Annotated in this window: 49 protein-coding genes and 1 pseudogene (1 of these 50 only partly in view); 10 read left to right on the plus strand and 40 right to left on the minus strand. The window is 70.4% G+C overall.

What is annotated here, in order from left to right:
- The 10 genes and pseudogenes from V4F39_RS22805 to V4F39_RS22850 all read right to left on the minus strand — a co-directional run.
- Positions 1-97 (minus strand): annotated as a pseudogene (locus V4F39_RS22805) (electron transfer flavoprotein subunit beta/FixA family protein); the annotation flags it as partial.
- Positions 98-125: 28 nt separating this feature from the next.
- Complete coding sequence (locus V4F39_RS22810) at positions 126-1,157, minus strand: Bug family tripartite tricarboxylate transporter substrate binding protein (RefSeq protein ID WP_378235124.1); 1,032 nt, start codon at positions 1,155-1,157, stop codon at positions 126-128.
- Positions 1,158-1,194: 37 nt separating this feature from the next.
- The gene (locus V4F39_RS22815) at positions 1,195-3,144 is read right to left on the minus strand and encodes an acyl-CoA synthetase (protein ID WP_332292345.1); all 1,950 of its coding nucleotides are present in this window, start codon (positions 3,142-3,144) and stop codon (positions 1,195-1,197) included.
- Positions 3,145-3,217: 73 nt separating this feature from the next.
- Positions 3,218-4,216, minus strand: a complete 999-nt coding sequence (locus V4F39_RS22820; RefSeq protein ID WP_332292347.1) for a Bug family tripartite tricarboxylate transporter substrate binding protein — start codon at positions 4,214-4,216, stop codon at positions 3,218-3,220.
- A gap of 114 nt (positions 4,217-4,330) precedes the next feature.
- Complete coding sequence (locus V4F39_RS22825) at positions 4,331-5,524, minus strand: CaiB/BaiF CoA transferase family protein (protein ID WP_332292349.1); 1,194 nt, start codon at positions 5,522-5,524, stop codon at positions 4,331-4,333.
- Positions 5,525-5,555: 31 nt separating this feature from the next.
- The gene (locus V4F39_RS22830) at positions 5,556-6,353 is read right to left on the minus strand and encodes an oxepin-CoA hydrolase, alternative type (RefSeq protein ID WP_332292351.1); all 798 of its coding nucleotides are present in this window, start codon (positions 6,351-6,353) and stop codon (positions 5,556-5,558) included.
- A complete protein-coding gene (locus V4F39_RS22835; protein WP_332292353.1) occupies positions 6,350-7,495 on the minus strand; it encodes an acyl-CoA dehydrogenase family protein in 1,146 nt (381 codons plus the stop codon). Before V4F39_RS22835 ends, V4F39_RS22830 begins: the two co-directional genes overlap by 4 nt.
- 24 nt (positions 7,496-7,519) lie before the next feature.
- Positions 7,520-8,716, minus strand: coding sequence for an acyl-CoA dehydrogenase family protein (locus tag V4F39_RS22840; protein ID WP_332292355.1), 1,197 nt, complete (start codon positions 8,714-8,716; stop codon positions 7,520-7,522).
- 15 nt (positions 8,717-8,731) lie between these two features.
- Positions 8,732-9,919 carry an acetyl-CoA C-acyltransferase gene (locus V4F39_RS22845; RefSeq protein WP_332292357.1) on the minus strand — a complete coding sequence of 396 codons (1,188 nt, stop codon included), beginning with the start codon at positions 9,917-9,919 and terminating at the stop codon, positions 8,732-8,734.
- A gap of 103 nt (positions 9,920-10,022) precedes the next feature.
- Positions 10,023-12,155, minus strand: coding sequence for a 3-hydroxyacyl-CoA dehydrogenase NAD-binding domain-containing protein (locus V4F39_RS22850; RefSeq protein WP_332292359.1), 2,133 nt, complete (start codon positions 12,153-12,155; stop codon positions 10,023-10,025).
- Positions 12,156-12,296: 141 nt separating this feature from the next.
- Here V4F39_RS22850 and V4F39_RS22855 point away from each other — a divergent pair, with 141 nt between their 5' ends.
- Positions 12,297-13,220: a LysR family transcriptional regulator gene (locus V4F39_RS22855; protein ID WP_332292361.1), complete on the plus strand. Its 924-nt coding sequence runs from the start codon at positions 12,297-12,299 to the stop codon at positions 13,218-13,220.
- Between the two features lie 74 nt (positions 13,221-13,294).
- Here the strand turns inward: V4F39_RS22855 and V4F39_RS22860 are convergent, their stop codons facing one another.
- Positions 13,295-13,876: a cob(I)yrinic acid a,c-diamide adenosyltransferase gene (locus tag V4F39_RS22860; RefSeq protein WP_332292363.1), complete on the minus strand. Its 582-nt coding sequence runs from the start codon at positions 13,874-13,876 to the stop codon at positions 13,295-13,297.
- Positions 13,877-13,952: 76 nt separating this feature from the next.
- On the opposite strand from V4F39_RS22860, the gene V4F39_RS22865 reads away from it, so the two are divergent.
- The 4 genes from V4F39_RS22865 to V4F39_RS22880 all read left to right on the plus strand — a co-directional run bounded on the left by V4F39_RS22865 (position 13,953) and on the right by V4F39_RS22880 (position 18,563).
- Positions 13,953-14,741: a S1C family serine protease gene (locus V4F39_RS22865; RefSeq protein ID WP_332292365.1), complete on the plus strand. Its 789-nt coding sequence runs from the start codon at positions 13,953-13,955 to the stop codon at positions 14,739-14,741.
- Between the two features lie 42 nt (positions 14,742-14,783).
- Complete coding sequence (locus V4F39_RS22870; RefSeq protein WP_332292366.1) at positions 14,784-16,205, plus strand: FAD-binding oxidoreductase; 1,422 nt, start codon at positions 14,784-14,786, stop codon at positions 16,203-16,205.
- Between the two features lie 11 nt (positions 16,206-16,216).
- A complete protein-coding gene (locus tag V4F39_RS22875) occupies positions 16,217-17,443 on the plus strand; it encodes a glycosyltransferase (RefSeq protein ID WP_332292367.1) in 1,227 nt (408 codons plus the stop codon).
- A 109-nt stretch (positions 17,444-17,552) separates the two neighbouring features.
- On the plus strand, positions 17,553-18,563 hold the full coding sequence (locus tag V4F39_RS22880; protein ID WP_332292368.1) for a hypothetical protein: 1,011 nt from the start codon (positions 17,553-17,555) through the stop codon (positions 18,561-18,563).
- Positions 18,564-18,586: 23 nt separating this feature from the next.
- Here V4F39_RS22880 and V4F39_RS22885 read toward each other — a convergent pair whose 3' ends face one another.
- The 3 genes from V4F39_RS22885 to V4F39_RS22895 are packed head-to-tail and all read right to left on the minus strand — an operon-like array spanning position 18,587 to position 23,453.
- Positions 18,587-20,152, minus strand: coding sequence for a SpoVR family protein (locus V4F39_RS22885; protein WP_378235109.1), 1,566 nt, complete (start codon positions 20,150-20,152; stop codon positions 18,587-18,589).
- A gap of 43 nt (positions 20,153-20,195) precedes the next feature.
- Positions 20,196-21,488, minus strand: a complete 1,293-nt coding sequence (locus V4F39_RS22890) for a YeaH/YhbH family protein (protein ID WP_332292370.1) — start codon at positions 21,486-21,488, stop codon at positions 20,196-20,198.
- Between the two features lie 42 nt (positions 21,489-21,530).
- Entirely contained in the window at positions 21,531-23,453 is a 1,923-nt protein-coding gene (locus V4F39_RS22895; protein ID WP_332292371.1) for a PrkA family serine protein kinase, read from the minus strand.
- 426 nt (positions 23,454-23,879) lie between these two features.
- Between V4F39_RS22895 and V4F39_RS22900 the strand changes: the two genes are divergently transcribed.
- Entirely contained in the window at positions 23,880-25,196 is a 1,317-nt protein-coding gene (locus V4F39_RS22900) for an HD-GYP domain-containing protein (RefSeq protein ID WP_332292372.1), read from the plus strand.
- On the opposite strand, the gene V4F39_RS22905 is transcribed toward V4F39_RS22900, so the two are convergent.
- Positions 25,193-26,116 carry a ParB/RepB/Spo0J family partition protein gene (locus tag V4F39_RS22905; RefSeq protein WP_332292373.1) on the minus strand — a complete coding sequence of 308 codons (924 nt, stop codon included), beginning with the start codon at positions 26,114-26,116 and terminating at the stop codon, positions 25,193-25,195. The two genes, V4F39_RS22900 and V4F39_RS22905, sit on opposite strands and share 4 nt — an antisense overlap.
- Positions 26,117-26,130: 14 nt before the next feature.
- A complete protein-coding gene (locus V4F39_RS22910) occupies positions 26,131-26,709 on the minus strand; it encodes an RBBP9/YdeN family alpha/beta hydrolase (protein ID WP_332292374.1) in 579 nt (192 codons plus the stop codon).
- 49 nt (positions 26,710-26,758) lie between these two features.
- Here V4F39_RS22910 and argC point away from each other — a divergent pair, with 49 nt between their 5' ends.
- Positions 26,759-27,700 carry an N-acetyl-gamma-glutamyl-phosphate reductase gene (gene argC, locus V4F39_RS22915; protein ID WP_332292375.1) on the plus strand — a complete coding sequence of 314 codons (942 nt, stop codon included), beginning with the start codon at positions 26,759-26,761 and terminating at the stop codon, positions 27,698-27,700.
- Positions 27,701-27,713: 13 nt separating this feature from the next.
- On the opposite strand, the gene V4F39_RS22920 is transcribed toward argC, so the two are convergent.
- The 9 genes from V4F39_RS22920 to V4F39_RS22960 all read right to left on the minus strand — a co-directional run bounded on the left by V4F39_RS22920 (position 27,714) and on the right by V4F39_RS22960 (position 38,453).
- On the minus strand, positions 27,714-28,484 hold the full coding sequence (locus V4F39_RS22920) for a GNAT family N-acetyltransferase (protein ID WP_332292376.1): 771 nt from the start codon (positions 28,482-28,484) through the stop codon (positions 27,714-27,716).
- The gene (locus V4F39_RS22925) at positions 28,481-29,257 is read right to left on the minus strand and encodes a ParA family protein (RefSeq protein WP_332292377.1); all 777 of its coding nucleotides are present in this window, start codon (positions 29,255-29,257) and stop codon (positions 28,481-28,483) included. The genes V4F39_RS22920 and V4F39_RS22925 overlap by 4 nt, the downstream gene beginning before the upstream one ends.
- Positions 29,258-29,464: 207 nt before the next feature.
- Positions 29,465-32,782: an error-prone DNA polymerase gene (locus V4F39_RS22930; RefSeq protein ID WP_332292378.1), complete on the minus strand. Its 3,318-nt coding sequence runs from the start codon at positions 32,780-32,782 to the stop codon at positions 29,465-29,467.
- A gap of 15 nt (positions 32,783-32,797) precedes the next feature.
- Positions 32,798-34,321: a Y-family DNA polymerase gene (locus V4F39_RS22935; protein WP_332292379.1), complete on the minus strand. Its 1,524-nt coding sequence runs from the start codon at positions 34,319-34,321 to the stop codon at positions 32,798-32,800.
- Positions 34,281-35,045, minus strand: a complete 765-nt coding sequence (imuA, locus tag V4F39_RS22940) for a translesion DNA synthesis-associated protein ImuA (protein ID WP_332292380.1) — start codon at positions 35,043-35,045, stop codon at positions 34,281-34,283. The genes V4F39_RS22935 and imuA overlap by 41 nt, the downstream gene beginning before the upstream one ends.
- 79 nt (positions 35,046-35,124) lie before the next feature.
- The gene (locus V4F39_RS22945) at positions 35,125-35,457 is read right to left on the minus strand and encodes an SMR family transporter (protein ID WP_332292381.1); all 333 of its coding nucleotides are present in this window, start codon (positions 35,455-35,457) and stop codon (positions 35,125-35,127) included.
- On the minus strand, positions 35,454-36,077 hold the full coding sequence (gene rsmG, locus V4F39_RS22950) for a 16S rRNA (guanine(527)-N(7))-methyltransferase RsmG (protein ID WP_332292524.1): 624 nt from the start codon (positions 36,075-36,077) through the stop codon (positions 35,454-35,456). The genes V4F39_RS22945 and rsmG overlap by 4 nt, the downstream gene beginning before the upstream one ends.
- A gap of 86 nt (positions 36,078-36,163) precedes the next feature.
- Positions 36,164-38,140, minus strand: coding sequence for a tRNA uridine-5-carboxymethylaminomethyl(34) synthesis enzyme MnmG (gene mnmG / locus V4F39_RS22955; RefSeq protein WP_332292382.1), 1,977 nt, complete (start codon positions 38,138-38,140; stop codon positions 36,164-36,166).
- Between the two features lie 55 nt (positions 38,141-38,195).
- Entirely contained in the window at positions 38,196-38,453 is a 258-nt protein-coding gene (locus V4F39_RS22960; protein WP_332292383.1) for a DUF2061 domain-containing protein, read from the minus strand.
- 119 nt (positions 38,454-38,572) lie between these two features.
- On the opposite strand from V4F39_RS22960, the gene V4F39_RS22965 reads away from it, so the two are divergent.
- The gene (locus tag V4F39_RS22965) at positions 38,573-38,830 is read left to right on the plus strand and encodes a YkgJ family cysteine cluster protein (RefSeq protein WP_332292384.1); all 258 of its coding nucleotides are present in this window, start codon (positions 38,573-38,575) and stop codon (positions 38,828-38,830) included.
- A gap of 31 nt (positions 38,831-38,861) precedes the next feature.
- Here V4F39_RS22965 and V4F39_RS22970 read toward each other — a convergent pair whose 3' ends face one another.
- The 4 genes from V4F39_RS22970 to V4F39_RS22985 all read right to left on the minus strand — a co-directional run bounded on the left by V4F39_RS22970 (position 38,862) and on the right by V4F39_RS22985 (position 43,308).
- Complete coding sequence (locus V4F39_RS22970) at positions 38,862-40,988, minus strand: peptidase domain-containing ABC transporter (RefSeq protein ID WP_332292385.1); 2,127 nt, start codon at positions 40,986-40,988, stop codon at positions 38,862-38,864.
- Positions 40,989-40,995: 7 nt separating this feature from the next.
- Entirely contained in the window at positions 40,996-42,240 is a 1,245-nt protein-coding gene (locus V4F39_RS22975; RefSeq protein WP_332292386.1) for an HlyD family secretion protein, read from the minus strand.
- A 68-nt stretch (positions 42,241-42,308) separates the two neighbouring features.
- Positions 42,309-42,485, minus strand: coding sequence for a hypothetical protein (locus V4F39_RS22980; RefSeq protein WP_332292387.1), 177 nt, complete (start codon positions 42,483-42,485; stop codon positions 42,309-42,311).
- Between the two features lie 109 nt (positions 42,486-42,594).
- The gene (locus V4F39_RS22985) at positions 42,595-43,308 is read right to left on the minus strand and encodes a helix-turn-helix transcriptional regulator (RefSeq protein ID WP_332292388.1); all 714 of its coding nucleotides are present in this window, start codon (positions 43,306-43,308) and stop codon (positions 42,595-42,597) included.
- 138 nt (positions 43,309-43,446) lie between these two features.
- Here V4F39_RS22985 and V4F39_RS22990 point away from each other — a divergent pair, with 138 nt between their 5' ends.
- A complete protein-coding gene (locus V4F39_RS22990) occupies positions 43,447-43,824 on the plus strand; it encodes a hypothetical protein (protein WP_332292389.1) in 378 nt (125 codons plus the stop codon).
- 16 nt (positions 43,825-43,840) lie between these two features.
- Here the strand turns inward: V4F39_RS22990 and V4F39_RS22995 are convergent, their stop codons facing one another.
- From V4F39_RS22995 to V4F39_RS23010, 4 genes are all read right to left on the minus strand, one after another.
- Positions 43,841-45,025: an ABC transporter permease gene (locus V4F39_RS22995; RefSeq protein WP_332292391.1), complete on the minus strand. Its 1,185-nt coding sequence runs from the start codon at positions 45,023-45,025 to the stop codon at positions 43,841-43,843.
- Positions 45,022-45,783 carry an ABC transporter ATP-binding protein gene (locus tag V4F39_RS23000; RefSeq protein ID WP_332292392.1) on the minus strand — a complete coding sequence of 254 codons (762 nt, stop codon included), beginning with the start codon at positions 45,781-45,783 and terminating at the stop codon, positions 45,022-45,024. The genes V4F39_RS22995 and V4F39_RS23000 overlap by 4 nt, the downstream gene beginning before the upstream one ends.
- On the minus strand, positions 45,780-47,243 hold the full coding sequence (locus tag V4F39_RS23005; RefSeq protein WP_332292393.1) for an alpha/beta fold hydrolase: 1,464 nt from the start codon (positions 47,241-47,243) through the stop codon (positions 45,780-45,782). The genes V4F39_RS23000 and V4F39_RS23005 overlap by 4 nt, the downstream gene beginning before the upstream one ends.
- Positions 47,244-47,331: 88 nt before the next feature.
- Entirely contained in the window at positions 47,332-47,697 is a 366-nt protein-coding gene (locus tag V4F39_RS23010) for a glutaredoxin (protein WP_332292395.1), read from the minus strand.
- 87 nt (positions 47,698-47,784) lie between these two features.
- Here V4F39_RS23010 and gstA point away from each other — a divergent pair, with 87 nt between their 5' ends.
- Positions 47,785-48,393 (plus strand): glutathione transferase GstA, encoded by a 609-nt coding sequence (gstA, locus tag V4F39_RS23015; RefSeq protein ID WP_332292396.1) that lies wholly within the window; start codon positions 47,785-47,787, stop codon positions 48,391-48,393.
- Positions 48,394-48,427: 34 nt separating this feature from the next.
- On the opposite strand, the gene V4F39_RS23020 is transcribed toward gstA, so the two are convergent.
- The 7 genes from V4F39_RS23020 to V4F39_RS23050 all read right to left on the minus strand — a co-directional run.
- Positions 48,428-50,035 carry a thioredoxin family protein gene (locus V4F39_RS23020; RefSeq protein WP_332292397.1) on the minus strand — a complete coding sequence of 536 codons (1,608 nt, stop codon included), beginning with the start codon at positions 50,033-50,035 and terminating at the stop codon, positions 48,428-48,430.
- Between the two features lie 35 nt (positions 50,036-50,070).
- Complete coding sequence (locus tag V4F39_RS23025; RefSeq protein ID WP_332292399.1) at positions 50,071-50,706, minus strand: YbhB/YbcL family Raf kinase inhibitor-like protein; 636 nt, start codon at positions 50,704-50,706, stop codon at positions 50,071-50,073.
- A 119-nt stretch (positions 50,707-50,825) separates the two neighbouring features.
- Positions 50,826-51,650 carry an HDOD domain-containing protein gene (locus V4F39_RS23030; protein ID WP_332292400.1) on the minus strand — a complete coding sequence of 275 codons (825 nt, stop codon included), beginning with the start codon at positions 51,648-51,650 and terminating at the stop codon, positions 50,826-50,828.
- Positions 51,651-51,790: 140 nt separating this feature from the next.
- Positions 51,791-52,549 carry a sulfite exporter TauE/SafE family protein gene (locus V4F39_RS23035; protein ID WP_332292525.1) on the minus strand — a complete coding sequence of 253 codons (759 nt, stop codon included), beginning with the start codon at positions 52,547-52,549 and terminating at the stop codon, positions 51,791-51,793.
- Between the two features lie 181 nt (positions 52,550-52,730).
- Positions 52,731-54,785 (minus strand): sensor histidine kinase, encoded by a 2,055-nt coding sequence (locus tag V4F39_RS23040; protein ID WP_332292401.1) that lies wholly within the window; start codon positions 54,783-54,785, stop codon positions 52,731-52,733.
- Positions 54,786-55,427: a MarC family protein gene (locus V4F39_RS23045; RefSeq protein ID WP_332292403.1), complete on the minus strand. Its 642-nt coding sequence runs from the start codon at positions 55,425-55,427 to the stop codon at positions 54,786-54,788.
- A 25-nt stretch (positions 55,428-55,452) separates the two neighbouring features.
- On the minus strand, positions 55,453-56,184 hold the 3' portion of the coding sequence (locus tag V4F39_RS23050; protein WP_332292404.1) for a hypothetical protein. It continues 201 nt past the right edge of the window; the window shows 732 of its 933 coding nt (coding positions 202-933); the start codon falls outside the window, past its right edge — the gene reads right to left on this strand; it ends in the stop codon at positions 55,453-55,455.

A 56,184-nucleotide genomic window follows, 5' to 3' on the forward strand; every position in this document is an offset into this window, starting at 1 on the left:
TCTTCACGTTGGCAATGTCCACCCCCGTGCCGTCGCCCTTCACCCTCACCTTCACGTTGTAGTCCACCACCCGCTTCACCGGGACCAGGATCTTCATCTTCGAGCTCCTTGTTGCAGTCGATCGATCAGTCCAGCTTGGCGCCGGACGCCTTCACCAATTGTTCCCAAACTGGCGCGTCTTTCTTGTAGGCCGCCAAAAAAGCGTCCGGCGTGTCGGCCACGACGCTGAATCCCAGGTTGGCCACCTTCTCGCGCATCTCGGCAGTGTGCAGGATGGTCGACACCTCACGGGCCATGCGCTGCACGATGTCGGCCGGCGTCTTGGCCGGCGCGGCCAGGCCCACCCAGCCGCAGATGCGGTACGCGTCGTCCTTCATGCCCTGCTCGGCCAGCGTCGGCACGTTGGGCAGCACGCTCATACGTTGGTCGCCGGTCACGCCGATCACCTTGAGCTTGCCGGCGTCGATGTGCGGCTTGGTGTTCTGCGCGCTGGAGAACGCCATCTGGATCTGCCCGCCCAGCAGGTCCTGCACCATCGGTGCCTCGCCCTTGTACGAGATGTGCGCCATGTCCGCATCGAGCGACTGGCTCATGTAAGCGCCGGCCAGGTGCGCGTAGGAGCCGATGCCGTACGAGCCGTACGACACCTTGCCCTTGTTCGCGGCGATGTACTTGCGCAGCTCGGCCGCATTGCTGGCCGGCACGCTGGGGTGCACCACCAGCGTCACCGGCGCGATGGCCAGTTGCGACACCATCGCCAGGTCGCGCTGCGGGTTGTAGGGCAGCTTGGTGAAGAGGAACTGGTTGATCAGCAGCGAGGTGCTGAGCGAGACGGTGAACGTGTGCCCATCGGGGGCGGCCTTGGCCACCGCGTCGGTGCCGATCACGCCGGCCGCGCCGCCCTTGTTCTCCACGATGATGGTCTGCCCGAGGCGCGGGCCGAGCTTGTCGGCCAGCATGCGCGCCATCGTGTCGGTGGCGCCGCCGGGGTTGAACGGCACGATGAAGCGGATGGGCTTGGCGGGCCAGGCCTGCTGCGCGCGCACCCACGGGGCGGCGCAGGCACCGGCGCCCAGCGCGGCGGCCTGCAGCAGGAGACGGCGGCGGGCGGTGTCCACGGGCAGGCCGATCACGGCGCGGGACAAGGGGCGAGGCATGTGCGTCATTGGAGGGTCTCCTTCGTGGGGATCGGGGTCAGGCGGCGCCCTCGGTGGAGTCGCCATGCAGGTCGGCCGTCACGCGGGCCTTCACGCCCAGCCGCGCCAGTGCGTCGGCCGCGGCGTCGGCCAGTGCCTGCGCACCCGCCGGCACGCGCACCAGCAGCCGGTCGGGGCCGTCGGCCAGCACCTGCGGCAACGCGGTGCCGGCGGGTGCCTTGTCGTGCCACAGCGCCTGCAGCAGCGAGCGGGCGGTGTCGATGGCCGCGAGCTGGCGCAGCTCGGGCTTGAAGATCTTGCCGACATTGGTGGTGGGCATGCGCTCGAGCACCGTCACCCGCTTGGGCTTGGCCGGCGCCTCGTCGACGCGGGCCGCGACGAAGGCGAGCAGCTCGTCCTCCGTCACGCTGGCGCCGGGCATCAGCGTTGCGTAGGCGACCGGCACTTCGCCGGCATAGGCGTCGGGGGCGCCCACCGCGGCGGCGAGCTGCACGGCCGGGTGCGCGTCGAGCGCGTCCTCGATCACCTTCGGGTCGATGTTGTGGCCGCTGCGGATGATGAGGTCCTTCGCACGGCCGGTGAGGTGGAGCCGGCCTTCGCCATCGAGCCAGCCCATGTCGCCGGTGGCGAGCCAGCCGTCGGCGGTGAAGGCCTTGGCGGTGTCGGCGGGGTCGATGAAGCCCGAGAAGAGGTTGGGCGACTTGAACAGCACCATGCCCGCCTCGCCCGCGGGCAGCTCGCGGTCGGACGCGTTGCCGCGCTCGTCGAGCGCCACGATGCGCAACTGCGTGAACGGCAGCGGGAAGCCCACGCAGCCGGCCGGCCCGATGACGCCGGGCGGCGTGATGGTGGAGATGCCGGCCATCTCGGTCATGCCCAGGCTTTCATGCACATGCAGGCCGTAGAGGCGTTCGAAGCGCGCGCCCAGCTCGGGCGACAGCGGCGCGGCGCCGGTGCGGCAGTAGCGGATCGACGAGATGTCGGCGCCGTCCAGCGGCACGTCGGCCAGCGCGGCCAGCACCGTGGGCACGGCCGACAGCGACGTGGGCCGGTAACGCTCCACCAGGCGCCAGTAGTTGCACATCACGTCGCGGTTGCGCAGCAGCGTGGTGGTGGGGATGACCACCTCGACCCCCGCCGACAGCGAGGCCAGCGAGGCCGGCAGCACGCCCGCCACGTGGAAGAGCGGGAAGCCGTTGATCGACACGTCGGCCGACGACAGGCCCTGCATCTGCACGCTGGCCCAGGCGCTGAACACCTGCGCGCCGTGGCTGTGGCGGGCGAGCTTCGGGTCGCCCGTGGTGCCGCCGGTATGGAAGTACGCGGCGATGTCGGTCGGTGCGATGTCGCGCCCGCTCACCAACCGGTCGCCCGGCTGCGCGGCACGGCCTTCGGCGAAGTCGATCACGCCTTCAGGCAGCGGACCGGCGGCACCCGGGGGCTCGTCGTGCGGCGCCACCCGCACCACGGCCACCAGCGACGGCACGCGCTCGCGCAGCCGCATCGCTTTGTGCCAGTAGCCCGCCTCGGCCTCGGCACCCCAGGCGATCAGCACGCGGGCGCCGGCGGCGTTCATCAGCGCGGCGAGCTTGTCTTCGTTGAGCAGCGGGTTGAGCGGCTGCACGATGCCCGCCGCCTCACCGCCCCACAGCGCGAGGTGGTACTCCAGGCAGGCCGGCAGCAGCACCGAGACCGCATCCGTCGGCCGCAGCCCGAGCGCATGCAGCAGGTTGGCGGTGCGGTGCATGCCCTCGAAGAGCTGCGCGTACGACCAGCGGAGGGGCTCGTCGCCCGGCTCGGCGGTGCGCAGGAAGGTGAGCGCCGTCTTGTCGCCGAACGCCGCGGCCGCGTTGCGGAACAGCTCGTACGTGCTGCGCACCGGCATCTGCTCGGCGAGCGGCACGGCCTCGATGCGTCGCACATCGGCCACGCTGCGGACGGGGAAGGCCGACCGGAACGGCCGGCCTGCTGCATTGGGGTTCGTCATGCGCTCGTCTCCGATGCGGGTCGCTCGCCCGCCTGGCGTGGTGGTGGCCCGGAAGGCCGGGCCGGCGCGGGGGTCAGTCGATCGTCACGCCCTTGTCGCGGACGACCTTGCCCCACTTCTCGTCGTCACGGCGGATGCGCTCGGCCGTGTCCTTCGGCGACTGCCAGGCGGCGAACACGCCGGCGGTCTTCAGCTTGTCCTGCGTGGCCGGGTCGGACAGCGCCTGCTTCAGCGCGTCGTTCAGCTTGTTGATCACCGGCGCGGGCGTGCCCGCCGGTGCCAGCAGGCCGCCCCACGACACCGCGTCGAAGCCCGGGAAGCCCTGCTCCGAGACCGTCTTCACATCGGGCAGGAAGGGCACGCGCTGCGGCGAGCCCACCGCGATCGCGCGCAGCTTGCCCGACTGGATGTGCGGCAGCGCCGCGACCATGTCGGCGTACATCACCGGCACCTGGCCGCCGATCACGTCGCTCACCGCCGGCGCGCCGCCGCGGTACGGCACGTGCGACATCTCGAACTTGCCCAGCACCTTCAACGACTCGGTCGTGAGGTGGCCGAAGCTGCCCTGGCCCGAGCTGGTGTAGTTGAGCGGCGGGTTGCTGGCCTTGGCCTTGGCGATGAGTTGCGGCAGCGTCGTCACGTCGGGCAGCAGGTTCGGGTTGACCACCATCACGATCGGCAGGTCGTAGGTGCTGCCCACGGGCGTGAAGTCCTTCTGGATGTCGAACTTGGCGGCCTTGTAGAGGTGCGGCGCCAGCAGCGTGGGCGTGGCCAGCATCATCAGCGTGTAGCCGTCGGCCGGGGCCTTGGCGACCGCTGCGGCGGCGATGGAGCCCGACGCGCCGGCCTTGTTCTCGATGATGAACTGCTGCTTGAGGATCTCCGCCATCTTCTGGCCGACGATGCGCGAGGCCGTGTCGGTGGGGCCGCCCGGCGGGTAGGGCACGACGATCGTGACCATCTTGGTGGGGAAGGCCTGCGCAAGGGCGCCGAAGGCGGGCGCGGCGAGCGCGAGCAGCACGAGGCTGCGGCGCAGCGGGTGGAAGGAGACGGGGGAAAGGCGCGGGCGCATCGGGTGTCCTAGGAACAACAGGGAGGGAGAGGGAACGGCCGCACCCACGGGCGGGTGCGGCCAGGGTCACAAAGAACGCGTGCGCAGGCGGCGTGCCGGCGAGGTACGGGCGTGTCAGGCACGGGATGCAGCAGCCGACGGGCCGCGGCCCAGCAGCTCCTGCAGCACCGCATCGGTATCCGCGCCGAGCTGCGGCGGCGCGAGGCGCACAGGCAGCCGCTCGCCGTCGATGCGGTAGGGCGGCGCCAGCACGTGGGTGCGGCCGGCCACCGGGTGCGGCTGCTGGGTCACCAGGCCCGCCTCGTTGGCGCGCGGCGAGGTCAGCGCCTCGTGCAGGCCCAGCACCTCGCCGCAGGGAATGCCGGCACGCTTCAGCGCCTCGAGCAGCTGCGCGCGCGTGCGCAGGCCCAGTGCCTGGTGCAGTTGCGGCAGCAGCGCCGCACGGTTGGCCGAGCGGCCGATGTTGGTCGTGAAGCGCTCGTCGGCCGCGAGGTCGGGCCGCTCGATCACCTCGGTGCAGAAGCGCTGAAACTGCGCGTTGTTGCCGACGGTGATCACCAACGGGCCGTCGGCCGCATCGAACACGCCGTAGGGCACGATGGACGGGTGCGCGTTGCCGTAGCGCGGCGGGTCCTCGCCCATCAGCAGCGCTTCGAGGCCGTAGTAGGCGGTGATCATCAGCCCGCAGTCGAACAGCGCCATCTCGACATGGCGGCCGTTGCCCGTCTGCTCGCGCTGGTAGAGCGCGGCGAGGATGGCCTGGGCCGAGTACATGCCGGTCATCAGGTCGACCGCGGCGACGCCGAACTTCAGCGGCGGCTGGTCCGCCTCGCCGTTCAGCGCCATCAGGCCCGCTTCACCCTGCACCACCAGGTCGTAGCCCGGGCGCGCCGCTTCGCTGCCGCCGCGGCTGTAGCCCGACACCGAGCAATAGATGAGCCGCGGGTTCAGCGCGCGCAGTTGCGCGTAGCCCAGGCCCAGCTTCTCCATGCCACCGAACTTGAAGTTCTGGATCACCACGTCGCACTTCGTGGCCAGCTCGCGCGCGGTGGCCTGGCCTTCGGGCGTCTGCAGGTCGAGCGCGATGGACCGCTTGTTGCGGTTCATGCTGTTGAAGTAGGCCGTCTCGGTCTTGCCGACACGCAGGCCCCAGTCGCGCGTGTCGTCGCCGCGGTCGGGGTGCTCGACCTTGATGACGTCGGCACCGAAGTCGCCCAGCACCATGCCGCACAGCGGGCCGGCCAGCACGCGGGAGAAATCGAGAACGCGCACGCCGGCCAGCGGCAGTGCGGAAGCGTTGAAGGCCATGGGGATCTCCGGTGCGAAGGGAATGCAGGGGTCAGCGTCGACGGAGGGCCGAGAAGTCGGCGCGGCGCTTCTGCAGGAAGGCGCCGATGCCTTCGGCCGCCTCGTCGTCGCCCTGGCTTTCGACCATGGAGCGCGCTTCGAGTTCAAGCTGCTCGTCCAACGTGCGCGCATGCGCGCCACGGCACAGCGCCTTGATGCGCGCGGTGGCGCGGTCGGGGCCTTCGGCCAGCTTGGCGCCCAGCGCAATGGCCTCGGCCTCGGCCGTGCCGGCATCCACGAGGCGGTTGACCGCGCCCATCGCGTGCAGGCGCTCGGCGGTCACGCGGTCGCCGGTGAGGCACAGCTCGGTCAGCACCTGGCGCGAGACGAACTCGGCCAGGAACGAGGTGATGCCGCCGTCGGGCGTGAGGCCCACCTTGATGTACGTGACGCTGTAGAACGCCTCGCGCGACGAGACGAGCAGGTCGCACGCCAAGGCCAGCGACATGCCGGCGCCGGCCGCGCCGCCTTCGACGGCGGCGATCACCGGCTTGGCCGTGTCGCGCAGGCGGCGCACGAAGGTGTGCAGCAGTTCGAGGCGCTCGCGCCGGTCTTCCGGCTTCATGTCGCGGCGGGTGGCGAGCTGGTTCAGGTTGCCGCCGGCGCAGAAGAAGCCGCCCGCGCCGGTGAGCACGATGGCGCCGATGGTCGGGTCGGCATCGGCCTCGACCAGCGCCTGCGTGGCCGCGTTGTAGAACTCGGCCGACAGTGCATTGCGTGCCGTCGGGTTGTTGTTGACCAGCACGAGGACGGCGCCCTCGCGCCTCGTCAGCAGAACGTCGGTGGTCATGCTGCGATCTCCTTGCCCAAGGCGATGTAGCGCTCGAGGTGGAAGTCCTCGTCGCCGAGTTGGTGGTCGATCATCACCAGCCGCTTGGCGTAATGCGACAGGGGCAACTCCCAGGTCATGCCGATGCCGCCGTGCAGTTGGATGCTCTCTTCCGCCACCAGCGTGCCGACACGGCCGATGGTGAACTTGGCGGCCGAGAGCGCCTTCTCGCGGGCGATGCGGTCGTCGCCGTCCACCGCCGCGGCGGCGTTGATGACGGCCGAGCGCGCTTGCTCGATCTCCAGCAGCACATCCGCCATGCGGTGCTGCAGCGCCTGGAAGCTGCCGATCGGCACGCCGAACTGCTTGCGCGTCTGCAGGTATTCGAGCGTGGCCTGGCGGGCCACGTCCATCGCGCCCAGCGCTTCGGCGCACAGCGCCAGCACGCCGCGGCCGACGGCATGCTCGATGGTGGCGAAGGCCTGGCCTTCGGCGCCCAGCAGCGCATCGGCCGGCACGGTCACGTTGGCCAGCGACAGCTCGGCGACGCGGCCGCCGTCGATGGCGGGCAGGCCCCGGACGGTCAGGCCCGGCGTGGCGGCCGGCACGAGAAAGAGCGACAGCCCCTGCTCGTCGGTCTGCGCGCCCGAGGTGCGCGCCGACACCACGAACAGCGACGCGGCCTCGCCTTGCAGCACCACGGCCTTGGCGCCGTTCAGCACCCAGCCGTTGTCGGCGCGGCGCGCGCTGGTGGCGACATGCGCCAGCGCATAGCCGCTCTCGGGCTCGCCATGCGCGAAAGCGGCGATGGTGCTGCCGTCGATCAGTGCCGGCAGCAGTTCGCGCTGCGCCTCGCTGCCTGCGCGGGCAATGGCGCCGCCCGCCAGCACGGCGCTGCCGAGCAGCGGCTCGACCACCAGGCCACGGCCCAGCGATTCGAAGACGACGGCCAGATCGAAGCCCGCGCCGCCGTAGCCGCCGTCGGCCTCGCTGAACAGCGCGCCGACCGCGCCCAGCTCGGCGAACTGCGCCCACTGCGCGGCGCTGTAGCCCTCGGCCGACTGCGCGATGCGGTTGCGGGCCTCGAAGCCGTATTGCTCGGCGACGTAGCGGTTCAGCGTGTCCGCCAGCATGCGGCGGTCTTCGGTGTGTTCGAAATTCATGTCTGCTCCTTCACCGTGGCGCCGTCACAAACCAAGAATCATCTTGGAGATGATGTTGCGCTGGATCTCGTTGGAGCCGCCGAAGATCGACAGCTTGCGGTTGTTGAAGTAGCTCGCCGCGGCGGTGGCCGCCTCGTCGGGGCCGGGCAGTTCGCCGTCGAAGCTGCCGTCCATCGCACCGGCCACGAAAGGCCGCGCATACGGCCCCATCGCACGCCGCAGCAGCGACGTCAGCTCCTGGCGGATCACCGTGCCGCGGATCTTCAGCATCGAGCTTTCAGCACCGGGCACGCCGCCGCCGGCCACCGCCGCGATCACGCGCAGGTTGGTGGTCTTCATGTTCTCCAGGTCGATCTCGACCTGGGCCAGCCGCGCGGCGAAGAGCGGGTCCTCGAGCAGCGGCTTGCCGTTCTTCACGACCTTGGCCGCGGCCTGCTTCACCTTGGCCAGCGCCGCCACCGAGAAACCCACGCCCGCGATGTTGGTGCGCTCGTAGGTCAGCAGGTACTTGGCGCAGTCCCAACCGCGGTTCTCTTCGTAGACCAGGTTCTCGGCCGGCACGCGCACGTCGGTGAAGAACACCTCGTTGACTTCATGCGCGCCGTCGAGCGTGATGATGGGCCGCACTTCCACGCCCGGCGTGTTCATGTCGACCAGCAGGAAGCTGATGCCCGACTGCTTCTTGGCCGCCGGGTCGGTGCGGACCAGGCAGAAGATCATGTTGGCGTGCTGGCCCAGCGTGGTCCAGGTCTTCTGGCCGTTGACGACGTACACGTTGCCGTCGCGCACGGCGGTGGTCTTCACGCTCGCCAGATCGGAGCCGGCGCCGGGTTCCGAATAGCCCTGGCACCACCAGTCGTCGCCGTTCAGGATGCGCGGCAGCCAGTAGGCCTTCTGTGCCTCGTTGCCGTACTTGATGAGCACGGGGCCGAGCATGTTCACGCCGAAGGGCACGATGCGCGGCGCGTGGGCGATGGCGCACTCGTGCTCGAAGATGAACTTCTGCACCGCGTTCCAGCCCGGGCCGCCGTAGGCCTTCGGCCAGTGGTTGGCGAGCCAGCCGCGCTCGTTGAGGATGGCGTGCCAGGCCTCCATGTCGGCCTTGCCCAGGTGCTCGGCGTTGGCGACCTTGGCCGCGAGGCAGGCCGGCAGCTTGTCGGCGAGGAACTGGCGCACCTCGTCGCGGAACGCCAGCTCTTCGGGGGTGAAGTTCATGTCCATGCGGCGGCTCCTGGCTCAATAGATTTCGAAGAGGCCCGCGGCGCCCATGCCGCCGGCGATGCACATCGAGACGACCGCGTACTTGGCCTTGCGGCGGCGGCCTTCCAGCAGCACGTGGCCCGCGAGGCGCGCACCGGTCATGCCGAACGGATGGCCGATGGAGATGGCGCCGCCGTTGACGTTGAGCTTCTCGTGCGGGATGCCCAGCGTCTGCTGGCAGTACAGCGCCTGCGAGGCGAAGGCCTCGTTCAGCTCCCACAGGTCGATGTCGCCCACCGTCAGGCCGTGGCGCTTCAGCAGCTTGGGCACGGCGTAGACGGGGCCGATGCCCATCTCGTCGGGCTCGCAGCCGGCCACCGCGAAGCCGCGGAACGCGCCCAGCGGCTGCAGGCCCAGGCGCTCGGCTTCCCTGGCTTCCATCAGCACCGAGGCCGAGGCGCCGTCGGACAGCTGCGAAGCGTTGCCGGCGGTGACGAACTGGTCGGGCGCGCGCACCGGGGCCAGCTTGGCCAGCGCCTCGTAGGTGGTGCCGGGGCGGTTGCAGTTGTCGGCCGTGGCCGTGGCTTCACGGTAGGTGACGGCCTTGGTTTCCTTGTCGGTCACGGCCATCGTGGTCGTGCAGGGCACGATCTCGTCGGCGTAGCGGCCTTCCTTCTGCGCGAGCTCGGTGCGGCGCTGGCTTTCGGCCGAGAAGCGGTCCTGCGCCTCGCGGCTGATGCCGTAGCGCGCGGCGACGATGTCGGCGGTCTCGATCATCGCCATATAGAGCGCGGGCTTGTGCTCGACGATCCACGGGTCCATGCCCGAGTCGCCGCTGTCGGTGGCGCTGCGGGTGCGGATCTGCGAGATGCTTTCGACACCGCCGGCGATGGCCGCCGTGGCGCCCGCGGCGATCTGCCCGGCCGCGGCCGCGAAGGCCTGCAGGCCCGATGCGCAGAAGCGGCTCACCGTCTGGCCGGCGATCTCCAGCGGCAGCCCGACGCGGATGACGGCCTGGCGGCCGACGTTGCGGCCGGTGGTGCCTTCGGGGTAGCCGCAGCCGAGGATCAGGTCCTCGATCAGCGCGGGGTCGATGCCCGAGCGCTCGACCGCCGCCTTCACGGCGAAGGCCGCCAGGGTGGGACCCGGGGTGATGTTGAACTCGCCGCGGTGCGACTTGGTGAGCGGCGTGCGGGCGGTTGAAACGATGACGGCTTCGCGCATGGCGGGTCTCCTGGTGTCGGAATGGGGATGAGGCCTCGGCACGGGCGGCCCTCACCCTGCCCTCTCCCGCTGGGAGAGGGAACAAGAACGGAACGGCGCCTGGTCAGGCTTTGTTCAGGCTGTCGAAGGTCTTGCCTTCTTCGACCAGCTTCACCAGCAGCGGCGAGGGCTGCCAGAACAGCGGGTCTTCCTTCGCGAACTCGCGGATGTCCGCCAGCACCTGGGGCAGGCCCACCGTGTCGGCGTACTTCATCGGGCCGCCGCGGAAGCGCGGGAAGCCGTAGCCGTAGAGGAAGGTCACGTCGACGTCGAGCGGACGCAGCGCGATGCCCTGGTGCACGACGTTGGCGCCTTCGTTGATCATCGCGGCCATGTAGCGGCGCAGGATCTCTTCCTCGGTGAAGCTGCGCGGCGTGATGCCGGCCTTCTTGCGCTCCTCGTCGACGATGGCGAGCACCTCGGGGTCAGGCTGGCCGGTGCGTGCGCCCTGCGGGTACAGGTACCAGCCGCGGCCGGTCTTCTGGCCGAACCAGCCGCGCTCGCAGATCCTGTCGGCCACGTGCACGTAGCGGGCCTTCGGGTCGCGCGTGGGGGCCTTGCGCTTGCGCGTGGCCCAGCCGATGTCGCCGCCGGCCAGGTCGGACACCTGGAACGGCCCCATCGGGTAGCCGAAGTTGCGCACCGCGGCGTCGATGTCGTAGGGCGAGGCACCGTCTTCCATCAGGTGGTCGGCGGCCTGGCGGTACACGGCCAGGATGCGGTTGCCGATGAAGCCGTCGCACACGCCGGCGCGCACCGGCACCTTCTTCAGCTTCTTGGCCAGCTCGAAGGCGGTGGCCACCACGTCGGCGCTGACCTTCGCGGGCACCACGATCTCGAGCAGCTTCATGATGTTGGCCGGCGAGAAGAAGTGCAGGCCGATCACGTCCTGCGGCCGCGAGATGCTGGCCGCGATGGCGTCGATGTCGAGGTAGGAGGTGTTGGTGGCCAGCACCGCGCCGGGCTTGCAGACGCGGTCGAGTTCGGCGAACACGGCCTTCTTGACCTCGAGGTCCTCGAACACGGCCTCGATCACCAGGTCGACGTCGGCGAACGACGCGTAGTCGGTGCTGCCGGTGTAGCGCGCCATCACCGCGGCCTTGGCCTCGGCCGTCATGCGGCCCTTGGCCACCAGGCCGTCGTACACCTTCTCGACGTTGGCACGGCCGCGGGCGATGGAGACATCGTCGCGCTCCACCATCGTGACCGGCAGGCCGGCGTCGAGCGCCGCCACGGCAATGCCGGCGCCCATGGTGCCGCCGCCGACCACGCCGATCGTCTTGAACGGCCGGGGCCTGGCCGCCGCCGCCTCGGGGATCTTGACCACTTCGCGCTCGGCGAAGAACGCGTGGATCAGGCCGGCGCGCTGCGGGCTGTCGAGGCACTGAAGGAAGAACTGGCGCTCGAGCTTCTGGCCTTCATCGAACGGCTTGTCGAGCGCGGCTTGCACCGCATCGACGATCCGGTGCGGCGAGAAGAGGTGGCGGCTCTTCTTGGCGGTGTCGGCACGCGCTGCCTCAATGGCGGCACGGCTGGCGTCGCGGTCGGCCAGGCCGGCAGCGTCGCGCGTGCGTCGCGGACCGGCGCCGGAGGCCAGCAGCTCCTGCGCGTAGGCCAGGCCCTCGGCCAGCGTGTCGTCGCTCTGGGCGAGGCGGTCGATCAGGCCGAGCTTCAGCGCCTCGGCCGCACCCACGTGGCGGCCGGTCAGCATCATGTCGAGCGCCGCGGCGGCGCCCACCAGGCGCGGCGTGCGCTGCGTGCCACCGGCACCGGGTAGCAGGCCCAGCTGCACCTCGGGCAGGCCCAGCTTGGCGCTGGCCACGGCGATGCGGTAGTGCGCACCCATGGCCACCTCGAGCCCCCCGCCGAGGGCGGCGCCGTGGATCGCGGCGATCACCGGCTTCCTGCAGGCCTCGATCCGGTTGCACACGTCGGGCAGCGCGGGCGGCTGCGGTGGCAGGCCGAACTCGCGGATGTCCGCACCGGCGATGAAGTTGCGGCCGGCGCCGACGATCAGCACCGCCGACACCGCGGCGTTCGACTCCGCCGCGTCCATCGCGGCCGCCAGGCCACGGCGCACCGCCACGCCCAGTGCGTTGACCGGTGGGTTGTCCACCGTCACCAGCAGGATCTTGCCGCGCAACTCGGTGGTCACCGGGTTGGCGTCGGCGGCGGTGGATGCGGGTTCGTGCGCCATCAGCGTGTCTCCATGAGAACTCCGGTCGAAGGGCCGGGTGTGCGCCGCATTCTTGAGCGTCGATAGTTTCTTGACAATGGCCTAATCGGTTGACAGACTGTCAAATCTCATTTGACATTCGTCGGTTTTCGACAGGGGCCCATGGACGTTCACGCCCTGACGATGCTCGTACAGATCCTCGACGCCGGCAACCTGAGCGAAGCCGCGCGCCGGCTGAAGATGAGCCGCGCCAACATCAGCTACCACCTCAACCAGCTCGAGCGCTCGATCGGCCAGCAGCTGGTGCGCCGCACCACGCGACGGGTGGAGCCGACCGAGATCGGCCTGAAGCTGTACGAGCATGGCCGCACGATCCAGAACGAACTGCTGGCCGCGCGCGAATCGATCACCACGCTGGGCCAGCGGCTGCAGGGGCGCGTGCGGCTGTCCGTCCCCAGCGGCTACGGCCAGCTGGTGATGGCGCCGTGGCTGCTGGACTTCAAGCGGCACCACCCCGGCATCGTGCTCGACGTGATGTTCGAGAACCGCGTCGAGGACCTGATGCGCGACGAGGTCGATGTGGCGGTGCGGGTGCTCTCGGAGCCGCCGCAGAACCTGGTGGCGCGCGACATGGGCCCGGTACGCTACGTGGCCTGCGCCTCCCGGGCGTTCGCCGAGGAGCAGGGCCTGCCGCAGCGCCTCGAGGACCTGCGCACCGCGCCGCTGATCACCGCCGCGGTGATCGGCCGCCAGCTGCGCGTGGCGGCCTACCTGCGCGAGGAGCGGCACGAGGTGCTGCTGGAGCCGACGCTGATCTCCGAGAACTTCCTGTTCCTGCGCCAGGCGGTGCAGGCCGGCCTGGGCGTGGGCCTGGTGCCCGACTACGTGGTGCAGGAGGACGTCGACCGCGGCGAGATCGCCACCTCGCTCGACGAATGGCGGCTGTCGATCTTCGGCACCCACATGCACCTGCTGTACATGCCCAACCGCCACCACACCCGGGCGATGGCGACCTTCATCGAGTTCATCCTGCGCCGGGCGCGCACGTCGGCCGAACGGCTGGCCGCGTCCGCGACCGACGCGTAGGCGAGCCCGCACGCGGCCGGCGCCGGGCCGCCCCAAGGCGGCCGCGCAGCCTCTCGGAGGGTGGCGTCCTGCACTCAGGACGCCGGGTGCCCCATCCTCTCGCTGCGCCAGTACACGTCGTCGCCGCCCAGGCCGTCGAGGTTGGCGCGGTTCAGCACCCGCGCCAGCACGAACAGCAGGTCCGACAGGCGGTTGAGGTACTGGCGGGGTTCGGCCCGCACCGCGCCGGCCTCCGCGCCGGCCAGCGCCACCACCGCCCGCTCGGCCCGGCGCGCCACCGAGCGCGCCACATGGGCCAGCGCCGCACTGCGCGTGCCGGCCGGCAGGATGAACTCCTTCAGCCGGGGCAGCGCTGCGTTGTGATGGGCCAGCGCCTCGTCGAGCCGCAGCACGGCCTCGGCCTTGAGCAGCTCGTAGCCGGGGATCGAGAGCTCGCCGCCGAGGTTGAACAGCTCGTGCTGGATCACCACCAGCAGTTCGCGCACGTCGTCGGGCAAGGGCTCGGCGAGCAGCACGCCGAGCTGCGAATTGAGTTCGTCCACATCGCCCAGTGCCTGGATGCGCAGGTGGTCCTTGGGGACGCGCGTGCCGTCTCCGAGGCCGGTGCTGCCGTCGTCGCCGGTGCGGGTCGCGATTTGAGTGAGTCGATGGCCCATGGGCTGCGATCCTAGGGCACGCCGGGGCGCGCAGCGGTTAGATTCGGTGGCGTCGTGGGGTGTGGGGAGGCGGCCGATGGAATCCTTCAAGCGGAGGCGCTGCCTCCAGGTCCTGGGTGCCGCAGGCTGGATCGCCGCGGGTGGCGGGGTGCCCGCCCTGGCCGGGCCGGTCGAAACCATCGCCCAGGCCCGGCCATCGGTGGTGGCGGTGGGCAGCTACCGACCCACCGACAACCCCCGCTTCGGCTTCCGCGGCAGCGGCTTCGTCGTGGACGACGGCCGGCACGTGGTCACCAATGCGCACGTGCTGCCCGAGATCCCGGCCGAGGCCGTCGGGGCCTATGTGGCGGTGCTCGTGCGCCGCCACCGCAGCGACTCGCCCGAACTGCGGCGCGCCACCGTCGTCACCACGCTGCGCGACCGCGACCTGGCCCTGCTGCGCATTGACGGGGAGCCGCTGCCGTCCTTGGCCCTGGCGCAGCCGGAGCAGATCGCCGAAGGCCAGCCGATCGTGCTGATGGGCTTCCCGCTGGGCGGGGCGCTCGGCTTCACGACCGTCAGCCACCGCGGCATGGTCTCGTCGATCACACCGATCGCGGTGCCGGTGGCCAACTCGCGGCAGCTCAACGAGCAGGCCATCGCCCGCCTGCGGCGCGGCAGCTTCGACATCTACCAGCTCGACGCCACGGCCTACCCCGGCAACAGCGGCGGCCCGGTGCTCGATGCGGACACCGGCCGGGTGATCGGCGTCGTCAACATGGTCTTCATCAAGGGCAGCAAGGAAACGGCGCTGACCGACCCCTCCGGCATCACCTACGCGCTGCCCGTGCAACTGGTGAAGGACCTGCTCGCCGCCCCCCGCTGAAACCCCCGCGCCGCGGCCTGGCAGGTGCACTATGCTGGCTGCATGAACGCGCCGCTGCCCAACACCTTCTTCGACGTGGACGCACGTCGCCCCGTGCCGCCCGCCATGCTCGAGGGCTTGAAAGCCCGCTTCGGCGAGCGCTGCTCCACCGCGCGCGCGGTGTGCGAGCAGCACGGGCGGGACGAATCGCCGATCGACGTGCCGCCGCCCGAGGTGGTGGTGTTCTGCGAGAGCAACGACGACGTGGCGGCCGTGGTGCAGCTCGCGCACGCCCATGCGGTGCCGGTGATCCCGTACGGCGTCGGCTCGTCGCTCGAAGGCCACCTGCTGGCCGTGCAGGGCGGGGTGAGCATCGACCTCTCGCGCATGAACCGGGTGCTGCGCATCAACGCCGAAGACCTGACCGTCACCGTGCAGGCCGGCGTGACACGCACGCAGCTCAACCGCGAGATCAAGGACACGGGCCTCTTCTTCCCGATCGACCCCGGCGCCGACGCGTCGATCGGCGGCATGAGCGCCACCCGCGCCAGCGGCACGAACGCGGTGCGCTACGGCACGATGCGCGAGAACGTGCTCGGCCTGACCGTGGTCACCGCCAGCGGCGAGCTGATCCACACCGGCACGCGGGCGCGCAAGTCGAGCGCGGGCTACGACCTCACGCGGCTCTTCGTCGGCAGCGAAGGCACGCTGGGCGTGATGACCGAGATCACGCTGCGCCTGTATCCGCTGCCCGAGGCGGTGAGCGCCGCGATCTGCTCGTTCCCCAGCATCGACGCGGCGGTGCAGACCACCATCCAGGTGATCCAGATGGGTGTGCCCATCGCGCGCTGCGAACTGCTCGACACGAACGCCGTGCGCGCCGTCAACCAGCACGACCGGCTCGCGCTGGCCGAATCGCCGATGCTGCTCATGGAGTTCCACGGCAGCGAGGCCGGCGTGGCCGAGCAGGCGCAGACGGTGCAGGAGATCGCGCGCGACTTCGGCGGCACCGACTTCGACTGGGCCACCACGCCGGAGGCGCGCACCAAGCTCTGGACCGCGCGGCACCACGCCTACTTCGCGGCCATCCAGACGCGGCCGGGCTGCCGGGTCGTCACCTCGGACACCTGCGTGCCGATCTCGCGCCTGGCCGAGAGCATCAACGACTCGGTGGCCGAAGCGGAAGAAGCGGGCCTGCCCTACTTCATCGTCGGCCATGTCGGCGACGGCAACTTCCACCTCGCCTACCTGATCGACCCGGCGGTGCCGGCCGAGCGCGAGACCGCCGAGCGGCTGAACCTGCAGATGGTGGAGCGCGCGTTGCGGCTCGAAGGCACCTGCAGCGGCGAGCACGGCGTGGGGCTGCACAAGATGGGATTCCTCGTCACCGAAGCGGGCAGCGGCGCGGTCGAGCAGATGCGGCTGATCAAGCGGGCGCTCGATCCGCGCAACATCATGAATCCGGGCAAGATCTTCGCGCTCTGACACCGCCGGCCGTGTCGCGCTTCCTGCTCGCCTGGGAGCTGGGCGGCGGCCTGGGGCACAGCACGCCGCTGTCGCAGGTGGCAGCGCCGCTGATCGAACAGGGCCACGAGGTGCACTTCGTGCTGCGAGACCTGTCGACCGTGCACACCGTGTTCGGCGCGATGGCCTCCCACGAGCGCGTGCACTTCTGGCAGGCGCCGCTGTGGCAGTCGCAGCTGCGCGGCGTGCCGGAATCGGCCACCTATGCGGAGCTGCTGTTCCGCGCCGGCTTCCTCGACACACAGCGCCTCGGCGGCCTGGTGCGGGCCTGGCGCACGCTGTTCGATGCGGTGCGCCCCGCCCTGCTGCTGGCCGACCACGCACCCACCGCGATGCTGGCCGCCCGCGGACTGCCCTTCCGGCGCGCTCTGATGGGCACCGGCTTCTTCCTGCCGCTGCAACGCCAGCCCATCCCGCCGTTCCGGGAGTGGGAGCCGATACCGCCCGCGCGTGTGCAGGCGGCCGAGGCGCGTGCGCTGCAGACCTGCAACGAGATCCTGTCGCTGCTCGGCGAGCCGCCGCTGCGCGCGCTGCACGAGCTGCTGGCGGCGGACGAACGTTTCCTGCTCACCTGGCCCGAGGTCGACCACTACGCCGCGCGCGCGTCGGAGCCGGGCGCGGTCTACTGGGGTGCGCTGCCCGGCCCCGCGGCCGGGGCCGCAGCGCCCTGGCCGCCGGGCGAGGGCCATCGGCTGTTCGCCTACCTGAAGGCGGACCATGCGCCCACCGAGGCCGCGCTGCGGCTGTTGGGGGCCGGGCCCTGGCGCACGCTGGCCTACGTGCCCGGCCTCTCGGCCGCCCTGCGCGAGCAGTTGGCGTCGCCGCACCTGGCGTTGTCGGCGGAACCCGTGTCGATGGCCCGGGTGGGCGAGGCGGCCGACGCCGTGCTGTGCAACGCCGGTTCGGGCACCGTGTGCACGGCGCTGCAGGCGGGCAAGCCGGTCGTCATGCTGCCGATGCACGCCGAGCAGCTGCTGTTCGCAAGGCGTGTGCAGGAGGCCGGTGCCGGCGCCTACCTGATGGAGGCCGACGTGCCGGGCCACCTGGCCGACCGACTGCGGCGCGTGCTGCAGGAAGCCACCTTCCACGAGGCCGCCCGGCGGTTCGCCGTGCGCTACGGCGCGCCGGCCCGGCCGTTCGGCGACGTCGCGCAGCGCGTGGCCGCGCGCTGCGTGGCGCTGGCCGGCGCAGCCCCCTGAGGCGCGCGGCGCCGAGGTGAATAGTCGCGGCGTCTGCCGCGCAGCTGCGGGGACAATGCCGGCCGCCGACGGCGGTCCAGGTCGGTGACTACAAACCAAGGGAACATCGATGAAGAAGCATCTTTGGCTGGCCGCGCTCGCGAGCCTGGGCCTGGCCGCCTGCGGCGGGGGCGGCGGGGGCGGCGATGACGACGGGGCGCCTGCCGGCGCCGCGAGCGCGGGCTCCGACGTGTCGTCCACCAACTACACGGCACTCGCCGCACCGGTCGCCCGCACGCTGCTGAGCGTCAACAACGGCTCGGCGATCGGCCTGGTCACCACGCTCGGTGACGACGGCACGGCCCGCGCCGCGGCGGCCACGGCACCGGGCTTTCCGGCAGTGGCATCGCCGGCGCCGTGGGCGGTGTTCGCGCTGCGCCACGTGGCCGGACGCCCGGCGGGGCGTGCGCAGGCCCAAGCCGTCTACAGCTACGGCGAGGCCTGCCCGCTGGGCGGATCGATCAGCGCCACCATCGACGATGTCGACGACAACGATGACCTGAACCGCGGCGACACGGTCACCGCCGGCTTCGACAACTGCGTCGTGGAGCCGGGCCTGCCCGCGGTCCAGGGCACGCTGTCGATGCAGGTGAACAGCGTGCGCTTCAACCGCGACGACGAAATCACCGCACTGGACGTCAACGCCATGCTCACCAACTTCGGGGCCGTGGGCTACGACCGCCTGACCGGCGCGTCGCGGATCCGATTCGAGGACAGCGGCAACGGCATACGGCTTCGCCTCGGCTACGACGGCCTGCGGGCGGTTAACGCGCTGCAGACCGTGGTGTACGACTTCGAGGTCGACACCCTCGTGTCGGCCGGCACCGGCGTATTCACCATCTCCGGCACCATCGGCCTGGACGGCCAGACCTACGTGATCGAGAGCACGCAGGACTTCCGCGCTTCCGATGGCAATCCGCCGCACACCGGCGTGCTGCGCTTGGCCGATGCGGCGGGCGATGCGCTGAAGCTCGTCCCCCGCAGCAGCTCGCTGCTGGACTTCGAGTTCCACCCCGCGGGCGCCACCGCGCCGGCCCACACCACGCCGAACCAGGCGTGGTCGGCGTTCAAGCTGTTCTGAGAAGCGCGCGACCGGCGTCGGCGTCAGTCCGACGCCGGCGGGGGCACGTTCCAGCGCTTGGTGACATCGCCCTTCGCGTTGACGCTCTCGAGGTGAACGCCGAAGCCCCACAGCCGGGCGACGTGCCTCAGCACCTCCTGCGCGCCGTCGTGCAGCGGCCGGTCGTTGTGCTGCGTGTGGCGCAGCGTCAATGAACGGTCGCCGCGCAGGTTGACGTTCCAGACCTGGATGTTGGGCTCGCGCGAACCCAGGTCGTACTGGTGCGACAGCGCCTCGCGCACGCGCCGGTAGCCGGCCTCGTCGTGGATGGCGGACACCTCCAGCTCGCTGTCCTTCTCGTCGTCGACGATCGCGAAGAGCCGGAAGTCGCGCATCATCTTCGGGCTCAGGTACTGGCCGATGAAGCTCTCGTCCTTGAAGTTGCGCATCGCATGGTCGAGGGTGGGCAGCCAGTCGCTGCCGGCGATGTCGGGGAACCAGGCGCGGTCCTCCTCGGTCGGCTCGTCGCAGATGCGCTTCAGGTCGGTGTACATCGCGAAGCCGAGCGCATAGGGGTTGATGCCGCTGTACGCACGGTGCCCCACCGGCGGCTGGTAGATCACGTTGGTGTGCGACTTCAGCCACTCGATCATCACGCCGTCGGTGAGGTAGCCGTCGTCATACATGGTGTTGAGCAGCTTGTGATGCCAGAACGTGGCCCAGCCCTCGTTCATCACCTGCGTCTGCCGCTGCGGGTAGAAGTACTGCGCCACCTTGCGCACGATGCGCACGATCTCGCGCTGCCAGGGCTCGAGCAGCGGCGCGTTCTTCTCGATGAAGTACAGCAGGTTCTCCTGCGGCTCGTCGGGGAAGCGGCGCGACTCGTGCGCCTCCTCGGGCTTGTCGGCCTTGCGCGGCAGCGTGCGCCAGAGGTCGTTGACCTGCTGCTGCGCGTAGGCCTCGCGGTCCTTGCGGGCGCGCAGCTCCTCGGCCAGGCTCTTGCGGCTCGGGCGGCGGTAGCGGTCGACGCCGTGGTTGGCCAGCGCATGGCAGGAGTCGAGGAACTCCTCCACCGTCTCCAGGCCGTGGCGCTCCTCGCATTCGGCCACGTAGTTCTTCGCATAGACGAGGTAGTCGATGATCGACGACGCATCGGTCCACATGCGGAAGAGGTAGTTGCCCTTGAAGAAGCTGTTGTGGCCGTACGCCGCATGCGCGATCACCAGCGCCTGCATCGGCATCGTGTTCTCCTCCATCAGGTAGCTGATGCAGGGATTGCTGTTGATGACGATCTCGTAGGCCAGCCCCATGTGGCCGCGCTTGTAGTTCTTCTCGGTGGAGATGAACTCCTTGCCGTAGCTCCAGTGGCGGTAGTTCACCGGCATACCGACGGAGGCGTAGGCGTCCATCATCTGCTCGGCGGTGATGATCTCGAGCTGGTTGGGGTAGGTATCGAGCCCGTAGCGCTCGGCCGTCTTGCGGATGACGTCGTGGTACTGCTCGATCAGGTCGAACGACCAGTCGCTCGGCGCCGGCAGCGGCTCGGCGGGCCGCTGCGCCAACGGGACCATCTGGCGCAACGGGACACGGGGGGCAAGCACGGCATTCATGGCAGGACCTCGGCTGGGGTGTCGGCGCTGGGTGCGGCGGGCCTCACGCGGCCTCCTGCACACCCTCCTTCTTGAACAGGTCTCGGAAGACGGGGTAGATCTGCGAGGCGTCGGTGGCCTTGCGCATCGCGAAGCGGCGCTGGCTCTGCGCGAGCTGCGAATACTCTTCCCACAGGTTCTGCTCTTCCTCGGCCACCTGCACGTAGGCAAAGTAGCGCACCAGCGGCAGCAGCTTCTCGGCGAGCAGCTCGCGGCAGCGCCCGCTGTCGTGGTGCCAGTTGTCGCCGTCGCTCGCCTGCGCGCCGTAGATGTTCCACTCGCTCGGGTTGTAGCGCGCCTTGATGATCTCTTCCATCAGCACCAGCGCGCTGCTCACCACCGTGCCGCCGGTCTCGGTGGCATGGAAGAAGTTGTGCTCGTCCACCTCCTGCGCCTGCGTGTGGTGGCGGATGAAGACGAGGTCGATCTTCTCGTAGTGCTTGGTGAGGAACAGGTACAGCAGGATGAAGAAGCGCTTGGCCAGGTCCTTGCGCGACTCGTCCATCGAGCCCGACACGTCCATCAGGCAGAACATCACCGCCTTGCTGCTGGGCACCGGCGTGCGCACGCGGTTGCGGAAGCGCAGGTCGATCGGGTCGAGGTAGGGGATGCGGCCGAGCCGCATGCGCAGCTCGACGATCTGCGCCTCGACCTCGAGGATGGCCTGCGCCGCCTTCTCGTCGCCGGGCCTCGCGTCGAGCTTCATCTGCAGCAGCCGCTCTTCCAGTTCGCGCAGCTCGCGCCGCGATTCGGAGCCGATCGCGATGCGGCGGCCGATGGCGCCGCGCATCGAGCGCACCACGTGCAGGTTGTTCGGCGTGCCGTCGCTGGTGAAGCCCGCGCGGTGGCTCTTCCATTCGGGCGTCTCGGCGAGCTGCGTGCGCACGAGGTGGGGCAAGGCCAGGTCTTCGAAGAAGACCTGCATGAACTCTTCCTTGCTCAGCGTGAACACGAAGTCGTCGGTGCCCTCGCCCTGGTCGCTGGCCTGCCCGCTGCCGGAGCCGCCGCCCCCGCCGCCCTTGGGCCGCTCGATGCGGTCGCCGCGCAGGTAGTCCTGGTTGCCGGGATGCACCATCTCGCGCTTGCCCCCCTGGCCGTGGCCGAAGGTGGGTTCGCTGATGTCCTTCTTCGGGATGGTGATGTCCTCGCTGCGCTCGATGTCGCGGATCCCCCGCTGGTCGACCGCACGCCGCACCGCGTCGCGGATCTGCGTCTTGTAGCGGCGCAGGAACCGCTCACGGTTGCCGATGGACTTGTTCTTGCCCGACAGCCTTCGATCGATGATCTGCTGAAGCATGTGCACCACTCCCCTTGGTTGCCCTCTCGCCCGGGTCCGGGCTCAGCTGCTTTTACGCACGCGCAGGTACCACTCGCACAGCAGGCGGACCTGCTTGGGCGTGTAGCCCTTGTCGACCATGCGGGTGACGAAGTCCTCGTGCTTCTTCGCCTCGTCCGCGCTGGCCTTGGCGTTGAAGCTGATGACAGGCAGCAGCTCCTCGGTGTTCGAGAACATCTTCTTCTCGATCACCGTGCGCAGCTTTTCGTAGCTCGTCCATACCGGGTTCTTGCCCTGGTTGTTGGCCCGGGCGCGCAGCACGAAGTTGACGATCTCGTTGCGGAAGTCCTTCGGGTTCGCGATGCCGGCCGGCTTCTCGATCTTCTCCAGCTCCGCGTTCAGCGCGCTGCGGTCGAACACCTCGCCGGTGTCGGTGTCGCGGTACTCGTGGTCCTGGATCCAGTAGTCGGCATAGGTCACGTAGCGGTCGAAGATGTTCTGGCCGTACTCGGAGTAGCTCTCCAGGTAGGCGGTCTGGATCTCCTTGCCGATGAACTCGGCGTAGCGCGTGGCCAGGTGCTCCTTGATGAACGCCAGGTACTTCTGCTCGGTCTCCTGCGGGAACTGCTCGCGCTCGATCTGCTGCTCGAGCACGTACATCAGGTGCACCGGGTTGGCGGCCACTTCGGTGGAGTCGAAGTTGAACACCTTGGAGAGGATCTTGTACGCGAAGCGCGTCGAGATGCCGCTCATGCCTTCGTCGACGCCTGCGTAGTCGCGGTACTCGGCGTAGCTCTTGGCGCGCGGGTCGGTGTCCTTCAGGTTCTCGCCGTCGTAGATCTGCATCTTGCTGAACAGCGACGAGTTCTCGGGCTCCTTCAGCCGCGTGAGGATGGCGAACTGGCTCATCATCTTCAGCGTGCCGGGCGCGCACTTGGCCGCGGCCAGCGACGAGCCCTTGATCAGCTTCTCGTAGATCTTGATCTCTTCCGAGACGCGCAGGCAGTACGGCACCTTGACGATGTAGATGCGGTCGAGGAAGGCCTCGTTGTTCTTGTTGTTGCGGAAGGTCTTCCACTCGCTCTCGTTGCTGTGCGCCAGCACGATGCCGTCGAACGGGATGGCGCCGAAGCCTTCGGTGCCCTTGAAGTTGCCTTCCTGCGTGGCCGTCAGCAGGGGGTGCAGCACCTTGATCGGCGCCTTGAACATCTCGACGAACTCCAGCAGGCCCTGGTTGGCCAGGCACAGGCCGCCGGAGTAGCTGTAGGCGTCGGGGTCGTCCTGCGCATAGGTCTCGAGCTTGCGGATGTCGACCTTGCCCACCAGGCTGGAGATGTCCTGGTTGTTCTCGTCGCCCGGCTCGGTCTTGGCCACGCCGATCTGCTTGAGGATCGACGGATGGCGCTTGACGATCTTGAACTTGCGGATGTCTCCGCCGAACTCCTCGAGCCGCTTGACGGCCCAGGGCGACATGATGCGGTTCAGGTAGCGGTGCGGGATGCCGTATTCCTTCTCGAGGATCGGACCGTCTTCCGCCGCGTCGAACAGGCCGAGCGGCGACTCGTTCACCGGCGACCCCTTGATCGCGTAGAACGGCACCTCCTGCATCAGCTGCTTCAGGCGTTCGGCGATCGAGCTCTTGCCGCCACCCACCGGCCCCAGCAGGTAGAGGATCTGCTTCTTTTCCTCCAGCCCCTGCGCGGCGTGCCGGAAATAGGACACCACTTGCTCGATGGCGTCCTCCATGCCGTAGAACTCGGCAAAGGCCGGATAGACCTTGATGACCTTGTTGGCGAAGAGCCGGGACAGGCGCGGATCGTTGCGCGTGTCGACCGTCTGCGGCTCGCCGATGGCCTTGAGCATTCGCTCTGCCGCAGTGGCATAGGCAAGCGGATTGCGCTTGCATTCGGCCAGGTACTCCTCGAGAGAGAGCTCTTCTTCTCGGGTGCGTTCGTAGCGGGCGGCGAAGCTGCTGATCACGTCCATGCGGACCTCCTTTGTGGGGAAGGCGTCGGCGGGTCGCAACCCCACCGTCGTCTGGGAAGTTCTGATGGAGTCCCGGCTGGACAGGCCCAGGCGCCATCAGAGCTTTCCGGTCACTGGCGTATGTTCTTCGTCAGTTGTCAGCTTCCTCTATGCCGGACAGACACGAAGCCTCGAGAAGAAGGCGCTATGCACGCCTTCTCGCTCGGAGTGCAGCAAGGACCGTGCCCTGCCCCATTCCTTGCGACACCCTATCAGGGTGCTTTGTTCCACACAACGTTCGTGGGCTCCATTCGGCTGACCATGTCGTAGATCTGTTCGGTGATGCGATGTATCCGACTGTGCGCCGAAATCGCGTGGCCTGCACGAGGGATGGTCCCGCCCGCAGACGGGGGAGGGCCCGGCCGTTTGGGCGATGATGCGCGCCTTATGGACGACCCGAATTCCGCCCATTACCTCCAGACCGTGGTCGAACTGGGCGAGAAGCGGCCGGTGACGACGTCGCGGGCCATTTACAACACGCAGGGGCTGAAAGTGCTCGACAAGGGCGTGGCGATCAACGCCCAGCTCTATGCACGGCTGCAGCAGCACCAGTTCGACGCACCGCTGGACGACACCGTCAGCAGCAGCACCACGGTCACCGGGCGGCAACTGCGCGAGGCCGCCACGGCGCTTGGCGCCCAGCTGCCGTTTTTCGCCCGGCTGATGGCCGAGCCCGGGTTGCGCGACCTGCTGCTCGACGGCCTGGAAGCCGTGCCGCTGCCGCCGGCGGTGGCCTTCCAGCTCACGCTGGCCTGCGAGGTGCGGCCCACGCTGTTCGAGCACCTGGTGCGCAGCGCGCTGCTGGCGGCCTGGCTGGGCTACACGCCGCTGGCACCGCGGTTCGACGTGACGATGCTCTGCGCCGCGGGACTGCTGCACGACCTGGGGATGCTGCGCATCGACCCGGTGCTGCTGGCGCCCCGGCAGCAGCTCACCGCGGAACAGCGGCGGCAGCTCTACTCCCATCCCTTGCTGTCGGCCATGTTGCTGGAGCGCCATCACGACTATCCGAGAACCCTGCTGCGCGCCGTGCTGGAGCACCAGGAGTACCTCGACGGCTCCGGCTATCCCCGGGCCCTCGCCGGCGACGCCGTCAGCCCCTGGGGCCGCCTCCTGTCGTTGGCGCAGATGGCCAGCGCGATGTTCGGGTCCGGCGGCGAGGCGCCCGAGCTGCGCCTGTCGGTGGTGCTGCGCATGAATCCGCACCGCTATGACGCCGGCCTCGTCCAACGCCTGACCGGCCTGCTGGACCCCCGGTGGCCGGCAGATGCGTCGTCGCCCGAACGGCTGCCGCGGCCGGCCGAGGTGCTGGCCGACATCGACCGCCTGCTGGCCGACTGGCCCACGGCCGTGCTGCAGGCGCGCGGCATCACGCCGGAGCGGCAGGCACGGCTGGGGCTGGTGGCCGTGCAGTGCGCGCAGCTGCGCCGCACGCTGGCCGATTCGGGGGCCGCGCCGCAGCAGCTGGCGCTGCTGGCCGGGCAGCCGGAAGACGGGCAGCTGCAGCTCGAGCTGTCGCTGATGGCGCGGGAGGCCGCCTGGCAGCTGCGCACGCTGGCCCGCACGACGCGGCGGCGCTGGCAAGCCGAAGCCGACGACATGCCCGGCTCGTCGTATGCAGGCTGGTTGCGTGCATCGGAAGCGGTCTTCCAACCGCTGTTGCACACGCCGGCGGCGGAAGACGATGCTTCAGGAGAAGGTTAGCGCTCGCTGACGCCCAGCTTGTCGAGCAAGCCGTTCAGTTCCTCGAGCGAACCGAACGAGATCGCGATCTCCCCCTGCTCGCCGCGCGCGGTGCGCCGCTGCACCCGGATCTCCACCGCCGCGGTGAGCTTGTCGGCGAGCGCCTCCTCGAGGCGCACGATGTCGCGCGCCTTGTCCTTCTTCACCCGCAGCAACGGGCTTTGCCGGCCACCGGCGCCGCCGGCCGTCCGGGCGACGAGCTTCTCGGCCTCGCGCACCGAGAGCTTGCGCGCCACCACCTCGTTGGCGTTGAGGATCTGCTGGGCCGGCTCGAGCGGCAGCAGCGCCCGCGCATGGCCCATGTCCAGGTCGCCCGCCATCAGCATCTGCTGCACGGGCGGTGCCAGGTTCAGCAGCCGCAGCAGGTTGCTGGCGGCGCTGCGCGAGCGCCCGACGGCTTGCGCGGCGCCTTCGTGCGTGAGCCCGAATTCATCGACCAGGCGCTTGAGGCCCTGCGCCTCTTCCAGCGGGTTGAGGTCCTCGCGCTGGATGTTCTCGATCAGCGCCATCACCGCGGCGGCTTCGTCGGGCACTTCCTTGACGAGCACCGGCACCTCGTCGAGCCCGGCGAGCCTGGCCGCGCGCGAGCGCCGTTCGCCCGCGATGATCTCGAAGCGCGGCAGCGCCCCGCCCTCGCCGTCCGGCTCGTTGACCGGGCGCACCAGGATCGGCTGCATCACGCCTTGCGACTTGATGCTCTCGGCCAGTTCGTAAAGCGAGCCCTCGTCCATCCGCGTGCGCGGCTGGTACTTGCCAGGGCGCAGCTGCCCGAGCTTCAGCGTGCGCGGGGCGCCGTCCGACGCGGCGGGCGCATCGCTCACCTTCGGGCCGAGCAGGGCCTCCAGGCCCAGGCCGAGGCCTTTTTGCTTTTTCGTGACCATCCGCCGATTGTCGGCTACCTGGCGTCTTCCTCCTTGTGCGCCGGCCCCTCCAGCGTCGCGACCAGGCCGCGCAGCAGCGAGATGCCGTCGGGCCAATCGCCCAGGCCGGATGCACCATTGACGTGCCCTGCCTCACCCAGGGACATCGATTGCGCCTCCCAGTCGCTCACGATGGTGCGTGCGGCGCGCTCGTCGCAGAAGGGGTCGTCCTCGCTGTACACCACCAGGGCCGGGAACGGCAGCGGCGTGCGGGTGATCGGGCGCCACGAGTAGAGGTTGGGCGGCATGTCGGCCCGCTCCACGTCGGGCGGTGCGACCAGCAGGGCGCCGGCCACCCGCTGCGGATGTCGGGTGTGCGCCGCCCACGCCGCCACCAGCAGGCAGCCCAGGCTGTGGGCCACGAGCACCGCGGGCTGCGGCGCTTCGAGCAGCACCTCCTCGAGCCGGGCCATCCAGTCGCCCCGGCGGGGCCAGATCCAGTCGTCCTGTTCCACGCGCCGGAAGCCGTGGCGCGCCTCCCACCGGCTCTGCCAATGGTCGGGGCCGGAGTTTTCCCATCCGGGCAGCAGCAGTACACGGTAATCCTGCTTCATGTCCTTGCCTTATCCTTAGGGGCTTCGGATTGTGCGCGAGGGGTTTGCAATGGCGTATCAGGTTTATGTCGATGGGCAGGAAGGGACGACCGGCCTGCGCATCCACGAGTACCTCGCGCAGCGCAGCGATGTGGAGTTGCTGCGCATCGACCCCGACAAGCGCAAGGACCCGGCCGAACGCGCCCGGCTGCTAAACGCCGCCGACGTCGCCTTCCTGTGCCTGCCCGACGCGGCCGCCCGCGAAGCCGCCGCGCTGGTGACCAATCCGAACACCTGCCTGATCGACGCCAGCACCGCGCACCGCACGTCGCCCGACTGGGTCTTCGGCCTGCCCGAACTGGCCGCCGGCCAGCGCGACAAGCTGCGCAAGAGCAAGCGCATCGCCAATCCCGGCTGCCACGCGAGCGCGTTCATCCTGCTGGCCCGGCCGCTGGTGGATGCGGGCCTGCTGCCGGCGGCGCTGCCGGTGTCGGCGACATCGATCACCGGCTATTCCGGCGGCGGCAAGAAGATGATCGAGCAGTACCAGGCCGGCGGCGACGACAAGCTGCTGTCGCCGCGTCCTTACGGCCTGACGCTCTCGCACAAGCACATCCCGGAAATGATGGCCCATACCGGCCTGACGGCGAAGCCGGTGTTCCTGCCGATCGTCGGCAATTTCTACAAAGGCCTGGCCGTCAGCCTGCCGCTGCACTTCGCGCAGCTCGCGTCCGGCACCGACGCGACGAAGATCCACGCCGCGCTGCAAGCGCACTACGCCGGCGAGCGCTTCGTGCGCGTGATGCCGCTGCAGGACCCGGCCACGCTGGAGAGCGGCTTCTTCGACGTGCAGGGCAGCAACGACACCAACGACGTCGACCTGTTCGTGTTCGCGCACGATACACAGGCCGTGCTGATCGCGCGGCTCGACAACCTAGGCAAGGGCGCCAGCGGCGCCGCGGTGCAGTGCATGAACGTGCACCTGGGGGTCGACGAGGCGCTGGGCCTCTGACACCGGGCGGCACTCAGCCCGACCCGCCTCGCACGCGGTAGTGGTATGCGTAGCCGTCGGTGAAGCCGAGGCGGTGGTACACCCGCCGGGCCGGGCCGTTGTCCGCATCGACCTGCAGGTAGGCGGTGCGTGCGCCCTGCGCCCGGGCCGCCGCCAGCAGGCGCGAGCACAGGATCGCCGCCAGGCCGCGCGCGCGGTACGCGGGGTCGGTGAACACGTCGTAGAGGCCCACCAGTTCGGCCTCGCGCGCGTACTGCCCGCAGGCCACCACCGCGCCATCGTCCTCGCGGCGGATCGCCCAGGCGCGGTAGGGCACCGGCGACAGCCGCAGCCGCTCGGCGTGCGCTTCGCGCTGGCCGGCCGGCGACCCCCGCAGCGCGCCCACCGCATGCGCGAAAGCCGCCGAATCCACCGGCGCCCAGCAGAGGCCGTCGGGCAGGGGCAGCGCACGCAGGCTGCCGAGGTCCGGGCTCACCATCACGCGCGTGTCGTCGATGGGCTGAAAGCCGGCCGCGTCGAGCCGGGCATCGAGCGAAGCCGGCTGCGTGAATGGCGTGATGCGCAGCACCATCGGCAGGCCGGCGTCATCGAACACCGCCTGCGCGAGCGCGAGCTTGTCGGCCAGCGGCAGCCGGCCTTCGGCCACCGCGTTGACGCAGCGTGCGCGCTTGGCCTTGCCGGCCGAGAAGCGCACCAGCCAGCCGTCGATCCAGCGCTGCTGCGGCGGGGCGCTGGCGTTGAGCCCGGCGTCTTCGATCCGCGACAGCAGCGTGGAAGGGCTCACCGCAGGCTCGCCACCCGCTGGACCAGTTCCTGGGCGAAGCCCACGTAGGCTTGCGCGCCCTTTGACGACGGATCGAACACCACGCCGGCCTGGCCGTAGCTGGGGGCCTCGGCCAGCCGCACGTTGCGCGGGATCACGGTGTCGAACACCTTGTCCCCGAAGTGGGACTTGAGCTGGTCGCTGACCTGCTGCTGCAGCGTGATGCGCGGGTCGAACATCACCCGCAGCAGGCCGATGACCTGCAGCTCGCGGTTCAGGTTGGCGTGCACCTGCTTGATGGTGTTGACCAGGTCGCTCAGGCCTTCAAGTGCGAAGTATTCGCACTGCATCGGCACCAGCACGCCGTGCGCGCTGCACAGGCCGTTCAGCGTGAGCAGGCTCAAGGAGGGCGGGCAGTCGATCAGCACGAAGTCGTAGTCGCCCTGCACCGCTTTCAGCGCATTGCGCAGCCGCAGGTTGCGGTGCTCGAGCGACACCAGTTCCACCTCGGCGCCCGCGAGCTCGCGGTTGGCGGCCAGCACGTCGTAGCCGCCTTTTTCGCTGCGCTGGCGCGCCTCGGCGATCGTGGCCGATTCGAGCAGCACGTCGTAGACGCTGGCGGGCAGGTTGCGCTTGTCGATGCCCGAGCCCATCGAGGCGTTGCCTTGCGGATCGAGGTCGACCACCAGCACCCGCTGGCCCACCTGCGCGAGGCCGGCAGCCAGGTTGACGGTGGTGGTGGTCTTGCCGACGCCGCCCTTCTGGTTGGCGATGCAAAAGATCCGGCAGGTCATCGGGGCGGGTGGGTTGAAGTCTTTCGGGGGCAGCGGGCGATGGTACATGGAGCACCCGGCGCCACGCGTACGTGGCGCCACCCGCCGAGCGGGTCGCAGGCCGCTTGGGAGCGGCCCGGCGCTGGCCTGCGGATGGAGCACCCGGCGCCACGCGTACGTGGCGCCACCCGCCGAGCGGGTCGCAGGCCGCTTGGGAGCGGCCCGGCGCTAATGGAAATCGCGCGAGGTGGTGGCCAGGCGGCCGAGCCAGGGCGTGACGTCGATCAGGCGCTCGGCCAGCAGGTGCGAGACGCCTTCGGGCGAGATCTGCCATTGGCCGGAGATCGCCAGCAGCCGCGAGCGCAGCAGCGCCGCGCGCTGGGCTTCGCGCACCTGCCGGCGCACGATCACGTTGACGGAGCCGGTCTCGTCCTCCAGCGTCACGAAGATCACGCCCTTGGCCGTGGCGGGCTGCTGGCGCATCGTGACGATGCCGCAGGCCCAGATGGTCGTGCCGTGGTGCGTGCCGGCCAGCTCGCTCGCGGCCTGCCAGCCGCGCCGCGACAGCCGCGGGCGCAGCAGGCTCAAGGGATGGCTGCGCAGCGTGAGGCCGGTGGCCGCGTAGTCGAGCATCACGGCCTCGCCTTCCGGCGCGATCGCCAGCTCGGGCTGCTCATGGGCGGCCTCCTGCACCGGTGCGTCGGCCAGCAGGGCGCGCGGCACGTCCTGGCCGACGGCCGCCCAGAGCTGCTGGCGCCGATGGCCCGCCAGGAGCCGCAGCGCATCGGCCCGCGCCAGGGCCTGCAGTTCGCGCGGCTCGAGCTGTGCGCGCCGCGCGAGATCCGCGGTGTCGGCGAACGGCCGTTCGCGGCGCGCGTCCACGATGCGCTTGGCCGCCGCTTCCGACAACGATGAGACCAGCCGCAGGCCCAGGCGCACGGCGGGCTGCCCGCCCGCGGCCGGCGCATCGCTGCGCGGTTCCAGCGTCGCGTCGTGGTCGCTGCGGCACACGTCGATCGCAAGCACCTCCACGCCATGCCGGCGTGCGTCCTGCACGAGCTGCGCCGGGGGGTAGAAGCCCATCGGCTGCGAGTTCAGCATCGCCGCCAGGAAGATGGCCGGCTCGTGGCATTTGAGCCAGCTGCTGAAGTACGCCAGGATCGCGAAGCTGAACGCATGGCTTTCCGGGAAGCCGTATTCGCCGAAGCCTTTGATCTGCTCGAAGATGGCGGTGGCGAATTCCTCGGGGTAGCCGTTGCGCACCATGCCGCCGACGATGTCCTTCTGGAACTGTTCGATCTGGCCGTTGCGCTTCCAGGCCGCCATCGATCGGCGCAGCTTGTCGGCCTGCCCGGGCGTGAAGCCGGCGGCGATCATGCAGATCTGCATCACCTGCTCCTGGAAGATCGGCACGCCGCAGGTGCGCCGCAGCGCCTCGTCGAGCTGCGGGTATGCGGGCCTGCGTAGCGGCCCCTGGTCGAGTTCGGCGCGCCGCTTCAGGTACGGGTGCACCATGCCGCCCTGGATCGGCCCGGGCCGCACGATGGCCACCTCCACCACCAGGTCGTAGAACTGCCGGGGCCGCAGCCGCGGCAGCATGCTCTGCTGCGCGCGGCTTTCGATCTGGAACACGCCGACCGTGTCGGCCTTGCAGATCATGTCGTAGGTGGCCGGGTCTTCGAGCGGGATGTCGTGGAGCTGCCAGTCCCAGCCGCGCCACTGGTGGACGAAGTGCAGCGCCCGGCGCAACGCCGTCAGCATGCCCAGCGCCAGCACGTCGACCTTCAGCAGGCCAAGCGACTCGAGGTCGTCCTTGTCCCACTGGATGACGCGCCGATCGACCATCGCCGCGTTCTCGATCGGCACCATGCGCGAGAGCTTGTCCTTCGCGATCACGAAGCCGCCGACATGCTGCGACAGGTGGCGCGGAAAGCCGCGCAGCGTGCCCAGCAGCTCGATCCACAAACGCGTGACGGGCGCCTCGATGTCGAGCCCCGCCTCGGCCACCGCGCCGGCCATGCGCTCGGGCGTGTCGAACCACTGGAACGACCGCGCCAGCGCATCGACCTGCGCGGCGTCGATGCCCAGCGCCTTGCCCACGTCGCGCACCGCGCCGCGGGTGCGGTAGGTGGCCAGCGCCGCGGCCAGCGCGGTGCGCTGGGTGCCGTACTTCCTGTAGATGTACTGGATGACCTCTTCGCGCCGCTCGTGCTCGAAGTCGACATCGATGTCGGGCGCCTCGTCGCGCTCCTTCGAGATGAAGCGCTCGAACAGCAGCGTGGTCTGCGTCGGGTCGACGGCGGTGATGCCGAGGCAGTAGCACACCGCCGAGTTGGCGGCCGAGCCGCGGCCCTGGCAGAGGATCTTCTCGCCCCTCGCGAAGCGCACCACATCGTGCACCGTCAGGAAGAAGGCCTCGTACTTCTTGAACTGGATGAGCGCCAGCTCCTTTTCCACCTGCGCACGCACCGAGTGCGGAATGCCGCCAGGCTTCGCACCGTAGCGTTCCGCCAGGCCTGCCAGCGTCAGGGCCCGCAGGTGCTCGGTGGCGGTGAGGCCGGCCGGCACGATCTCCTGCGGATATTCGTAGCCCAGTTCGCCGAGCTCGAACCGGCATTCGCCGGCGATGGCCACGGCCTGCGCCAACCATTCGGGCCGGTAGAGCTGCGCCAGCCGCAGCCGCGAACGCAGGTGCTGCTCGGCGTTGCGCGCGAGCGCGAAGCCGCATTCCGCCACCGGCTTCTTCAGGCGGATGGCGGTCAGCGTGTCTTGCAGGGGCTTGCGCGAACGCACGTGCATCAGCACGTCCCCGCTGGCCACGATGGGCAGGCCGGAGACCTCGGACACCGCCTGCACGCGCTCCATCAGCAGGCTGTCGTCGGCGTGCAGCAGCAGCTCCATCGCGATGTAGGCATGCGTGGCGTTGGCACGCAGCCAGCGGGCCTGGGCCAGCAAGGTTGTATAGGCATCTTCGCGGCGCGGGATCAGCAGCACCGTGCCGTCGGGCCAATGCCGCAGGCCGCGCACATGCGTCGGGTCGGGCGGGTCCGGCGGTTCGAAGTCGCGCACCGTGAGGTGGTAGCTCCCCTTGGCCGCACGCAGCCGGCCGAGGGTGATCAGCTCGCACAGGTCGCCATAACCTTCCCGGTTGCGGGCCAGCATCACCACGCGGCAGCCCGGGGTGCCGCCCTCGCCTTCCAGCTCGAAGCGGCTGCCGATGAGGAGCTTGAGCGGGCTGCCGGCCTCGTCGCGCTGGCGCTTCCACTCCTCGTGCGCCCGCACGACGCCGGCCACCGAGCATTCGTCGGTGATCGCGATGGCGGCGTATCCGAGCTGGGCCGCGCGGGCGACCAGTTCGCCGGGATGCGAGGCGCCGGTGAGGAAGCTGAAGTTGGAGCGGCAGTGCAGCTCGGCGTACGGCGGCACGGCGCGCCGCGGGCCACCGGGCACGCCGGCGCCGGCCGAGGCGCCGGCAGCCGGCTCTTCGGCAGGCCGCGCCAGCGGTGGCGGCGGGCCGTGGTCCTTCGGATGTGCAGGCTCAGGCATGGCGGCCTCCGTCCCTCAGCCAAACAGCCCGTGCAGGTACCAGTGCCACTCGTCGCCCTGCCTCTCACGGTAGACCCAGCGCAGCCGGTGGTCCTTGCCTTCGGCGACGAAGTAGTCGCGGCAGGCGAGTGCCCCGTCGAACCAGCCGGCCTCGATGCGCTCGGCCTTCGTGCGCAGCACCAGCGCACCGCCATGCACCGGCCGGTGGTGCCGCTCGTCCAGCCGCAGCGGTTCGTCCAGCAGCCACGCCGGCCGGGCGCCTTCGCCGGCCGGCCGGCGGCCCGCCGGCTGCACGGGCGCACCACCCTGCGCAGGCACCGAGCCGGCCGCGCGCTCGGGCCGGTGGTCTTCGTGCAGCACCGGACGCAGGACCCGCTCCGGGCCGAGCCGGGCACTCAGGCGATCGATCAGCGCATTGAAGGCCTGCGCATCGGGTTCGGTCGCCGGGGCACCCGCTTCGCCCGAGGTCAGCACCAGGCGTCCCTCATGGCCGGCCAGCGCCACCGATTCGTCGAGCTGCAGCCGCAGGCCGTAGACCGGCCCCGGCCATTCGGTGCGCTGCAGGCGCTCGCGCAGCAGCAGGAGCAGTTGCCCGGCCTCGCGCGTGGGCTGGCCCATCGCCAGACGCACCGCGGTGGGCGCCTGGGCCTGGCGCCCGGTGGTCTCGTGCAGCAGCCACAGCGTGCAGCGGGCAGCGGCCAGCCACTGCCGTGCCAGCCAGCCGGCCAGCGGCTGCACGAGGCGTTGCGCGGCAAACGCCACCATGCCGGCATCGTCGGCGCGGTGCAACAGCTCGCAGCCGATCTCGAATTGCAGGGGCGGCTCGTACCAAGCCTGGGGATCGGGCGCATCGCCATAGGCGCGGTCCAGGGCGTCCAGCAAGGCACCGCCGCCGCGGCGCTGGAGTCCGGTGCGGGGCAAGGCGCGCACCTGCCCCAGCCATGGGCAACCGATGCCTTGCAGCAGCTCCGCCAGGCGGGCAGGCAGTTCGAGCGATTCGATCACCGACCCCGACGGCAGCCCGTCGAGCAGCCCGCGCGCCGCCTCCAGCGTGCGGGCGCGGCCGGGGCGCCCCCCCGCCCCACCGACACGGGCCAGCAGCAGCGCAGCCCCGGCCGTCGGCGCCATCCCGATGCATGCCCGTGCGCCCACCTGCTGCAGCGTGCGGCGCAGGCGCACGGCCAGGCCCCGCAGGCCGCCGAAGAGGCGCAGGGAGCCCGCCACCTCCAGCAGCACCGCATCGCGCTGCAGCACGATGTGCGGCGTGAAGCAGGACAAGGCCATCGCCACCAGCTGCACGAAGGCCGCCTCGCGTGCCGGATCACGCGCCAGCAGCTGCAGCGACGGGCACAACGACAGGGCCGTGGCCGTGCTCATCCCGGGCGCCACCCCCGCGGCATGGGCGACCGCGTTCACCACCCGCAGGCGCTGCCGCTCGACCACCGCCCGCGCCGGACGCTCGGCCCCCTCGGCTGGCGGCGGCGGGGCGCCCAAGGCCTCAAGCGGCAACCAGCGCAGGTGCAGCGCGAGCCACAGCATGCGAAGACTCCCCCGTCGGGACCACCACCCGCCGCGCCGCAGGCAGGATCGCAGGCAGCGACAGCAGGATCGGCCGTGCCATCGCCGGGCCTCGGCGCTTGAACACCTCCACTGCGAGCTGCTCGCCCGGTGCCGGCGCGATCGCCAGCCGCAGCGGCGCCGCGGAAGGCTGGCCGCGTGCACCCGCAGGCCGCAGGGCCCACAGCACGCAGCCACCGTCCTGCGCGGCCAGATGCAGGCGACGCCACACGGGCGGGGCCGCATCGCCCCACCACAACACCGCGGCGCAGCTGCGGGAACGCAGGGCCTGCTCGGCCGCCCACACGGCATCCGTGTCGCTGGACGGCCGGGCCCACACGAGCCCATCGAGGGGCAGCCCCCCCTGCTGCAGCGCCGGGGCATGCGGCTGCAGCGGCGGGGCCACCCACAGGACCGGGCGTACCAGGCCGCGCAGCACGGGTGCCAGCAGGCGCAGCTCGCCGCTGCCAGGTTGGGCCAGCAGCAGCTCCGTCAGCCCCGGTGCCGGCCACCCCCCGCCCGGCAACTCGGCATCCAGGGCCGGATAGCCGGTGGACCACGTCAGGCCGGACGTCGAGGCCATGGTGTCGGCGCGCCACAACCAGGCGGGATCCAGCGCGGGTGACGCCCGGCAAGGCGCTGGCTGCGGCGCACTGGAAGCGGGAAAGCACGAAGGAGCAGCCGGCGCAGCAGCGGAGGACAGCATGGGACCCGAAAGAGGCGGAGAATGACTGTGTATTTATACAGCATCCATCCACGTTCCGAGCCTTGGAAAAGGCTGTTTCTTAGTGCGGCGCCGCCTTCGAAAACACGTTGAGCACGACCACGCCCCCGATGATCAGGCCCATGCCCACGAGCCCCGCCAGATCGATGCGCTGGCCGTAGAACATCCACGCGGCGGCCGTGATCAACACGATGCCCAAGCCGGACCAGATCGCATACGCCACCCCCACCGGCACGCTGCGCAAGGTGATCGACAGGAAGTAGAAAGCCGTGGCATAGCCCACCAGGGTGATGACCGACGGCCACCACCGGCTGAAGCTATCGGAAGCCTTCAAGGCCGTCGTGGCAATCACCTCTGCCACGATGGCGATGCACAGGGCCAGGTAGCCGTTCACGCAGCCCCCTCCCCCGGCGCCATCCACACCAGGCAGCGCTGGGCCGCCAGGCCTGGCACCGCCAGGGGTTCCACCCGCGTGACCTGCACGTCGGGCGGCAACAAAGCCATTTCATCATCCGGAACCCGCCCCTTCATGGCCATCCACACCCCGCCCGCAGCCAGGTGCGGCCGGGTCAGCGTGACGAAATCCAGCAGCGAGGCAAAGGCACGGGACGTGACGAGCCCGAACGGGGGCAGCTGCAGATCCTCGATGCGGCGGTGTTCTGCCTGCAGGTTGCGCAAGCCCAGCTCGGTCGCCACCTGGCGGATGAAGCTGGCCTTCTTGGCCACCGCATCGACGCAGCACACCGTGAGGTCCGGGCGCAGGATGGCGATCACCACGCCGGGCAGGCCGGCGCCGCTGCCCACGTCCAGCACCCGGCGCGCCGCGCTGGCATCCAGCGGGGAAGCGGCCTCGGTCAACCCGCGCGCCAACGGGGCGACCACCGACACGCTGTCGAGCAGGTGCTGGGTCAGCATCTCCTCGGGATCACGGACGGCGGTGAGGTTGTAGACACGGTTCCAGCGGCTGATCAGCGCCTGGTAGCCCAGCAGCTGATCGACGATCCGGGTCGCCATGGGCTCTTCAGTGGGCAGGCAGCCGAGGTCGGCCAAACCTTGCACCAGCCTGGCGCGCAGGCTGGCGGGCGGAAGCGGGGCCGGCATCAGGCGACGCGGCTCGGCGAGCGCTCGGTGTGGACGGCCGGCTCGAAGAAGCCCTTGAAACGGCCCTTCTTCAAATGCACGAGCAACAAGGAAATGGCGGCCGGCGTGATGCCGGAGATGCGCGAAGCCTGACCCAGCGTTTCCGGCCGGTGCTGGGTGAGCTTCTGCCTTACCTCGAAACTCAGCGCAGCCACCTGGGCGTAGTCCAACTCGGAGGGAAGCTTCAGGTTCTCGTAGTGCGCTGCGCGTCCGACCTCTTCGATCTGCTTGTCGATGTAACCCGCGTACTTGATATTGATCTCCACTTGCTCAGTGACGGTGTCTGCCAGCGTATGGCCCAGCTCGGCCCGCAACGTTTCACGTGAAACACCTGCCTCGGGCTTGGCCAGCTGAGCCACTTCCGCCACGGCGTCATACCCGACGGCGGGTCGGCGTAGCAACTCCGCCAAGCTGTATTCATGCTCCAGCGCCTTGCCCACCAGGCGTTCTGCGTCGGCAGCCGCTAGCAGCCCAGGATGCACCCATGTCGACTTCAGCCGCTCTGTTTCACGTGAAACAGCATCGCGTTTGCGCCCAAAGGCGGCCCAGCGAGCGTCGTCGACCAAGCCCATGCTGCGCCCCACCTCGGTCAGGCGGGCATCGGCGTTGTCTTCGCGCAGCTGCAGCCTGAACTCGGCCCGGCTGGTGAACATGCGGTACGGCTCCGTCACACCCTTGGTGATCAGGTCGTCCACCAGCACCCCCAGGTAGGCCTGGTCGCGCCCCGGCAGCCAAGGCGCTTCGCCCTGCACCTGCCGCGCCGCATTGATCCCCGCGAACAGGCCCTGGGCGGCCGCCTCTTCATAGCCGGTGGTGCCGTTGATCTGGCCTGCGAAGAACAAGCCGTGGATGGCTTTCGTCTCGAAGGAGGCCCTCAGCTCGCGCGGATCGAAATAGTCGTACTCGATCGCGTAGCCAGGCCGCAGGATGTGGGCATCTTCCAGGCCCGCCATCGATTGGACGGCCGCCAGCTGGATGTCAAAAGGCAGCGATGTGGAGATGCCGTTCGGATAGAACTCCTGCGTGGTGAGCCCCTCCGGCTCCAGGAAGATTTGGTGTGAGCCCTTGTCGGCGAACCGGTTGATCTTGTCCTCGATGCTCGGGCAGTAACGCGGCCCGACGCCTTCGATCACCCCGGTGAACATCGGGCTGCGGTCGAATCCCGAACGGATGATTTCGTGCGTGCGCTCGTTGGTGTGCGTGATCCAGCAAGGCACCTGGCGGGGATGCATCGCCGCATCGCCCATGAAGCTGAACACGGGCACCGGGTCCAAGTCGCCCGGCTGCTCGGTCAGCCGCCCGAAGTCGATCGATCGGCCATCGATACGGGGTGGCGTGCCCGTCTTCAACCGCCCCTGGGGCAGCTTCAGCTCCTTCAACCGCGCCGACAAGCTCACTGCCGGCGGATCGCCCGCGCGGCCCGCGCTGTAGTTCTGCAACCCCACGTGAATCTTGCCGTCGAGGAAGGTGCCGGCCGTCAGCACGACCGCCTGGGCCCGGAAGCGCACCCCCACCTGCGTGACGGCGCCCACCACGCGGTCGCCCTCCACCATCAGGTCATCCACCGCCTGCTGGAACAGCCAGAGGTGGGGCTGGTTCTCCAGGCGCCGGCGGATGGCCGCCTTGTAGAGCACACGGTCCGCCTGCGCGCGGGTCGCCCGCACGGCCGGCCCCTTGCTGGAGTTGAGGATGCGGAACTGGATGCCCGCCTCGTCCGTGGCAAGGGCCATCGCACCGCCCAGCGCGTCGACCTCCTTGACCAGGTGTCCCTTGCCGATGCCGCCGATGGACGGATTGCAGCTCATCTGCCCCAGCGTCTCGATGTTGTGGGTCAGCAGCAGCGTGGCGCAGCCCATGCGGGCGGCCGCCAGCGCGGCTTCGGTACCGGCGTGGCCGCCGCCGACGACGATGACGTCGAATTCCTTCGGGTGGAGCACAGGCGATCAGGCCGGCGATGACCGGCCTGCCTTCAATGATGGGGATGCCTCAATTTTAGGCGACCACCACCGGGGCGCGGGCATCCTCGCCGCCTTGCCCCTGGCGCCAGCCGACCCGCGCCGCCCAGGCCTGGAACCTCGCTGCCACCGCCGGATCACCCCACCATTTGTCGAAGAAATAGTGGGCCACCATGTTCACCGCAGGCTCCACCAACGTCACCGCGCTGGCCGCCCACACGTTGCCCGTCAACGCATAGGTCACGCTGAAGGCGATGGCGAGGTGGATCACGCCGAACACCGCTGTCTTGGCCATCACCGGCTCCCAATGAGAATCAATCTTGTTCAGGATTCTGGGGCCGGCGAAGCGGCGTGCCAATCGCCATGGCCAATGGCGGCGATAGGCACCGGCATGGACGCAGGGACAATGCCCCTATGGACTGCCGCCCCCATTGCGCCGCGTGCTGCACCGCCCCGTCGATCTCGAGCCCCATCCCTGGCATGCCCGGCGGCAAGCCGGCCGGCGTGCCCTGCATCCAACTCCGGCCCGACCTGTCCTGCGCCATCTTCGGCGACCCCCGGAGGCCGGCGGTTTGCGCGTCGCTGCAGCCGTCCGCCGAGATGTGCGGCGGCTCGCGCGCACAGGCCATGCGCTGGCTCGCCGCGCTGGAACAAGCCACTGCCGCCGGCTGAATGGTCAGGCCTGCCGGCCTGCTGCACCGGCTCAGCCGCGGCCGGCGCCCACGGTGCGCAAGTCCTGCGTCACCCGCCCCTGCTCCAGCACGACGACACGCGCCGCGCTGGCAATGGTCTCGGGACGGTGCGCAACGATCACGCGGGTGAGCTCGAGCTGCCGGATGCTCTGGTTCACCGCCCGCTCGCGGTCGACGTCGAGGGCGCTGGTCGCCTCGTCGAGCAGCAGGATCTGCGGCCGCTTGTACAGCGCCCGCGCCAGCAGGATGCGCTGCTTCTGCCCCCCCGAGATGGCCGCGCCCATGTCGCCGATCAGCGTGTGGTAGCCCATCGGCATGGCTTCGATCTCATCGTGCACCGATGCCATGCGGGCACATTCCTCCACCCAGGCCCGATCGGGCGCCGCATCGAAGAAGCAGATGTTTTCGGTGATGGAGCCGGCGAACAGATGGTCGTCCTGCATCACCGTGCCGATCATCGCCCGCCAGCGCTGCAGGCCAAGCTGAGACAGCGGCAAACCCCCGACCCGCACCTCGCCACCCTGGGGCGCGTGGATCCCCAGGATCAGCTTGAGCAGCGTGGTCTTGCCGCAGCCAGACGCACCCACGATGGCTATTGATTCCCCAGGTTCAATAGTCAACGTAACGTTGCGCAGCACCTCGGCCTCGGTGTCCGAATAGCGAAAGCTCACCGCGTCGACCTCGACCCGCGCCGACGATGCACGCACCGGCAGGTCCGCGGGCACCTCCGGTTCGGGCGCGCTCAGCACGATGTCGGCCAGCCGCTCCCCCTGCAGGCGCAGCATCTTCAGCTCCACCGCCTTGTCGATCAGCGCACTGAAGCGGGTGGCGAACTGCTCCTTGAACGCGATGAAGGCGAACAGCATGCCGACGGTGAAGCGTTCGTCCATCACCAGCAGCGCGCCCACCCATACCACGGCCACACGCTCGAGCCCGAACAGCAGCTTGTGCAGGACGCTGAACAGCAGGTCGATCTTGCGGGTGGCGATGTCGGCGTTCATCGCGTCGACCACCAGATTCATGAACCGCGCCTGCCGATCGGCCTGCCGGTTGAACAGCTTGATCGCCTGCACGCCCCGCAGCGATTCGAGGAAGTGGCTGGCCTTGCGCGACTCGTGCACCAGCGACTCCTCGGTCGCTTCCCGCAGGGGCCGGAAGAAAAGCCAGCGCAGCAACGCGTAGGCCCCCACGGCACCCGCGACGATGGCAGTCAGCGTGCCGCTGTACAGCGCCATCATCGCCAGCGTGGTCAGCACCAGCAGGCCGTCGAGCACCGCCTCGATGAAGCTCGTCGTCAAGGTCTTCTGGATCTGCTGCACCGCGGAGAAGCGCGACCAGACGTCGCCCGTGTGCCGCTTCTCGAACCACGACACGGGCAGGCGCATCAGGTGCGCGAACACGTTGGACAGCCACTGCAAGTTGAGCGATGCCGACAGCACCAGGACGGACCAGGAGCGCACGGCGCCGGTCGCCACCTGCAGCAGCACCAGCAGCCCGAAGCCCAGCCCGAGCGTGATGAGCAGGTCGCGATCGGCGCTGACCAGCACCCCGTCCACCACCCATTGCAGCAGGAACGGCGACAGCAGCAGGAAGGCTTCGAGCACGAGCGCCAGCACGAACACCTGGGCCAGCGAGCGCTTGAGCCCCGATACCCTGCCGAGCAGACGCCCCAGGCTGATCGGCTGGCGTTCGACCTTGGGCTCGAAGCCGCCCGCCGGCGTCAGCTCCAGCACGATGCCGGTGAAATGGCGGGACAGCTCGGCCAGCCGCATGCGGCGCACGCCCTGCCCCGGGTCATGGATCACCGCCACGCCGCGCCGCACTTCGGTGAGCACGACGAAGTGGTTCATGTCCCAGTGCAGCACGCAGGGCAGCTGGAGGCCCGCCAGGTGCTCGGGCTCAGCGCGCAGCGCACGCGGGTTCAGGTGCAGATCGCCCGCCATGCGCACGAGGTCCGCCATCGATGCGCCCTTGAGCGACAGGGAGAAGCGACGTCGCAACGTGGGCAGGTCGGTGCGGTAGCCGTGCATCGAAGCCACCATGGCGAGGCAGGCCAGGCCGCATTCGGCGGCTTCGGTCTGCAACAGCATCGGCACCCGCCGGCGGGGCAGGAAGCCCAGGTTCAAGCGATCGAACATGGAGCGTCTACACCCGCCCGGCGATGCCCAGCAGCGGCTCGAAGATCCATTCGATCAGGCGGCGGCGGTCCAGCTGCACGTCCGCGTCGAGCTGCATGCCGGCCACCAAGGGCTGCGGCTGCCCGTACGCGTCCACGCTCTGGCGTTCGAGCGCGACCGTGATGCGGTACATCGGCTGCGAGGGCGCACCGGCCTCGCCGCGGCCCAGCTGCCCGGGCACGGGCGTGCGAGACACCTGCAGGATGTGGCCCGGCTGCTGGCCGAACTTCTCGTAGGGGAATGCGTGGTAGCGCAGCAGCACCGGCTGCTCGGCGCGCATGAAGCCGATCGCGCTCGACGGCGCATACAGGTGCGCCTGCAGCGGCGCATCGTTGCGCATCAGGCTGGCCAGCACGCCCGAGGCGGGCACCGCCTGCCCCGGCTCGGCCACCACGGCGCCCACGACGCCATCGTGCGGCGCCCGCACGACCTGGCTGCGCAAGGCCTCGCTCTGCGCGGACTGCTGGGACAGGCCCGCCATCTCCCGCTCGATCTCGCCCTGCTGCGCCTGGCTCTTCAACGGCAGCTCCCGCAGCTGCGCCTGGAGCGACGCCAGGTCCCGCTCGTGCTGCGCACGCTCCTGGGCCAGCGCCGCCAGGCGCTCGCGTTGTTCGAGCACGTCCTGGCGCTTCGCGCGCAGCTGCGCCGGGGCGATGAAGTCCTGGTCGCGCAGCGACTCGAACTGGGCCAGCGCCTGCTCGGCCAAGGCCAGCCGCTCACGCTGCAAGTCGGCGCGCACCGCGTGGCGGCCGCGCTCGCCTTCCAGCGCCGCAATGCGGCGCACGAGTTCGCCCCGCTGGTCTTCCGCGAGCGCGCGTGCGCGGACGGATGCGGATTCAAGGCTGCGGCGGCGGGCGTCCAGGCTGCTCAGCACCTGGGCCTGGGTATCGCCGGACGCCGTGGCGCGGTCCAGCGCAAGCACGAACAGCACATCGCCCTGGCGAACCGTCTCGCCTTCGCGCACGCGACGCTCGAGGACCACGCCCTCGTGCTGCGCGCGCAACTCGACCACGCCGCCCTGCGGCACCAGCACGCCGGTGACGCGTGCCTTGCGCGTGTACTGGCCCATGGCCAGGAATGCGCCCACGCCCACGGCGGCGGCGACCGCCAGGACCGTCAGCACCTGCAGCGAGACGGGCCGCACGAGGCTGATGCGGCCCAGCCACTGATCCTGCTGGTGCTCGAGGGCTTCGCGACGAAAGATGCTGACCACGCGGACTACCGGTCGCGATGCTCGAATGCCGTGGACTCAGGCCGCCGGATGCCGGCGGCCGGCCGGTCTCACCAACCGCCGACGCGGGGCAGGCCACCCACCACCTGGGCCAGCAGGCGCTCGTCCAGCACCTGGGGCGCGGCGGGCGCGGGACGCTGAGCGCCTTCGACCTGTTGCGGCTCTTCGCGGCGGACTTGTTCGGGCTTAACTGCTGCGGGGGCGGTGTTGAATTGCGAGCGGTCCATGCTTGACTCCTGAAGGTCTGTTGGGGGCTTCGTCTATGCCAACGACGAAGTCCCATTCCAGCAGTCAAGCCCTATAGAGGTAACTGTAAGCTCTTACAGCTTGCCTTCGCTAATGAATCAAGCCAAGGCGCAATGCCTTCAGCACTGCCTGGTGCTTGGTAGTGCACCCCAGTTTGTGCATCGCATTGTTGATGTGCAACACCGCCGTGCGTTGCGAGATGCCGAGGATGGCACCCACCTCCCATGCGGTCTTGCCCTCCATCGTCCACCGCAGGGCTTCCAGTTCGCGGGGTGTGAGCGCGGGACGTTCGGGCTGCAGCGCCGGCGGCACCAGCACCCGCATGGCCGTGTCCTGCGCATGCACGGCGAAGAGCTGCAAGTCTGCAACGATCCGCGTGAGTTCGCGCGGATCCGTCGGTAACGGCAGGTCACGGTCGACGCCCAGCAGGAAGTGGCGCCCCTCCGGCAGGTGCAATGCCATCGCCACGCCCGTGTGGTATCCGAATGCGGCCTGCTCCTCCCAGAGATCGGCCATTCCGGTCTCGACATAAGTGCGCTGCGTCCAGATCACCGGCACGCTTTGGCGCTTGAGGTGCTGCATCACCGGGTCGCGGCGCGAATCGGCCACCCGCTGGGAGGCCTCCTCATAGCCTGCCGGGGTGTTGCCGACGGCGATGAACTCGGCGTCCTGGCCGCTGCGCTCGACCACCGTGACGGCGCTGACCGTGTTGAATCCGATCTCTCCGGTGAACCGCAGGACGGCCGTACGGAACTCCTCGATGTCGCGGGCTTCGAGCACCGCCTGATAGTTGCCCTGCAGCATCAAATTTCCTGCCCCGCCGAAGGCTGCGACCCAACCCTGTCAACGTTTACAGCTTGAACGCGGGCCACCGATGGCAAAGACTGCCGACGTGCTGCCTGGCAACGTCGGCCGATCAACCCAACATCATCCCTTCCGCCTATGACACCCTCATGGACATTGCGTGCCTGGCCCACGGTATTGTGGCAGGCCGGCTCGAAGACCCATCTGAACTTTGTCCACCTCGACACCCGCGTGCTGAATCCGGGCGACACCTGCTCGCCCAGCACCGGGCAGACGATCTGGGTGGGCCCGCTCGGCGACGTCGACGCCGGCGTTGCCTGGGACTGGGTGCAGCTCGGCCCCGGCGTCGTCGCGATGGCCGATCCGATGTGCGTCGTTACCAACCTGCGGCTCGTCGACACCGGTGGCTCCGTGCTCACCGCATGGGAGGCGGCACGCCACCTCAGCGAAATCGTGCACGGCCTGCCCTGGCAGGACGAGGTCGAGCGCGCGCTCGGCTCCACGCTGCTGAACTGAACGCGGCGCACCGCCATCACCGCACCGCCGCGCGTCGCAGGCGCCGGGCAACGTCCCGCAGGCCCAGCCCCGCCAGCACCATGCACACCAGCAGCGGCACCGCCACGTCGGCCACCGGAACGGCCTCGGCGGCGAGCACGCGGTTCATCAACGTCACCTGCCCCAGCGCAGGCACCCAGAGCTGCCACGGCTGCGGACCGCTGTCGTTGAACAGCGCCACCATGGGCAGCACCGAGACCAGCAGCACGATCACCGTGGCATTGGCCTGCGCCTCCTTGACGCTGCGGCAGCGGATCGCCACCGCCATCAGCACCGCCGACACGGCCGCGGCCAGCGGCAGCAGCAGCACCAGGAACATCAGCGCCTCGCCCCAGCCGTACTGGAACATCGCCGACAGCGTCTCGCTGCGCAACAGCCACTGGGCGGGCAGGAAGCCGAAGCTGCTCAGCAGCGCCACCATCATCGCCACGCTGGCCACCGCCGCCCACTTGCCCAGCACCAGCGCCAGCGGCCGCGGCGGGGTCATCAGCAGCGGCTCGAGCGAGCCGCGCTCGCGCTCGCCGGCCGTCGAATCCAGCGCGGCGGGCAGCGCGCCGTACAGCACCGCCATCAGCACGAGGATGGGCACGAAGGCCGACAGCTGCGCCGCCCGGCCGCGCGCGGTGGAGACATCGCGCGGTTGCACGTCGAGCACGTCGGCCACCAGCGGCGACACCCCGCGCATCGCCAGCCGCAGCGTGGCCTGCTCGCTGGCGAATCCGCCGATCAGCCGCGTCAGCCGGTTGCCGCTGGCCTGCGAGCGAGGATTGGCGCCGTTGACGACGATCTCCAGCCGCGGGGGCTCGCCCCGCGCCAGCCGGCTCTCGAAGTCCGGCGCCACCACCAGCACCGCGTCGGCCAGGCGGCTGCGCGCGAGCAAGGCCTCGTAGTCCGCCGGCGCGGCGCGGACGCGCCAGGTCTGGCGCTCCATGAAGTTGCGCAGCTGGGGCGCATGTTCGATGCCGACCACCAGCGCCTCGCGCTGCTCCGCGCGCTGCTCCATGTCGGCCATCAGCACCGACAGCACGATCAAGAGCACCGGCCCGACGGCCACCGAGCTCAGCACCACGGTCAGCAGGGTGCGGCGGTCGCGCAACGCGTCCAGCAGCTCCTTGCCGTAGACGACCCACGCCGAGGCCAGCAGGCGGACCGGACCGCTCACGGGGCCCGCTCCTCGTCGGTGAAAGCCAGTTGCACGAACGTGTCCTCGAAGTCGCTGCCACCGGTCTGCGCCATCAGCTCCGCCACCGTGCCGCGGGCCACCGCGCGGCCGTGCGAGACCAGCACCACGTGGTCGCACAGCCGCTGCACCTCCTGCATGATGTGCGTCGAGAAGACGATGCACTTGCCCTCGTCGTCACGCAGCCGGCGCAGCGTCTCGCGCAGCGCGCGCGTGGCCAGCACGTCCAGTCCGTTGGTGGGCTCGTCCAGGATGATGTTGGGCGGATCGTGCACCAGTGCGCGTGCGAGCGCCGTCTTCATGCGTTCGCCCTGGCTGAAGCCTTCGGTCCGGCGATCGAGCAGGGGCACCATGTCGAGCACCTGCGCCAGCGCCTGCGCGCGCTGGTGCGCGGCAGGCCGCGCCATGCCTTGCAGCCGGCCGTAGTAGACGATGTTCTCCTGCGCCGTGAGCCTCGGGTACAGCCCGCGCGAATCGCTCAGCACGCCCATCCGCCCCAGTGCACGCTGGGGCTCGCGCGCCACATCGATCCCGTCGACGAGCACGCGTCCCGCGTCGGGCGGGATCATGCCGGCCACGATCCGCAGCGTCGTGGTCTTGCCCGCGCCGTTCGGGCCGAGCAGGCCGGTGATGCAGGCGTCCGCCGCGACGAACCCGACACCGTCGGCCGCCAGCACGTGGCGCGCGGTCCGGCCGCGGCCCGAGGAGAAGCGCTTCTGCAGGCCCTGCACCTCGATCATCGGCGGGGCTCCATCGGCAGGTAGGTCGGGGGGCGCGGCACACCCGCCGCGCATTGCGCATCCGCCGCCACCGCAGACGCCGCCGCCGTGGCCTCGTCGGTGTCCACGAAGCGGAACAGCACCTCCCGCAGGCATGGCAGCGCCAGCACGCCGTGGCCGGCCTGCGGCACCACCACATGGCGCGCCTGCTCACCCAGCGCCCCGGCGACCCGCTCGCCGTGGCGAGGCGGCGTGACGGGATCGAGGCCGCCCGACAGCAGCAGCACCGGCGCCGTCGCGGCCGGCAGCGTGTAGAAGGCCGGCGGGACGGCACCGCGCGGCCAGGACGCACAGGCGTCGCGGTAGCTGCGTACGGTGGCGTCTTCATCGGACGATGCCGGCGGCAGCCGCGGTACATCCTCCGCACAGACCACGGAGAGGTGCATGCCCATCGCCACCCCCTGCCCGCGCCGCCCCGCCGCGGCATGTGCCAGCCCGGCCAGCGGCTCCAGGCGGCCCCGCACAGCGGCGTCCATCGCCTCGGGCAACGCGGAGGCCAGGGCGGGCGAATACAGCGGACCGCGCACCGCGGCATCCAGCACCTCGGCCGTCACGCGTTGCCGCACCACCTCGCCCGTCACGGGGTGTACCACCGGCCACTCGCGTGGCGGGCCTCCGCGCAGGGCAGCCCAGCGGGCGCGCAGGCCGCCATGGCGCCGGGCGCAGGCCGGGTCGGCTTCGCAACCCGACAACACCGCATCGACGGCGCGGCGCTGATCGGCCGCGAACGCCTGCGGCAGCACCATGTCGGGCGGCGCGACGCCATCGAGCACGACGCGGCGCACATGGCCTGGAAACTGCCGCAGGTACGCCAGCGCCAGCCGCGTGCCGTACGAGACGCCCACGAGGTTGACCTGCCCCGCGCCGAGTGCGGCGCGCACGGCATCGGCGTCCGCCGCCGCGATGGCCGTGGTGAACTGCCGCAGGTCTGCGTAGGGCAGCGCCTGCAGCCGGCTCCGGCACGCGGCCAGCCGCGCCCGCTGCGCGCCCGCCTCGGGCGGGAGGGCGAGCGCCGCGTCGACCGCATCGTCGCCGTCGCAGCGCAGCGGCGCGCTGCGGCCCGTGCCGCGCTGGTCGATGAGCACGATGTCGCGCCGGTTGCGGAACCGCGCGAGCATGCCCGCCACCGGGCCGGCGAGGTCGATCGCGCTCTGCCCCGGCCCCCCCGCGAAGAAGAACACGGGATCCGGATGCCGATGGCGTGCGAGCGCAGGCAGCACCGCGAAGTGCACCGCGATGCGGGGCCCGTCCGGCTGCGACGGATCCAGTGCACGCTCGACACGGCCGCAGCGCGCCTCGTGCTCGATGCCATCGAGCCGGCACGGCTGCAGCACCGGCGCCGCCTGCACCGCGCCGCCCATCACGGCGGCGCAGGCCAGGCATGCGCCAGCCAGCGTCTTCGACCTTCCCCGACGTTTCATGATGCGGCCGATTGTGCGGGCAGCCGCGCGGGCAATGCCGCCCACCGCCTGCCGACGTGTGCCGGACGGCGCCGGGGCCTCGTACCCCTCACGCCAGCAGGCGCTGCAGTTCGCCGCTGGCGAGCAGCCGCTGCACGTCCGACGCTCCGCCGACCAAGGTGCCTCGCACGAAGACCATCGGAAGCGTCGGCCAGCCGGTCCACATCTTCCACGCGAGCCGCTCGCGCCAGCCGGAGAAGTAGCTGCCCCGCTCGATGTACTGGTAGGTGATGCCTGCCTCGTCGAGCAGGCGGCGGGCGCGGCGCACGAAGGGGTTCTGCGCCATGCCCAGCACCACCACCGGATGGGCGGCCACCGCGGCCTGCGCCTGCGCCACGAACGCATGCCGATAGCCGGCCACCGCCTCGCGGACGGCGGCGTGGACGTGGGCTTCATCGAGCAGCGGGCGCGGCATGGCAAGACCTCCTGGCGAACGCAGGTTAGCGCATGCCCGCGGCGCTAGCATCGCTGCCCCCTTCCGCTTCCCCGAGGAACCGTCCCCATGAAGCTCTACTACAGCCCCGGCGCCTGTTCCCTGTCGCCCCACATCGTCCTGCACGAGGCCGGGCTCGCCTTCGAGCCCGTGCTCGCCAGCACCAAGACGCACCGGCTCGCGGACGGCACCGACTACTACACGATCAACCCGAAGGGCTACGTACCGCTGCTCGAGCTCGACGACGGCGCGCGGCTGAGCGAAGGCCCGGCCATCGTCCAGTACATCGCCGACCTCGTGCCCGCCAGCAAGCTCGCACCGGCCAACGGCACCATGGCCCGCTACCGCCTGCAGGAGTGGCTGAACTTCATCTCGTCCGAGCTGCACAAGGGCTTCTCGCCGCTGTTCATGCCGAACATGCCGGAAGAGGCCAAGCAAATCGCCCGCGAGCGTGTCTCGCAGCGCCTCGCCTGGGTCGACGGCCAGCTCGCCGGCCGCCCCTACCTGATGGGCGACGACTTCTGCGTCGCCGACGCCTACCTCTTCACCGTCGCCGGCTGGTCCCGGCACGTGGGCGTGGACATCTCCGGCCTGGCCCACCTGCAGGCCTACCTCAGCCGCGTCGCCGAGCGTCCGGCGGTGCAGGCGGCGCTCCGCGCGGAAGGCCTGTCGAAGTGAGCCTGCCGCGCAGGCGGGCACGGCCCGTGCCGGATCAGCCGCGTGCGGCCGCCGGCGCGGGCGCGGGCGCCAGCAGCTTCGCCAACGCGTCGCAGGCCGCTCGCTGGCCGTCGGCCGCGCTGCGTGCGGCGCACACGGCCTGCAGCTGCCGGTCCAGCCGGCGCAACGTGTCGCCCGCCTCGCTGCGCGCCGACGCCCAGCCCGCGAGCTTCTGCCCGGCCCGCTGCAGCGAACGCGCGCTGCGTTCGTGGAACGCGGCAGGATCGCGGGCCGCCTCGCTGAACAGCTGCGCAGCCACCTGCTCGATGCGGCGCGCATCGCCGGGCGACAGGTCCACGAGCGCGGACAGGTAGCCAGCCCCCCACTGCAGCCGGGTCGCCGGTCCCTCGCTGCGATCGAACGCCTTGGCATACCACTGCAGCGCCTCGTCGGATCGGCCCTGCCTGCGGGCGTTGCTGCCGAGCTGGCTCATCAGGTAGTAGGGCGAATGGCTGCGCGCCAGGTTGGCCTGGAGCAGGGCATCGCTGTCGGCCCACAGGCCCGCCTGGGCCTGGAGGTAGGCCAGCGTCGGAATGACGGCCTGGCGCTCGTGCGGATCCCGCGTGTCGTGGTCCAGGCGCAGCACGGCCGCCCGCACATCGCGCAGCAGCGGCTCGGGCAGCTGCGGCTTGGCGGTGTCCGCCGGCTGCCCCAGCCGGGCCAGGGCGACCCGGGCGATCAGCGCCGCCGCGCGGTCGGCCCGCGACAGCGCCGTGTCGGCCTGCAGGCGTTCGAGCGCGGCATCGACGGGCGCTGCCAGCGGCGCGCCGTCGCCGCCCAGGACGCGGGCCAGCCCGGGCGCCTGGCTCGCCAGCACATCCATCTGCGCCCGCGCGGCGGCCGGATCGGACAGCATCGCCAGCAGCTGCTCACGCTGCGCGCGGTCGGGCCTCAGGCCGTCGGCAGCGCCGACGCCGGCGGCCGAGGCCTTCACGAGCAGCCGCATGCGCGTCTCGGCATCCGCCGCGCCACTGCGGGCCCAAAGGTCGGCCAGCACCGCCGGGCGCTGCGCCGCGGGCACGAGCGGCGGGTCGTCCTGGTCCCAGGCATGGAAGGCGAGCATCCGCCATTCGGCCCGGCGCAATGCGCGGCCGGCCCGGGCCGCCGCCAGCACCTCCTGCGCGGGCCGGCCCCCCGACAGCCCGGCTTGCAGCAGCGCCATCACCTGGGCGGCATCGGCCTCGCCGGGCAAGCGGGTGATCTCCTGGCCGTCGGCCTGCAGCAGGACCAGCGTGGGGTAGCCGCGCACCTTGAAGCGGCTGCCGAGCTTCTGCGCGCCCGGCCGGTCGCCGTCGACATGCACGGCGACAAAACTGCGCGATTGCGCGGCGAAGTCCTGCCGGTTGAACAGCGTCGCCTTGAGCTGGTTGCAGGGCGGGCACCAGGTTGCACCCCAGTACAGCAGCAGCGGCTTCTTCTGCGCCCGGGCCTGCGCCAGCGCGCGCTCGATGTCGTCGTCCGTGGCGGCCGCCAGCCACGCCACCTGCGTCGACGGCAGGGCCGGAGCCGCGTGCGAGGCCATCCCTGTCAGCGCGGCAGCGAGCAACGCCGCGGCCGTCCAAGCACGTAAGGGTCGGCGAGCGATGCAGGGCGAGAGCGTCATGACAACAGGCTCCTCCGGCGGCCCGCCGGACGGCCTCATTGTGGCGCGACCTGGCCCCCCACGGCAGGCGCCGGTGCATCGGCCGGCTGCGATCCGTCGGGCCGCGCATAGGTGCCGATCAGGCAGCCGCTGGCCAAAGCGCGTGAGGCCAGCGCGTTCAGCACCTCCTCGCGCCCGGGCTTGTCGCTGAAGGGATCGCCCGCGGCGAGCGCAAACACCTGGAAGGCGTAGCGGTGCGTGCCGTGGCCGGGCGGCGGGTCGGGGGGCAGCCAGCCGCTGCCCAGCAGCGAGTGGCGCCCGCTGTGCACGCCCGTGCCGTCGTGGTCAGGGCTGTCGAGCGCCCCTTCGGCGAGCGCGCATGCGTCGCACGCCAGGTCGACGACGATGGCATGCACCAAGGGATGCGGCGTCGGCGCATCCGCATCCTCGACGATCAGCAGCACGCTCGCGGCCGAGGCCGGCACGCCGCGCCAGTGCAAGGGCGGCGACAGGCCTTCGCCGTCGGCGGTGTAGCGCGCCGGGATGGGCGCGTGGTCTGCAAATGCCAGGCTGCCCACTTCCAGCGCCGCCATGCCGGGGCGCAACGGAGTCTGGTGGAAGACGATCTGGTCGAGGCCGGCGCGCTGATGGCGCAGCACGTGGCCCACGGCCCCGGGGAGGTTTTCGAGCATCGCGGGTGTCCTGGTTCGGAGGCGGCGGCCGCAGTGGCCAGCATTCCCAGTGGACAACCCGGCGGCGGCGCTGGGCAGCACCGCCAGGCGGATTTGCGTGTCGGACGTGGCCGACGCGCTCAGCGCCCGGCGACGGCGGCGTCGTGCTCGGCGAGCTGCTCGCCCACCTTGCGCGCCGCGCGGAGCATCAACGTGTCGTCCAGCGGCACCTGGGGCGCCACCTGGGCGACCACTTCCTCCAGCAGGTCCGGCGAGGACATCAGCGCATGGGCCACGGCGGACAGCGCGAGCACGGCCGGACGGGGCAGGTGCGGCGGCATCGGCTCGCCGGCCTGCACGCAGACGTGGTGCCGCACGCTCGCCACCGACGGTGCGCCCAGGCCCCAGCTTTCGCACAAGGCCGCACCGAGTGCGTCGTGGCTGACGCCGAAGCCGGCACGCTCCAGCGTCCGCAGGTCGACGTCGTTCGGCGCCGCGCGCAGCATGGCGGCGTAGTGGTCGCTGGCATGGCGCAGCAGCACGGCCTTGCCGCACTCCTCGAACAGGCCGGCCGAATGCGCCGCCCAGGCATCGACCCCCAGGAACTGCCCCATGCGCCCCATGAGCAGGCCACGGCGTGCCGCCCGCTGCCACACCGGCTCCAGCAGCGGGTTGGGCGGGAACGCGGCGCGCAGGCCCATCTCGAAGGTGATGGCCGCCACTTCGCGCATGCCGAGGTACTGGACGGCCTGCATCACGGTCTGCACCCGGCCCTTCAGGCCGTAGAGCGAGGAGTTGACCGCCTTCAGCACGGCGGCGGCCAGCGCCATGTCGGATTCGATCAGCTCGGCCGCGGCCGCCAGGTTGATCTCGTCGTCCGCCAGCAGCAGCGACAGACGGACCAGCGACTCGGGCTGGGCGGGAATGTCGATGTCAAGGCTGCGCAGTTCGGAATCGACGGGCATGGATGCTGCGGCGCGGCGGCCGTCCGAAGGAGAAAGGGCTGCCGGCATGCTAGCGCCCGCGGTGCGGCGCCGCACGTCGGAACAGGCAGGCCTTTCCCGACATGTTCCGCGCTCGGCGCGGCATGCGCCCGCGCCTCGCGTCAGCGCACCAGCCCGTCGTAGCCCGTCTTCAGGATCAGCAGCGACACCACGGCGATGAACACGCCGCGCACGAAGCCGGCACCGTGCTTCAGCGCCAGCCGCGTGCCCAGCAGGCTGCCCAGCACGTTCGCCGTCGCCATCACGGCCACCGCATGCCACCAGACGTGGCCCTTCCAGGCGAACAGCGCGAGCGCGGCCCCGTTGGTGGCCGTGTTGAGCAGCTTGGCGCTGGCCGAGGCATGGAGGAAGTCGTAGCCCAGCAGACGCACGAACAGGAAGACGAAGAAGCTGCCCGTGCCCGGGCCGAAGAACCCGTCGTAGAAACCGATGACCAGGCCGATCGCCGACGTCACCAGCCGCTCCGCCGACCCCTGCCAGCGCGGCTCGTGCGTGCGGCCGAGGTCCTTGCGGACCACCGTGTAGGCCAGCACCGCGGCCAGCACGAACGGCAGCGCCCGCTTGAGCCCGTCGGCACTGACCAGCGTCACCGCCCACGCCCCGGCGAAGCTGCCCGCCAGGGCCGCCGCCATCGCGGGCGCCAGCGCGCCCCACCGCAGGCTCACCCGCCTCGCGAACTGCGCACTCGCCCACGCGGTGCCCCAGATCGCCGCGCCCTTGTTGGTGCCGAGCAAGGTGGACGGCGGCGCCGAAGGAAAGATCGCGAACATCGCGGGCAGCAGCACGAGGCCGCCGCCGCCGACGATCGCGTCGATGAAACCGGCCAGGGCCGATGCCATGGCGGCCAACAACAAATCCAACATGCAAATACCACCCGCCCACAAGAAAAAAGCGCCGGCTGGGCCGGCGCTTGCAAATTTGACGCACTCACCAATACTGGTGGGGTCAGGATTATCTTGTGGATCTTGGCGTCTGATGTCTCCTCAGTCCCCCGTTCAGCGATGGAACGGTCTGGGACCGCCTCGCTGCGAGAACCGCACTCTATGTTGCGCGGAACAGACCGTCATTGGTACTTTCCCCCGCGTGGGGGGGCCCCGCTGGACCCGGGCCCAGGCTGAAGAAAAACCGCGCACCGCCTTGGACGACCGCTTCCGCCCTCACCGAACCGCCATGCCGCTCGACGATTCGGCGCACGATCGAGAGGCCGAGGCCCGTGCCCTGGAACTGCTCGCTGGGATGCAGACGCTGGAAGGGATGGAACAGCCGCGCAGCACGCTTGGCATCGAATCCGACGCCGTTGTCCTGGACGACGAACACGCCCGGCTCGCCGTGCGAGGTCATCCGCACCAACGGCAGCGGCACATCGCGCGTGAACTTGGCGGCATTGCCCAGCAAGTTCACCAGGACCACGCGTGCCAGCGGCGCGCTGCAGTGCGCCTGCAGCCCGGGCTCGATCTGCCACTCGACCGGCACCTCGCGCTCGATCCAGGGGAGCTCGCCGATCACGCTGCGTGCCAGCGCGCTCAGGTCGACCAGTTCGCGCACCAGCGGCGTCGAGCCCGAGCGCGCCAGCTCCAGCAGGGCGGTGACGGTGTGGGACATCTCGCGCGCGGCACGTCCCTGCATCATCAGCCACTCGCGCTCGTCGTCGGCGAGCCGCTCCCACGCACGGGAGCGCAGCATGTCGGCCAGGCCCACGACATGGCCGATCGGCGTGCGCAGCTCGTGTGCGAGCTGGCGGGAAAAGGCCTCGAGGTCGCGGTTGTGTTGCTCCAGCGCCGCCGTGCGCACGGCCACCTGGCGCTCGAGTTCGGCATTGCGTGTGAGCAGCAGCTTCTCCGTGCGCTTGCGCAGGGTGATGTCGCGGCCCACGCCCTGGTAGCCGACGAAGCGGCCTTGCTCGTCATGCCGCGGCTGCCCGCTCACCGACACCCAGCGCACGCTGCGGCCCGGCACGCGCACCGCATATTCGAAGCTCCCGAATGGACGATGGGCGTCGAGGTCGTCGCGATGGCGCTGCCAGTCCTCCTCGCTCGCGCCATCGGCGTAGGCGTGCCACCGCGTGCGGCCGATGAAGCGGCGGGACCCGGCATCGCCGAGCAGCTCGCCGACGATGGCGCCCACTTCGGTGAAGCGATGCTGGTCGTCGGTCTCCCAGTACCAGTCGGCCGAGAGCGCCGTCATCACCGCGTAGCGCCGCTCGCTGGCACGCAGGCGGCGGAAGGCCAGGCGCTGCTCGGTGATGTCGCGCCCCACCCCCTCGTAGCCGATGAAGTAGCCCTCGTCGTCACGCCGCGCACGGCCGGTCAGGCCGATCCAGACCGGAGACCGCCCGGGACGCCTCACCTCGATCTCGACGTCGCGGAACGGCCGCCGCTGCCGCATGCACGCGATGAACTCCGCCCAGCCGGATTCCGGTGGCAGGAAGAACGGGACCATGTCGTAGGTGTGGCCGAGCAGCTGCTGCGGCTCCATGCCCAGCTTCAGGTGCGAGGCGAGGTCCTCGGAGACCCAGGTGATGCGCATCTCGGCATTGGTCTCCCAGTACCAGTCGCCCGACAGCCGCACCCGCGCATGCCAGCGGCGCTCACGTTCGCCGAGCAGGTGCTGCACCTCGCCGGACGCGGCATGCAGCGCAGGCACGCCGCGGGTCGTGTCCGCGCGCAACGCGAGGATCGCACCGGGCAGGTCGTCGGTGCGCAGGAGCTCCGCGAAGCGCCGCACCGCATCGACCGCCGACGTGAGCCGGTGCAGCAGCCGCTGCAGCACGAAGGCGAGCACGAGCCACGACAGGCCGATCGCCATCCACAGCGCCAGGCGGACGTCCGATGGCAGATCGCCCGCGATCGCCGCCCAGCTGAGGCCGCCCATCAGCACCGCGAGCGCCACGAAGCCGGCAATGGGCAGCGGGCCGCGGGCCGCCCCGGCAGGCGCTGGTGCGGCCGCCGGCTCGGGGTGCAGGCGTGGGTCGACGATGGTGTCGACCATGTCGCCGCCCGCCGCGAGCAGCTCGCTCGCGGGCATCGTCGTCGCATCGCCGCCTGGCTGCTGGGCTTTCAGCCGGCCCAGCGCGCGCGGATGGGGCAACGGGCTCACTCAGCGTGCCACGTGCGACGCGAGGACCGGGAACAGCTTGACCAGTCCGTCGGCCAACAGCTCGACCGCCATCGCGGCCAGGATCAGCCCCATCAGCCGCGTCATCACGTTGATGCCCGTGCGGCCCAGCACCCGGGCAATGCGCCCGGCCGCCGAAAAGACGATGAAGGTCGCGATGCCGATCACCACGCCGTAGCCGACGAGCACCGCGTGCTCGACGATCGACCGCGTCTTCTCGGCGTAGATCACCATGGTGGAGATCGTCGCGGGGCCCGTCAGCAGCGGCACCGTCAGCGGCACCACCGCGATGCTGGCACCCGCATCGGCCTTCTCCGTGCCTTCGGCCACGTCGCTCGGCTTGGTTTCGGCGGGTTGCGCATTCAGCATCTGCAATGAACTGATCAACAGCAGCGTGCCGCCGCCCACCTGGAACGACGCGATGCTGATGCCGAAGAACTCGATGATCTTCAGCCCGGCCACCGCGCTGATCGACACCACGCAGAACGCACTGAAGGCACTGACGCGGATCGTGCGCAGCCGCTGCGCACGCGAGAAGCTCTGCGTGAACGTGATGAAGAACGGCACCGCACCGATCGGATTGACGATCGCCAGCAATGCGATGAGCGGTTTCAAGAGATCCATGGAGACAAGGATCGTATACGAGTGGTTACACCGGCATGTCCGTGGGCTCGTCGTCTTCCGCGACCGACAGATACAGCGCACACACGCCGCGCAGATAGACCAGCCCCGGTACCACGAGGGCCAGCACGAACACCATGCCGCCCCCCACCAGCGCGCCCACGCCGTGCGGCGTCTGCGTCACCGGCGCCCCGGCCGGGCCGAGGCTGCGCAGGCCGAAACCGAAGAGGCCTGCCATCAGCTGCTGGGCAGGCACATCGACACCCGTCACCAGCACCGCCAGCGCGGCGACGATCCGGCCCCCGGTGACCACCACGAAGGTCGACAAGGCGGCGACGGCCGCCGTCAGAGCGCCGAGCGCCGACATCAGCAGCGCCATGAAGAGCAGCCGCTCGCGGGCCTGGACGAACAACAAGCGCAGCGTCGAGCGCACCGAGCGGCCCGACCACACCGCGGGCGCCGCCAATGGCCCCACGACACCGGCCAGCACCAAGGCCCCCAGGCCCAGCAGCAGCACGCCCGCGGGCACCACCAGCGCGAACACGAAGGGCCCGGCCACCGGCAGGCGTGCCACGAACAGCCCGGCCGACACCGCGGCCACCAACGCCGCGACCAGCAGCGAGACGAGCACCACCACCACCAGCAGCCGGTGCGCACTGCGCAGTGCGTGCTGGAAGGCATCGGCCACTTCGCGCACCGGCAGGCCACGCGCCTGGTCCATGAGCAGCAGGCCCGTGGCATTGCTGCCGTAGAAGGCGAC

The organism is Aquincola agrisoli, assembly GCF_036621135.1.
Lineage (GTDB): Bacteria > Pseudomonadota > Gammaproteobacteria > Burkholderiales > Burkholderiaceae_C > Aquincola > Aquincola agrisoli.

What these genes read in the sequence shown, in the direction of transcription:
- V4F39_RS22810 (WP_378235124.1), bottom strand. Translation starts at nt 1,157, where the DNA reads ATGCCTCGCCCCTTGTCCCGCGCCGTGATCGGCCTGCCCGTGGACACC.
- V4F39_RS22815 (WP_332292345.1), bottom strand. Translation starts at nt 3,144, where the DNA reads ATGACGAACCCCAATGCAGCAGGCCGGCCGTTCCGGTCGGCCTTCCCC.
- V4F39_RS22820 (WP_332292347.1), bottom strand. Translation starts at nt 4,216, where the DNA reads ATGCGCCCGCGCCTTTCCCCCGTCTCCTTCCACCCGCTGCGCCGCAGC.
- V4F39_RS22825 (WP_332292349.1), bottom strand. Translation starts at nt 5,524, where the DNA reads ATGGCCTTCAACGCTTCCGCACTGCCGCTGGCCGGCGTGCGCGTTCTC.
- V4F39_RS22830 (WP_332292351.1), bottom strand. Translation starts at nt 6,353, where the DNA reads ATGACCACCGACGTTCTGCTGACGAGGCGCGAGGGCGCCGTCCTCGTG.
- V4F39_RS22835 (WP_332292353.1), bottom strand. Translation starts at nt 7,495, where the DNA reads ATGAATTTCGAACACACCGAAGACCGCCGCATGCTGGCGGACACGCTG.
- V4F39_RS22840 (WP_332292355.1), bottom strand. Translation starts at nt 8,716, where the DNA reads ATGGACATGAACTTCACCCCCGAAGAGCTGGCGTTCCGCGACGAGGTG.
- V4F39_RS22845 (WP_332292357.1), bottom strand. Translation starts at nt 9,919, where the DNA reads ATGCGCGAAGCCGTCATCGTTTCAACCGCCCGCACGCCGCTCACCAAG.
- V4F39_RS22850 (WP_332292359.1), bottom strand. Translation starts at nt 12,155, where the DNA reads ATGGCGCACGAACCCGCATCCACCGCCGCCGACGCCAACCCGGTGACC.
- V4F39_RS22855 (WP_332292361.1), top strand. Translation starts at nt 12,297, where the DNA reads ATGGACGTTCACGCCCTGACGATGCTCGTACAGATCCTCGACGCCGGC.
- V4F39_RS22860 (WP_332292363.1), bottom strand. Translation starts at nt 13,876, where the DNA reads ATGGGCCATCGACTCACTCAAATCGCGACCCGCACCGGCGACGACGGC.
- V4F39_RS22865 (WP_332292365.1), top strand. Translation starts at nt 13,953, where the DNA reads ATGGAATCCTTCAAGCGGAGGCGCTGCCTCCAGGTCCTGGGTGCCGCA.
- V4F39_RS22870 (WP_332292366.1), top strand. Translation starts at nt 14,784, where the DNA reads ATGAACGCGCCGCTGCCCAACACCTTCTTCGACGTGGACGCACGTCGC.
- V4F39_RS22880 (WP_332292368.1), top strand. Translation starts at nt 17,553, where the DNA reads ATGAAGAAGCATCTTTGGCTGGCCGCGCTCGCGAGCCTGGGCCTGGCC.
- V4F39_RS22885 (WP_378235109.1), bottom strand. Translation starts at nt 20,152, where the DNA reads ATGAATGCCGTGCTTGCCCCCCGTGTCCCGTTGCGCCAGATGGTCCCG.
- V4F39_RS22890 (WP_332292370.1), bottom strand. Translation starts at nt 21,488, where the DNA reads ATGCTTCAGCAGATCATCGATCGAAGGCTGTCGGGCAAGAACAAGTCC.
- V4F39_RS22895 (WP_332292371.1), bottom strand. Translation starts at nt 23,453, where the DNA reads ATGGACGTGATCAGCAGCTTCGCCGCCCGCTACGAACGCACCCGAGAA.
- V4F39_RS22900 (WP_332292372.1), top strand. Translation starts at nt 23,880, where the DNA reads ATGGACGACCCGAATTCCGCCCATTACCTCCAGACCGTGGTCGAACTG.
- V4F39_RS22905 (WP_332292373.1), bottom strand. Translation starts at nt 26,116, where the DNA reads ATGGTCACGAAAAAGCAAAAAGGCCTCGGCCTGGGCCTGGAGGCCCTG.
- V4F39_RS22910 (WP_332292374.1), bottom strand. Translation starts at nt 26,709, where the DNA reads ATGAAGCAGGATTACCGTGTACTGCTGCTGCCCGGATGGGAAAACTCC.
- argC (WP_332292375.1), top strand. Translation starts at nt 26,759, where the DNA reads ATGGCGTATCAGGTTTATGTCGATGGGCAGGAAGGGACGACCGGCCTG.
- V4F39_RS22925 (WP_332292377.1), bottom strand. Translation starts at nt 29,257, where the DNA reads ATGACCTGCCGGATCTTTTGCATCGCCAACCAGAAGGGCGGCGTCGGC.
- V4F39_RS22930 (WP_332292378.1), bottom strand. Translation starts at nt 32,782, where the DNA reads ATGCCTGAGCCTGCACATCCGAAGGACCACGGCCCGCCGCCACCGCTG.
- V4F39_RS22935 (WP_332292379.1), bottom strand. Translation starts at nt 34,321, where the DNA reads ATGCTGTGGCTCGCGCTGCACCTGCGCTGGTTGCCGCTTGAGGCCTTG.
- imuA (WP_332292380.1), bottom strand. Translation starts at nt 35,045, where the DNA reads ATGCTGTCCTCCGCTGCTGCGCCGGCTGCTCCTTCGTGCTTTCCCGCT.
- rsmG (WP_332292524.1), bottom strand. Translation starts at nt 36,077, where the DNA reads ATGGCGACCCGGATCGTCGATCAGCTGCTGGGCTACCAGGCGCTGATC.
- V4F39_RS22960 (WP_332292383.1), bottom strand. Translation starts at nt 38,453, where the DNA reads ATGGCCAAGACAGCGGTGTTCGGCGTGATCCACCTCGCCATCGCCTTC.
- V4F39_RS22965 (WP_332292384.1), top strand. Translation starts at nt 38,573, where the DNA reads ATGGACTGCCGCCCCCATTGCGCCGCGTGCTGCACCGCCCCGTCGATC.
- V4F39_RS22970 (WP_332292385.1), bottom strand. Translation starts at nt 40,988, where the DNA reads ATGTTCGATCGCTTGAACCTGGGCTTCCTGCCCCGCCGGCGGGTGCCG.
- V4F39_RS22980 (WP_332292387.1), bottom strand. Translation starts at nt 42,485, where the DNA reads ATGGACCGCTCGCAATTCAACACCGCCCCCGCAGCAGTTAAGCCCGAA.
- V4F39_RS22985 (WP_332292388.1), bottom strand. Translation starts at nt 43,308, where the DNA reads ATGCTGCAGGGCAACTATCAGGCGGTGCTCGAAGCCCGCGACATCGAG.
- V4F39_RS22990 (WP_332292389.1), top strand. Translation starts at nt 43,447, where the DNA reads ATGACACCCTCATGGACATTGCGTGCCTGGCCCACGGTATTGTGGCAG.
- V4F39_RS23000 (WP_332292392.1), bottom strand. Translation starts at nt 45,783, where the DNA reads ATGATCGAGGTGCAGGGCCTGCAGAAGCGCTTCTCCTCGGGCCGCGGC.
- V4F39_RS23005 (WP_332292393.1), bottom strand. Translation starts at nt 47,243, where the DNA reads ATGAAACGTCGGGGAAGGTCGAAGACGCTGGCTGGCGCATGCCTGGCC.
- V4F39_RS23010 (WP_332292395.1), bottom strand. Translation starts at nt 47,697, where the DNA reads ATGCCGCGCCCGCTGCTCGATGAAGCCCACGTCCACGCCGCCGTCCGC.
- gstA (WP_332292396.1), top strand. Translation starts at nt 47,785, where the DNA reads ATGAAGCTCTACTACAGCCCCGGCGCCTGTTCCCTGTCGCCCCACATC.
- V4F39_RS23020 (WP_332292397.1), bottom strand. Translation starts at nt 50,035, where the DNA reads ATGACGCTCTCGCCCTGCATCGCTCGCCGACCCTTACGTGCTTGGACG.
- V4F39_RS23025 (WP_332292399.1), bottom strand. Translation starts at nt 50,706, where the DNA reads ATGCTCGAAAACCTCCCCGGGGCCGTGGGCCACGTGCTGCGCCATCAG.
- V4F39_RS23030 (WP_332292400.1), bottom strand. Translation starts at nt 51,650, where the DNA reads ATGCCCGTCGATTCCGAACTGCGCAGCCTTGACATCGACATTCCCGCC.
- V4F39_RS23045 (WP_332292403.1), bottom strand. Translation starts at nt 55,427, where the DNA reads ATGGATCTCTTGAAACCGCTCATCGCATTGCTGGCGATCGTCAATCCG.